Genomic DNA, 57,671 nt, shown 5'->3' on the forward strand with positions numbered 1-57,671 from the left:
GCCTCGTATACAGTTTCTGTTCGTAAGCCCCCATATTTGCCGCGGACTTCCTTCAGATTCGCAGTCACCCACGACACCCTTGTCTCTAGCTAACACTTCCTACTGCTAAGCGTGTTCGGGACTCTAACCCTATAGTCGATTGCCATGCCCGGCGCACGAAACAAAAAAACCCCGGCAAGTGCCGGGGTTTAAATTATTAATGTGCTTAAATATTAAGCTTCAACTTCTTCTTGTTTAGAAGCTAATAATTTGTCGTATTCTTCCTGAGAACCTACAATGATACGCTCGTAACCACGTACACCAGTACCTGAAGGGATTAAGTGACCAACGATCACGTTTTCTTTCAAGCCTAACATGTTATCGCGTTTACCTGCAATCGCTGCCTCATTTAATACTTTCGTAGTTTCCTGGAACGAAGCCGCAGAAATGAACGATTTAGTACCTAATGATGCACGGGTAATACCTTGTAGAATTGAACTGGCTGTTGCCGGTCTTGCATCTCTTACCGTGATCTGTTTTAAATCTTTACGTTTTAGCTGAGAATTTTCGTCTCTTAATTTACGTAATGAAACAATCTGACCTGGTTTGAATTCAGTCGAATCACCTGCATCCTCAACAACTTTCTTGTCGTACATGGCATCGTTCTCCTCTGAGAAATCCCAACGGTCTACAGCGTTGTTTTCTAAGAAAATAGTATCTCCCGGATCCTCGATGTGAACTTTCTGCATCATCTGGTGAACAATTACCTCGAAGTGCTTATCGTTGATTTTCACACCTTGTAAACGGTAAACCTCTTGAATACCATTTACTAAGTATTCCTGAACCGCTGCAGGTCCTTTAATTGATAAGATATCAGCTGGTGAAATTGAACCATCAGATAATGGCATACCTGCTTTCACGAAGTCATTATCCTGTACAAGGATGTGTTTCGATAATGGAACCAGGTATTTTTTAACTTCACCATCTTTTGATTCGATTGTGATTTCGCGGTTACCACGTTTAACACCACCTAAAGTTACCACACCATCAATCTCAGTTACAACAGCCGGGTTAGATGGGTTACGTGCTTCAAATAATTCAGTTACACGCGGTAAACCACCTGTAATATCTCGGGTTTTACCAGTTGCACGTGGGATTTTAGCGATAATCTGACCAGTTTGGATCGCTTCACCTTCATCAACTGAAACGTGAGCACCTACCGGAATGTTATAACCTTTAATCATTTCGCCTTTTTTATCAACGATCTGAACTGAAGGGTTTTTCGTTTTATCACGTGTATCAATAATCACTTTTTCACGGTGACCAGTTTGTTCATCTGATTCCTCACGGAAGGTAACACCTTCAATGATGGCATCAAACTGTGCTTTACCGGCAAATTCTGAAAGAATAACCGCGTTGTACGGATCCCACGAACAGATTTTATCACCTTTAGCTACTTTATCACCTTCTTTAACGAATAAGAATGCACCATAAGGAACGTTATTGGTTACAATAACACGTCCGCTTCCTGGCTCAACAATTCTAAATTCACCTGAACGGCCCAAAACAACCTGTACAGTACCATCTTCTGTTTGTGTATCTACGGTACGGATATTTTCGAATTCAACCACACCATCAAACTTAGCTACAATGTTTGATTCTGCAGCAATGTTTGATGCAGTACCACCCACGTGGAAGGTACGAAGTGTTAACTGTGTACCCGGCTCACCGATTGATTGTGCTGCAATTACACCAACTGCCTCACCTCTTTGAACGCGTTTACCAGATGCTAAGTTACGGCCATAACATAATGCACAAACACCACGTTTAGACTCGCAGGTTAATACCGAACGAATTTCGATGCCCTCTAGTGGCGACTCATCGATTAATTTAGCAACCTCTTCATTAATATCATCACCAGCACCTACTAATAATGTATTATCCAAAGGATTATATACATCATGAAGTGAAGTACGGCCTAAAATTCTGTCGTATAATGGTTCAACAATATCCTCGTTATCTTTTAACGCAGTAGTGTACATACCTCTTAAGGTACCACAATCGTTATCGTTAACGATCATATCCTGAGCAACATCATGCAAACGACGGGTTAAGTAACCCGCATCAGCTGTTTTTAACGCCGTATCCGCCAAACCTTTACGGGCACCGTGAGTAGAGATAAAGTACTCTAATACCGATAAACCTTCTTTAAAGTTTGATAAGATCGGGTTTTCAATGATATCACCACCTGAACCTGATTTTTGAGGTTTCGCCATCAAACCACGCATACCGCAAAGCTGACGAATCTGCTCTTTAGATCCACGTGCACCAGAATCAAGCATCATGTAAACTGAGTTAAAGCCCTGGTTATCTGAAGATAACTGAGTCATAACGAAAGTAGTTAACCTGTTGTTGATACGGGTCCAGATATCGATAATCTGGTTGTAACGCTCGTTGTTGGTAATGAAACCCATGTTATAGTTGTTTCTTACCTCTTCAACTTCGTTAGCAGCCTGCTCTAATAATGTATGTTTCTCTACGGGAATGTTTACGTCTTGCAAGTTGAACGATAAACCTCCCTGGAACGCCATTTTGAAACCTAGTTCTTTAATATCATCAAGGAACTGAGAAGCGCGAGCCATACCAGTCATTTTAACTACCTCACCGATAATATCTCTTAACGATTTCTTAGTTAATAATTCGTTGATATAACCAACTTCTTCAGGAACCATTTGGTTGAATAATACTCTACCAACAGTAGTTTCAGTTAATTTATTAGCGATAGAACCATCAGCTTGTTTTACATTTACCCTTACTTTGATAAATGCGTGCAAGTCTAATTCTTTCTCGTTATAAGCAATAATAACCTCTTCTGGTGAATAGAAAGCAGAATCCTGTCCTTTTACAACTCTTGTTTCGTCAGTTCTACGGCCTTTAGTAATGTAATAAAGCCCAAGGACCATGTCCTGAGAAGGTACAGTAATCGGCGTACCGTTTGCAGGGTTCAAGATGTTGTGTGCTGCCAACATTAATACCTGGGCTTCCAAAATTGCTGCATTACCTAACGGTAAGTGAACAGCCATCTGGTCACCGTCAAAATCGGCGTTGAATGCGGTACAAACTAATGGGTGTAACTGGATCGCTTTTCCTTCAATTAGTTTTGGCTGGAAAGCCTGAATACCTAATCTGTGTAACGTAGGTGCACGGTTTAATAATACCGGGTGACCTTTTAATACGTTCTCCAGGATATCCCAAACTAAAGGATCCTTTCTATCTACGATTTTCTTAGCAGATTTAACTGTTTTTACCACACCACGCTCAATCATCTTACGAATGATGAATGGTTTGTAAAGCTCAGCAGCCATATCTTTAGGAATACCGCACTCGTGTAACTTAAGGCTAGGCCCTACAACAATTACCGAACGAGCTGAATAATCCACACGTTTACCCAATAAGTTCTGACGGAAACGACCTTGCTTACCTTTCAAAATATCTGAAAGTGATTTCAAGGCACGGTTACCTTCAGTTTTTACCGCGTTAACTTTACGTGAGTTATCGAATAACGAATCTACAGCTTCCTGTAACATACGTTTCTCGTTACGTAAAATTACCTCTGGTGCTTTAATCTCGATCAAACGTTTTAAACGGTTGTTACGGATAATTACACGACGGTATAAATCATTTAAATCGGAAGTAGCGAAGCGACCACCTTCTAATGGAACCAACGGACGTAATTCTGGTGGAATAACCGGAACGATTTTAACAATCATCCACTCAGGGCGATTCTCGATACGTGTGTTAGCGCCACGGAAAGCTTCAACAACCTGAAGACGTTTTAAAGCCTCATTTTTACGTTGCTGAGAAGTTTCGTTAGCTGCCTGGTGACGTAAGTCGTAAGATAAAGTATCTAAATCAATACGTTTTAATAAATCTTCTAATGCTTCAGCACCCATTTTGGCGATGAATTTATTAGGATCTTTATCGTCTAAATATTGGTTTTCTTTAGGTAATTTATCTAAGATATCTAAATATTCTTCCTCTGTTAAGAAGTCCATGTAGTTGATACCTTCCTCGGCCATTAAGCCCGACTGGATAACTACGTAACGCTCGTAATAGATAATTAAATCTAATTTTTTAGTAGGTAAACCTAATAAATAACCGATTTTGTTTGGTAAAGAACGGAAATACCAGATGTGTGCAACAGGAACCACCAAAGCGATGTGTCCCATACGCTCACGACGTACTTTCTTTTCAGTTACTTCAACACCACAACGATCACAAACAATACCCTTATAACGGATACGTTTGTATTTACCGCAATGACATTCGTAATCTTTTACCGGACCAAAAATACGCTCACAGAACAAACCATCACGCTCAGGTTTGTAAGTACGGTAGTTAATGGTTTCTGGTTTCAACACCTCACCGCTTGAACGTTCCAGAATAATTTCCGGAGACGATAAGCTAATCGTGATTGATGTGAAATTGCTTTTTAATTTATTATCCTTTTTGTAAGACATATCTCTTGTATAAGGTTAAAGGCGGAGGGTGGAAAGGTGGAAGGTTTGGGCGCTTAAACCCTCAACCTTCTACCTTTTTACCTTCTACCTTAGTTAATCTAACGTAATATCTAAACCTAAACCGCGTAACTCATGTACCAATACGTTAAACGATTCTGGTACACCCGGAGTTGGTAGGTTTTCACCTTTAACAATGGCTTCGTAAGTTTTGGCCCTTCCGATTACATCATCCGACTTAACGGTTAAGATCTCCTGAAGGATATTAGCAGCACCGAATGCCTCTAATGCCCAAACCTCCATCTCACCAAAACGCTGACCACCAAACTGGGCTTTACCACCCAATGGTTGTTGTGTAATTAATGAGTATGGTCCGATTGAACGGGCGTGCATCTTATCATCAACCATGTGACCTAGTTTCAACATGTAGATAATACCTACAGTTGTAGTCTGATCGAAACGCTCACCTGTTAAACCATTGTATAAGTAGGTTTTTCCTGAAGCAGGAACACCCGCTTTAGCAATCCACTCTTCTACCTCATCGTGCGTAGCACCATCAAAAATCGGAGTTGCAAATTTAACACCCAATTCTTTGCCGGCCCATGCCAATACGGTTTCATAGATCTGACCAAGGTTCATACGTGAAGGTACACCTAGTGGGTTCAACACGATATCAACCGGACTACCATCAGCTAAGAAAGGCATATCTTCATCACGTACAATACGTGCAACAATACCTTTGTTACCGTGGCGACCAGCCATTTTATCACCTACTTTTAACTTACGTTTTTTAGCAACATAAACTTTTGCCATTTGTACAATTCCCGATGGAAGCTCATCACCTACACTAATCGCAAATTTATCGCGTTTGTAAGCTCCAAGTTCTTCGTTAACACGGATACCGTAGTTGTGAAGCAACATTTTAATCAGCTCGTTTTTATCATCATCAGTAGTCCATTTGTTAGGGCTAATGTGGTTATAATCAAGCTCTGCTAAAATTTTCTGAGTAAATTTAGCGCCTTTAGCTACTAATAATTCTTTGTAAATGTTAAATACACCTTGAGATGTTTTTCCGTTTACAATCGCGAATAATTTGTCAACTAATTCGTTCTTTAACTTCTCAGTTACTGTGTTATAGCCTTTATCTAATTTCTCAATTGCCGATTTTTCTTCAGCTTTTGTAGTTTTCTTAGCGCGGCTGAATAATTTAGTATCAATTACCACACCCTGGATTGAAGGAGGAGTTTTTAAAGACGCATCTTTAACATCACCTGCTTTATCACCAAAGATTGCACGTAGTAATTTCTCTTCCGGTGAAGGATCAGACTCACCTTTAGGGGTAATCTTACCAATTAAAATATCACCTTCTTTTACTTCAGCACCGATACGGATAATACCGTTTTCATCAAGGTCTTTTGTAGCCTCTTCAGAAACGTTCGGGATATCTGGTGTTAATTCCTCTTCTCCACGTTTAGTATCACGTACTTCTAATTCAAACTCTTCAATATGCAATGAAGTGAAAACGTCATCACGAACAATACGCTCGTTGATTACAATCGCATCCTCAAAGTTGAAACCTTGCCAAGGCATGAATGCCACTTTAAGGTTTCTACCCAATGCCAATTCACCATCTTCAGTTGCATAACCTTCGCAAAGAACCTGACCTTTACTTACTTTCTGACCTTTCTTAACGATTGGTTTTAAGTTGATACAGGTATTCTGGTTGGTTTTTTTGAATTTGATTAAGCGGTAAGTTTTGCTATCACCTTCAAATGAAACTAAACGATCATCTTCGTTACGCTCATATTTAATGGTAATTTCGTTAGCATCTACATACTCTACAACACCATCACCTTCTGCATTGATCAAAGTTCTTGAGTCACGTGCAACGCGACCTTCCAAACCTGTACCAACGATTGGTGCTTCAGGACGTAACAATGGTACGGCCTGACGTTGCATGTTCGATCCCATCAACGCCCTGTTCGCATCATCATGTTCTAAGAACGGAATTAACGAAGCAGCAATTGAAGTAATCTGGTTAGGTGCAACGTCCATCAAGTCTAATTTCTCAGGCTCGATAATCGGGAAGTCACCCTCGTAACGTGCTTTAACACGTGGCGTAGAGAACACACCTTTATCATCGTACTCTGCATTGGCCTGAGCGATGGTTTTACCATCTTCATCTTCTGCTGATAAATAGATAACGTCTGAATCTACTACTACTTTACCATCTTCAACACGTTTGTATGGTGTTTCGATGAAACCTAAATTGTTGATTTTTGCGTGCACACAAAGTGACGAAATCAAACCAATGTTCGGTCCCTCAGGAGTTTCAATTGTACATAAACGACCGTAGTGCGTGTAGTGAACGTCACGTACCTCGAAACCAGCACGCTCACGGGATAAACCACCCGGACCTAAAGCTGATAAACGGCGTTTGTGTGTAATCTCTGCCAATGGATTGGTTTGATCCATGAACTGAGATAACTGGTTTGTACCAAAGAAAGAGTTGATTACTGATGATAACGTACGGGCGTTAATCAAATCAGTTGGTGTAAACACCTCGTTATCGCGGATGTTCATACGCTCACGGATTGTTCTGGCCATACGGGCTAAACCAACACCGAATTGTGCGTATAACTGCTCACCTACCGTACGTACACGACGGTTTGATAAGTGATCGATATCATCCACCTCTTCTTTAGAGTTGATCAATTTGATCAGGTATTTAACAATTGCAATAATATCTGCTTTCGTTAATACTTTTACATCATCAGGGGTATTCATTTTCAACTTACGGTTGATGCGGTAACGACCAACATCACCTAAGTCGTAACGTTTATCCGAGAAGAATAAACGATCGATGATACCACGGGCAGTTTCCTCATCAGGTGGTTCTGCGTTACGCAAAGCACGGTAGATGTTTTCAACAGCTTCTTTTTCTGAGTTTGATGTATCTTTTTGTAATGTATTATATATAATGGTATAATCGGCCTGGCTAGCACCATCTTCCTTAGAAAGGATAATGGTTTTAACACCTGCTTCAATAACCATATCAATGTGTTCGTCTTCTAAAACGGTTTCTCTTTCAAGAATCACTTCATTACGGTCGATAGAAACTACCTCACCTGTATCTTCATCTACAAAATCTTCAACCCATTTCTTCAATACCCTTGCAGCCAGTTTACGACCGATGTATTTCTTTAAACCTGATTTACTAACTTTTACTTCGTCAGCAAGATCGAAAAGTTCCAAAATGTCTTTATCAGAATCGTAACCGATAGCACGTAATAAAGTGGTAACCGGGAATTTTTTCTTACGATCGATGTAAGCGTACATTACGTTATTAACGTCTGTAGCGAACTCGATCCATGAACCTTTGAAAGGGATAACACGTGCTGAGTACAATTTGGTTCCGTTAGTGTGACGGCTCTGGCCGAAGAACACACCCGGAGAACGGTGTAATTGCGAAACGATAACACGTTCTGCACCGTTGATAACAAACGTACCTTTTGGTGTCATATACGGGATAGTACCTAAATACACATCCTGAATAATGGTTTCAAAATCCTCATGTTCTACATCATTACAAGAAAGCTTAAGCTTTGCTTTTAATGGAACATTGTAGGTTAATCCACGCTCAATACACTCGTGTATATCGTAACGTGGCGGATCAACAAAATAATCAAGAAATTCTAATACGAAGATATTTCTCGAATCTGTTATTGGAAAGTTTTCAGCAAACACTTTAAACAAACCTTCGCTCGAGCGATCGTCTGATGTGGTATCTATCTGGAAAAATTCTCTGAATGATTGCAATTGCACATCCAGAAAATCCGGATAGTCTATAATGTGCTTACTAGTTGCAAAATTTACTCTTTGTTCGACTGTCTTTGCCAATGGACTAAAAGATTTTAGTTTAAGAATAAACTATTTGTTTGGTTCGAATTTCAAACATGCTCATTAACCAAACAAAATGAGATGTTTATAAACAGGTAAAGACACCGACATTTTCAGTCGGTGTCTAATACATTTTTAGCTTAGCTAAGTTAAGTGATTACTTAATCTCAACTACTGCTCCAGCTTCTTCTAATTGTTTTTTAAGAGCTTCTGCTTCGTCTTTAGCAACACCAGCTTTTAATTCTTTTGGTGCTCCGTCTACTAAGTCTTTAGCTTCTTTCAAACCTAAACCAGTTAAGTCTTTAACAAGTTTTACAACTGCTAATTTCTGACCACCAGCTTCTTTTAAGATTACATCAAAAGATGTTTTTTCTGCAGCAGCAGCAGGTGCATCACCACCAGCAGCAGGACCAGCAACTACAGCAGCAGCTGCAGGCTCAATACCATACTCATCTTTTAAGATTTGAGCTAATTCATTAACTTCTTTTACTGTTAAGTTTACTAATTGCTCAGCAAACGCTTTTAAATCTGCCATTTTATTAAGATTTTAAAAATTTACGTGTAATAATTTTGTTTAATTTGCGAACTTAAGGTGTTCGTTAACCTTCTCTTTCTTGTAGAGTTTTAACAATTCCTGCAATTTTGCTACCGCCTGATTGAAGTGCAGATAGAACATTTTTAGCTGGTGATTGTAATAATCCAACGATATCTCCGATAAGCTCTTCTCTTGATTTCAAGCTTACTAAGTTATTCAATTGGTCATCGCCAACATATACTGATGAATCTATGAACGCTGCTTTAAGCACTGGTTTATCAGATGTTTTTCTCAAAGCTTTAATCAACTTAGCCGGAGCATTAGCTGTTTTTGAGAATAATAATGATGATGAACCTTTTAATGCTTCGTATATCTCAGAAGCGTCGCCTTCTAAACCTTCAATCGCTTTGCGGATTAAAGAGTTTTTAGCAACTTTCATTACGATATCGCCTTCAAAACATTTGCGACGGATGTTATTAATCTGCTCAACAGAAAGGCTAGAAGTATCAGCAATATAAAAATTGCCAAACTCTTGCATTTGTCCTTGTAGTTCTAAAACTACTTCGTTTTTTTCTTCTCTGTTCATGATTAGATCCCCGCTACTGATTTGGTTTCAATTGCAATCCCAGGACTCATTGTAGAAGACACGTGAATGCTCTTAAAATAAGTTCCTTTTGCAGCAGATGGTTTTAATTTTGAAATCACCTGAATAATTTCAAGTGCGTTCTCATAAATTTTATCTGCCGGGAATGATACTTTTCCTATCGAGGCGTGTATGATACCCGTTTTGTCTACTTTAAAATCAATCTTACCTGCTTTAACCTCAGTTACAGCTTTACCAACTTCGTTAGTTACTGTACCTGATTTTGGGTTAGGCATTAAGTTCCTTGGACCTAAAACACGGCCCAATTTACCTACCTTAGCCATACAAGCTGGTGTAGTGATAATAATGTCTACATCGGTCCAACCACCTTCAATTTTAGCTACATACTCGTCTAAACCTACGAAGTCTGCGCCAGCTGCTTTCGCTTCTTCTTCCTTATCAGGAGTTACTAAAGCTAAAACACGTACAGTTTTACCTGTTCCGTGTGGTAAAGTAGCAATACCACGTACCATTTGATTGGCTTTACGTGGATCTACACCTAAAGATACATCAATATCAACTGAAGCATCGAATTTAGTAGTAGTGATTTCTTTTACCAAAGCAGCAGCATCCTTCAAAGTATAAGCTTTGCCAGCTTCTATTTTAGCATGTGCCTTTTTTTGATTTTTAGTTAATTTCGCCACTGTTGTAAACTGTTTTTTAATTAATTGTTCCAGGGTGCGTCACCAGAAACGGTGATTCCCATACTGCGTGCTGTTCCAGCAACCATACTCATTGCTGATTCGATTGTAAATGCATTTAAATCAGGCATTTTATCCTCAGCAATAACTTTAATCTGGTCCCAGGTCACCGACCCAACTTTCTTACGGTTAGGCTCAGCAGAACCACTCTGTAATTTAGTAGCATCTTTTAACTGGATAGCTACCGGAGGGGTTTTGATGATGAAATCGAATGACTTATCAGCATAAACAGTAATTACAACTGGCAATACTTTACCTGCTTTATCTTGGGTACGAGCGTTGTACTGTTTGCAAAACTCCATAATGTTCACCCCTTTAGCACCTAATGCAGGTCCTACTGGTGGCGATGGATTTGCCGCTCCGCCTTTGATCTGTAATTTGATCATTGCACTGACTTCTTTTGCCATTTTGTGTTTTTTGTTTATTTAAAACTCAATGTTAAATATTGGAAGCATGTAACATTTATTTTCCTTAGGGCTCCTATAAAGCTTAAAGGACTGCAAAGATATGGATTAACTTGCAGCAAAACAATAGTATCAGTAAAAATTAATTATTAATTTGTTCGAATGTTGTTAAACCGCAAGTTCTGTTGAAAAGAGGAATTGAAAACCACTTAGTATTTAACGGATAAGCTGCTTAGATTATTGTCAACCTACTATTTTGCATAATATAAAAAAAGCCCCGAATTAATCGGGGCTTTTAAATATTTTAAATAATTGCTTACTCTTTTTCAACTTGCATGTAATTCAACTCAAGCGGAGTTTTACGACCGAAGATTTTAACCATAACTTTCAGTTTTTTCTTCTCCTCGTTTACCTCTTCGATAATACCAGAGAAACCGTTGAAAGGACCGTCCATTACTTTAATGTTTTCGCCTACATAGTAAGGAACATTCATGGTTTCACCTTGCTCACTCATTTCATCAACCACACCTAAAATACGGTTAACTTCTGCCTGGCGCATTGGAATTGGGTTACCGGCTTTATCACCTAAGAAACCAATTACACTGTTAATTCCTTTGATGATGTGCTCTAACTCACCATCTAAGGTGGCTTCGATTAACACATATCCCGGGTAAAAGTTACGTTCTTTGGCAATTTTTTTACCATCTTTCATTTGGTAATATTTTTCCATCGGGATTAACACCTGAGGAACCAAATGAGAGAAACCTAAACGGCTGATCTCAGCATCAATGTACTGTTTTACTTTCTTTTCTTTACCGCTTACAGCCCTTACAACGTACCACTTTAGATCGCTCATTCGTAAATATTAATTAGAAAGTGATTTATAAAAAGTATCTAACACAAATGTAGATCCTTTATCCATTGCAAAAATTACCAATGCAATAATTAAAGAAGCAACCAATACCAAGATAGCAGAACTTTGCAGTTCGCCCCAGGTAGGCCAGGTAACCTTCTGGGTCATTTCATCGTACGATTCTTTTATAAACTCAACTACTTTAGCCATATCAAATTATTGAATGTGTTAATGAGTAAATGAGTGAATGATAGGTTTTGAAAATTATTTCAAATTCAATCATTCACTCATTCTGATACTCAAACATTATGTTTAGCACGGGAACAAGGATTCGAACCCTGATCAAAGGTTTTGGAGACCTCTATTCTACCGTTGAACTATTCCCGTGTATTTTAAAAAGAGCTAGCCTAAACCAGCTCTTTTTGTATTGTTGTAGCTTAAAATTAAGCTAAAATTTCAGTTACCTGACCAGCACCTACTGTTCTACCACCTTCACGGATAGCGAAACGTAGACCTTTTTCCATTGCAATCGCGTTAATTAATTTAACAGTGATTGTAACGTTATCACCTGGCATTACCATTTCAGTTCCTTCAGCTAGTGAGATCTCACCAGTTACGTCTGTGGTACGGAAATAGAATTGAGGACGATATTTGTTGAAGAATGGAGTGTGACGACCACCTTCTGCTTTTGATAATACATAGATCTCAGCTTTGAAATCAGTGTGAGGAGTTACTGAACCTGGTTTACAGATTACCATACCACGACGGATATCAGTTTTCTCAATACCACGTAACAATAAACCTACGTTATCACCAGCTTCACCGTAATCTAAGATTTTACGGAACATCTCAACACCAGTTACTGTAGATTTTAAGTTCTCAGCACCCATACCTAAGATCTCAACTGGATCTCCAGAGTTGATTACACCACGCTCAATACGACCTGTAGCAACAGTACCACGACCAGTGATTGAGAATACGTCTTCAACAGGCATTAAGAAAGGAAGATCAGTTAAACGTGGAGGAATTGGAATGTAGCTATCTACAGCATCCATTAATTCCATGATTTTACCAACCCATTTAGCATCACCGTTTAATCCACCTAATGCAGAACCTTGGATTACTGGAATATCATCACCTGGGAATTCGTAGAATGATAATAATTCACGAACTTCCATTTCAACTAGTTCTAATAATTCTGGATCATCAACCATATCCACTTTGTTCATGAATACAACTAATGAAGGCACACCAACCTGACGAGCTAACAAGATGTGCTCACGAGTTTGTGGCATTGGACCATCAGTAGCAGCAACAACGATAATTGCACCGTCCATTTGAGCAGCACCAGTAACCATGTTTTTCACGTAATCCGCGTGACCTGGACAGTCAACGTGTGCATAGTGACGGTTAGCTGTTGAATACTCAACGTGAGCTGTATTGATAGTGATACCTCTTTCTTTTTCCTCTGGAGCAGAGTCAATAGAATCGAATGAACGTGCCTCAGTTAAACCAGCATCAGCTAAAACTTTTGTAATAGCCGCTGTTAAAGTTGTTTTACCGTGATCCACGTGACCAATTGTACCGATGTTTAAGTGCGGTTTACTGCGGTCAAATTTTTCTTTTGCCATTTTATTTATAACTAATTAGTAGGTTAACTTTTTATTATTTTTTTATTTATTGTTTTTTCAACACAAAAAACCTTGTTACTCTGCCTAAACAGATTTAACAAAGCTTTATATACCTGAGCCAACTATGGGAATTGAACCCACGACCTCTTCCTTACCAAGGAAGTGCTCTACCGCTGAGCTAAGTCGGCTTTTAGTTTTCAGTTGCAGCATTTTGGTTTTCATTTCAAAACCTTATCCGGTAACTGCCCACTTTCTAATTTTATTTGGAGCGGAAGACGAGGTTCGAACTCGCGACCTATAGCTTGGAAGGCTATCGCTCTACCAACTGAGCTACTTCCGCTTTTAAAAAATTAGTGATTGATTGAACGAATGAATGACCGGTGTGATCAGTAAAACATTTGGTCATTCATTCATTTAAAGTGTGGGGAGAGAAGGATTCGAACCTTCGAAGTCTTACGACAACAGAGTTACAGTCTGTCCCATTTGGCCGCTCTGGTATCTCCCCAACTTTATCTTAAAATGCTAACACTTTAAAATAAAAAGAGCCTCCTATCGGAATCGAACCAATGACCTACTGATTACAAGTCAGTTGCTCTACCAGCTGAGCTAAGGAGGCTTTAAATTTTGTGCAATGATACGAAAAATCTTCATTTTTCATACTATTAGCGTGTATTTTTAAAACTTTTATCTTTTTAAAGAACAAGCCTTTTCTTCTTGGCGTAACGCCCTTTCCGAAAGGGAATGCAAATATACACACTTATATTTCACTTCAAAATAAATTTTAAAAAAAATGGATAAGTTTTTTTGGCTATTTCGTTAAACAGGCCGAATTGGCTTAGTAATCAACCGCTTAAAATTGAATATTTTTTTAACTTTTTTTCACCCCTTTTTCCAAAAAACGAAGCTTTACGTATAACAGCACGAATACTTATCTAAAATTAAAAGCGAAATAAATTTCAAAAAAAATAAAATCGTGCCTGTTTTGATCATTTTTTATTCAAACGCCAATAAAAATTAAGTGAAATTAATTGCAAAAAACCCAAAATCTCTCCTCCCATCCTACCCGCAGCAGTCAATTTTTTTCAATCAAAGGCAATTTTTCTTTCAAAAACACGAACGCTTAACACAAAAAAAGCAGTGCATTTCGAACTGCACTGCTTCCTTTTTTATAATTCTACTTAATATTAATAATCTGCGGCTTCGCTTTCGCTTAAAATGGCTTTATGCTCACTTAATTTTGCACGCGTTTTATCCTTATGTTTCGTAATCTGCTTTCTTAACGATTCGATAGCCAGGTCTGTGGCCTCTTCAAATGATTTACATTGTTCTTTAGCGAATAAGGTCCCTCCTGGCACAATAAGTTTGATCTCACTGATTTTATTGGCTTCATCCTCTACGTTCTCTAACTTTAAATACACTTCGCCGCTAATGATCTGATCAAAAAACTGATCGAGTTTGTTTGCTTTTTTCTGGATAAAGTCTAACAACTTACTGTCTGCACTGAAGTGGATTGATTGAACTCCGATTTTCATTTTTCCTCCTTTTTTTACGCCTTTGGATGGGCTTGTTTATAAATTGTTTTTAATCTTTCGATAGAATTATGGGTATAAACCTGTGTGGCCGCCAAACTAGCGTGGCCCAATAATTCTTTTATTGCATTTAAATCTGCTCCTGCATTTAACAGGCTGGTTGCGTAGCTGTGCCGAAGCACGTGGGGACTTTTCTTTTCATGGGTTGATACGTGTTTTAGGTATTCGGTAACAATGCGGTATATTAATTTCGGATATGCCGCAGCACCTGTATTGGTAACGATTAAGATAAGCAAATTGTTATTAAAGTTTTGCAACTTTTTTCGTTCAATGTAGGTATTTAGCTGATTAATAAGTGATTTATTTATTGGGATGATGCGTTCCTTGTTCCGCTTGCCCAAAACTTTGATTGTACCCGAGTATACATCTATATCGGTATCCTTTAATTGAAGCAATTCGGCTAAACGCATGCCGGTGCCAAAAAGCAGTTCTATCACCACGTGATCGCGTACCGAAGGAAAACTGGTATCGAAATACTGCTCCGAATCGAGCAAATGATCCATTTTCTGGGCATCAACAAATACAGGAAGCCGTTTCGGAATTTTAGGTGCTTTAATTAAAACGGTAGGGTTCTGCTCTATCTTGCCTTCCCTTAGTAAAAACTTATAAAAACTGCGTAAGGCCGAGATTTTTCGGTTAATGGTGGTTTCGGCATTTTCCTGCTCCATCAAATCAACCATGTAACTTCTGAGGTGGGTATGTTTAACCGCTAAAAAATGGAGCTCGAATGTATCGTGGATATACCCTTCAAACTGTTCTAAATCGGCTTGATAAGAAGTAACGGTGTGCTGAGAATAACGTTTCTCGTGCGTTAAATATGTGATAAAACTTTTTAGCAACATTCCATATCATTTTGAGCGGGCACTGATATGAAGTTACAAATAGTTTTGATATAAAGAAATCATTAATTAATTGTTTATTGTAAAGTTTTCGATTCCTTTAAAAACAAAAAAGCTTCGATTATAAAATCGAAGCTTTCATATATTATATCGAAAACAACTTATGAAGTTGTGTCTTGATTCATATTCTGAATGTAAACAGCATGTTTAATTTCAGTACGGCGAGCAACGGATTTTTTCTCGTATGCTTGGCGACTACGTAGTTCTCTCAATACACCAGTTTTTTCAAACTTTTTCTTGAAACGTTTAAGGGCTTTATCTAATGATTCGCCGTCTTTAATGTTGATAATGATCATAACGCTGAAATACCTCCTCTCGTGGTTTTTAAATTTCCCGCTCTATCGGGGCTGCAAATGTAAGCAAAATATTGAAACTGAGAAAGATTTTTAAAAGAAATTTTATTTGAGCCTTTGGTTAAATTAATAGGTTCTTTGTTTAATTTAGATAAACTATTTACGACTATGACGACAGGCAAAAAAGTAACCTCAATTATTGCAGTTATTATTGTACTACTACTTGTGGCAATTTGTTATTACCGCTATTTCTTTGTTTTTGGTGAAGGTGTTAAAGCCGGCGAACTAAACTACGTGGTTAAAAAGGGTTACATCTTTAAAACTTATGAGGGTAAACTGATCCAAAGCGGTATCAAATCACGCCAAACTGGAACATTACAAAATAACGAATTCGAATTTTCTATCGCCAGTAAAGAAGTTGCAGAAAAAATGATGGCCAATAGCGGTAAATTTTACGAGCTACATTATAAGGAATACAAAAACACCCTCCCATGGCGTGGATTTAGTGTATATGTGGTGGATAGTATTTTAACAAGCAGGGAGATGCAGTAAGGGGGGAAGATTAAAGCGGAAAGCATTTAAGAGGAGAACGTTTATTAAACAAAAAAAAATCCGGAGGTAGTTAAACCGTCCGGATTACTCATAATATATTTGGTTTGTTGTTTCTTTATAAAAGCACTTTTTGCTTCAGTTTTTCAACTTTAATCTTAATTCAGTACTTCGCGGGCAATTACAATTTTTTGGATTTCCGAAGTCCCCTCACCTATGGTACATAGTTTACTGTCGCGGTAAAATTTCTCTACCGGAAAATCTTTGGTGTAACCATAACCCCCAAAAATCTGAACGGCATCAGTAGCTACCCTAACCGAAACTTCCGAAGCAAAATATTTTGCCATTGCCGATTCCTTTGTCATAGGTAAATGCCTGTTTTTTAAATCTGCCGCCTGACGGATCAGTAACTCTGCAGCTTCAATTTCAGTAGCCATATCTGCAAGCTTAAAACTAATGGCCTGAAAATTAGAAATCGGCTGACCAAACTGCTGCCGTTGTTTCGAATAGGCCACAGCCGCATCAAAAGCCCCTTTTGCAATTCCTAAAGCTAATGCAGCAATCGAAATCCTTCCACCATCTAAAACTTTCATGGCCTGTTTAAAGCCTTCGCCTACATTGCCCAATAAATTGGCTTTAGGTACACGGCAGTTATCAAAAACCATTTCAGTAGTTTCTGAGGCACGCATGCCCAGTTTATTTTCCTTTTTACCTGCCGAAAAACCTGGTGTACCACGCTCTACCACAATAGCAGAAATCCCTTTAGAGCTTCCCTGCTCGCCAGTACGCACCATTACTACAGCAATATCGCCGCTTTTGCCATGGGTAATCCAGTTTTTTGCACCATTAATAATATAATCATCGCCATCTTCAAAGGCAGTAGTCATCATTCGTAAAGCGTCAGAGCCGGTATTGGCTTCTGTTAAGCCCCAGGCACCAATCCACTCGGCTGTTGCCAGTTTTGGCAGCCACCTTTGTTTCTGCTCCTCATTGGCAAAAGCTAAAATGTGGCCGGTACACAAAGAATTGTGTGCTGCCAGCGATAAACCAATCGAACCACAAACCCGGGCCACTTCAACAATCACATCAACATACTCCTGGTAGCCCAATCCCGAGCCTCCGTATGCTTCGGGTACTAAAACGCCCATCAAACCCAGTTCGCCAAGTTGTTTAAACAGTCCGACAGGGAAATGCTGTGCCTCATCCCACTCCATTATATGTGGACGAATATTTTTCTCTGCAAAATCACGAACCATAGTCCGCACACTTTGCTGAGTTTCTGTTTCCGAAAAATCGAAGCTCACGCTCATCAGGTTTATATTTTAATAGTTAGTTGCAGCAATTATAATCATTTATTTGATAGTTAATTACCATCAAATATTCGCGCAATTGCAGAATGAAATGGTATTCGGTTCAATATGTTATGCCGTTAATTTTAAAGCCTGAAATTAGCAGGGAAAGTTTTTTTTATTTTTTTTTTACAACTAAAGGGCTTGGTTTAAAATATTTCGCAAGACAGTTGATTGTGATTAAAAAGTAAGATATGGACTAATCTTATCGATCACTTCCTGATTTAAAAGGATAACCTTTTTTAAATCATCAATTCCCGAATAATTACCGTGTTGCCTGCGGTATTGAATAATGGCGTTGATCTGTTTAAAGGATAAATATGGGTTGCCTTTTAAATCGTTAAAAACTGCACAGTATTAATGTTGATTATTTTCAGCCCAGCTTTACTGATTGAAAGCTGATCTTTAATTTCAGCATATTTTTGTTCGTCAAGCCCATACACTTCCATCAGCTGCTCTGTTTTGTAAAAACCTCCCAAACGTTCACGGTATTTTATAATCCGCTTGGCAAAAGTGCCCCCTATTCCCTTTACTTCATCCAGCTGGGCAGAATTGGCTGTATTGATATCTACGATTACTGTTTTTTTAACGTATGCTTTCTTTTCAAAAGGAACAAAGCTTTTAGTCATATCGGGTACTCTTTCTTCTATCTGAACAAAAGGAAGCAATTTCTGGTACAGCTCCGGCGAAATGGTGTATATTTTCTGCAGGGCTTCGGGCTTGTAAAACCGTCCGCCTTTATTCGTATAATTGATAATTGCAGCAGCCTGTTTTGACGATAAACCAAAACTTTGCCAACCTTCAGCGGGCAGGCTGTTGGGATCAAAATTAAAAAACCTGATATTTTTTACTCTGCCTGAAGCATCATTCCGCTCGCGTGTATAAGCCGGGTGCTCCTCTTCAACTACTTTAAATACTGAATTTGTGATAAAAGTTTAGGATCGTCTTTTTCAACCGGTTTATAGTAGTCATATATAAAAGGTATAGCTTTAATTACAATAATGAGCAGCACCAGAAACAACAAACCATTGAATTCGCCTTTGCTAAAACCGAAATGTTTGTGGAGCCAAATTCTCATAGATGTGATATGACATGTGTATTATAAATATAAATCTTATTTTTGGAACTGCAAAACAGTATAGGTTTTGCCTATCAACGCCACAAATAATTTTATATGAAGATCATTACTACGTCTGAGTTTGCGAAAGCAACAAAGATTGATAAGTTAGGTGTACCAGGTTTGGCAGGTTTGATGATGGAGATCATGAAACTGAACGATATTAACGACGTTTTCGCTCAAAACCAGCACTTTAAGGGTTTAGAATTTGTAGATAAAATATTAGAAACGATTGGCGTTTCTATCGAATTTGATGAAGATGATTTAAACAGCATACCTAAAACCGGGCCATTTATTGCCATCGCCAATCACCCTTACGGTGGTGTTGAAGGCCTTGCCCTGGTTAAGCTTTTGTGCACGGTACGCCCCGATGCAAAGGTGATGGTAAACTTCATTTTGAAGAAAATCCCAAACCTCGACGAGTTTTTTGTTGCTGTTAACCCATTCGAAAACGTTCAGCACTCATCGAGCATCAGTGGATTAAAAACCACTTTCGATTTACTTAGAAACGGTACACCAATTGGCATTTTCCCTGCCGGCGAAGTTTCTACCTTTAAGCTCGATGCCCAGCAGGTAACCGATAGGATGTGGCACCCGGTTGTCGGAAAACTGATTGCCAAGGCAAAAGTTCCGGTGGTTCCCATTTATTTCCATGGCAATAATGGTGTTTTCTTTAATATCCTGAGTTTTATCCACCCTACCCTGCGCACAGCAAAACTACCTTCCGAGTTTTTAAACAAGCACGGCCGCACCATTAAAGTAAGGATTGGTAAACCGATTGCGGTTTCGGAGATTTCGCATATGAACAGCAGCAATAAGCTAATGGACTTTTTAAGGGCCCGTACTTATGCACTGGGAATTGGTTTAGATACCGAGAAAAAACTATTCAACCCGCTTAATCTATTTAAAATTAAGAAAAAGGCAGCCGATGTGATTGAGGAAACTTCGCGTGTGCTGATTAAAGCAGAGGTAGAGCAGCTGGAAGATTTTAAGGTTTGGACCGAGAAAAATTATGAAGTTTATATTGTTCCTACCTTAAAAATACCGAACATTTTAAGGGAAATTGGCCGTTTGCGTGAGATTACTTTCCGTGAAGTGGGCGAAGGCACCAACAAAAAGATCGATCTTGATAATTACGACATCTACTATAACCACTTATTTATTTGGGATAAAGACCTCGAAAATATTGTAGGTGCTTACCGGATTGGTAAGGGCGACGAAATTTTAGAAAGCATGGGCCGTCGTGGTTTCTACCTGTCAGAGTTGTTTAAAATGAAGGATCAGTTTTACCCGATGTTGAGGCAAGGTATTGAACTGGGCCGCTCGTGGATTAGAAAAGAGTATCAGGGTAAGCCGCTTCCTTTGTTTTTACTTTGGAAAGGTATTTTAAAATACCTGATTGATAACCCGCAATACCGTTACATGTTTGGTCCGGTAAGTATCAGCAATAATTTTTCGAAGTTTAGCAAGGCACTTATTGTGGATTACATTACCAAAAACCATTTCGATTACGAAATGGCCAAATATGTTAAACCAAGAAATAAATTTAAGGCCGATCTTTTACCTATTTCTACCGATACCCTGGTAGATAGCAGCGAATCGTTTAAAGATCTGGATAGTATTATTGGCGATATCGAAAACTCGCACATCAAAATTCCGGTATTGTTAAGGCAATATATGAACCTGAATGCGAAGATTATCTCTTTCAATATTGATCCGAAATTTTCTGATTGCCTGGATGGCTTCTTAGTGGTTGATACCCACAACATTCCGCCGGAAATGATTGAAAAACTTGGCAAGAACTTATAATTTAAAAACAAAAAAACCCAGACATCCATCTGGGTTTTTTATTATCAACTAACCTAAACTTTATAAATACTAACCAAATATTTATGCCACAAAAGTACAGGCAGCTTGTTAAGCTCATATTAATGAAATGTTATATATAGAATATTTCGAATCACAATTTCTTAACTGATAAATAAGCTGTTATTTATATTATTCTGTTACCTTTAGTTACTCTGTATGAGCTATGATAAACATTCTTTCTTATAAGAACCGAATGTTTCCCTCCCTTGTATTTAGCTCAAATAAAAACACTTTTATCAAATTGGTTTCTGATGGAATCAATTTTGAACCCTAATTTATGACAGTCATTTCTAAAGAAAATTTTTCGAAAGCTACGGGTATCTGTAACGTTCCAATCCCAGGCCTCGCCTCCTTTTTAATGAAATTTTTGAAGATTAACGACTTCAACGGAATTATTAAAGATGCCCACACATTAGAAGGCGAAAAATTCGCCAACCATATTTTAAATGTTTTAGGTGTCAGCATCCGGATTAGCGACGAAGATCTTGCCAATATACCAAAGGAAGGGGCTTTTATTGCCATAGCTAACCATCCTTATGGCGCAATAGAATCGCTGGCACTCCTCAGTACACTGGCCGGTAAGCGGCCAGATACGATGTTTATGGGCAATTTTTTATTAAAAAAGATCCCCAATCTCGAAAAATTCATCATTGCAGTAAATCCTTTCGAAAAAATCCAGGATGCATCAAGTATTAGCGGTTTGAAAACAACTTTAAAGGTTTTAAAAGACGGAAGTCCGGTTGCAATTTTTCCAGCCGGCGAAGTTTCGTCTTATAATTTCGGGAAAAACCAGATTACAGATCGGGAATGGCACCCGGTAGTAGGAAAAATTATCGCTAAAGCCAAAGTGCCAATTCTACCGGTATATTTCCATGGCAACAACGGCATCTTTTTTAGCCTGTTAAAATATATACATCCATCATTGCAAACTGCCAAACTGATTTCAGAACTATTCAATAAAAATGGTCATCAGTTAAGAATTAGCATTGGAAAACCAGTTAATTTAGATGAAATAGCCTGTAAAGGTTGTAATATTTCACTATTAAAGCATTTAAGAACCGGGCTTTACGCGCTAAAAAAAACCTAGCCTCATTTTCTTAAAACCGTGTTAATTTCCGATTAAGGACAACCTCATTGTTAACATAAAGAAATTGTTGCTTTTATGTTAATAATAAGTAAATTTAATGTAACCAAATATAGCATGGTTTGAAAAGAGGGATTTATACATATTTTTTGAGTGCATTTTTGTTCGCCTGCCTGATGATGAATGTGATTACGGCAAAGGGGCAGAACTACTCATTTGATTTCTATAATGGCACTTTCAACTTCAGTATCGATTCTTCTATCGTTTTCAATACTGCGCAAAAAGCAACTGCAGCCGAAACAGCACAATTTTACAGTTATGTATCGGCAGGCCATTATGCACCATTAATTGCCTCATTAAAAAATTACCAGGAAAAGTACGATCTGAACGATTGGATTTATTACCAGTTGATTCGTAAAACAGCCGAGCAGATTAGTCCGAAGGCCGATAACTATTTCCGCTATACTTTATACAAATGGTTTTTACTGAGTAAATGTGGCTACGATGCCCGCCTCGCAGTGGGTAATGATCAGGTTATCTTTTATGTAAGGAATGAAGAAAACATTAGCGATATCCCATTCTTCATGATTGATGGCGAAAAGTACATGTGCCTCAATTACCACGATTATGGCAAGTTTTTTAAACAAGCCTATGCCTACAAGCCGGTTAACATCACCATTCCGGAAGCCAGAAATGCATTTTCGTATAAGGTTACCCGTATGCCTGATTTTAAACCGGAGAATTACGCTGAAAAGGATGTAGAATTTAGTTTCCGTCAAAAAATCTATCACTTCAAATTAAAGGTGAGTGAAGATGTACAGGCTATTTTTAAAAACTATCCGGGTGTTGATTTTGAAAGCTATTTTAACATTCCCTTAAGCCGCGAAACCTACAGCTCGCTGATTCCGATTTTAAAAAGCAATTTAAAAGGAATGGATCAGAAGAAAGGTGTCGATTATCTGATGCGCTTTACGCGTTATGCTTTTTTATACGAAAACGACGAACAAAACTTTGGTGCAGAAAAAAGATTATCTCCTGAGCAAACCTTATTAAATAAATACAGCGACTGCGACGACCGGGCTGCGCTGTTCTTTTACCTGGTAAAAGAAATTTACGATTTACCCATGATAGCCTTATTGTATCCTACGCACCTCACTATGGCGGTACAGTTTGATAAACCTGTGGGCGAGTTTATAACTTATAAAGGCAAAAAGTATTCTTTCTGCGAACCAACCCCACAAGCACAGGATTTAAAAATTGGCCAGCTAGCCAATAAACTCAAAAACATCAAATACGAAATCGTATATGCATATGAGCCTGCGAAAAGGTAAAAGGCAACAAACATTAAATTAAGGTTAACTCAATATTAAAAATATATTATCTTATTAATAACAAGCGCATTAACAGCTTATTTGCAGTATTTTTATGCTTAAAGGAGAATAACCCCATGGCTGCTATCATATATACTGTTATCAAAGAATTCTTTGTCGAAATTCACGGCCATCCGGTAAAGGCCCGGATTTTATCACCGATTAACAACGAAAAAACTTCTACTTTTCAGGTGAGTTCGCATTTTAAAAACACGAGTGAGCAAGAAGCCAACATACCTGCATCAACATTTACTTCGTATGCCAATGCCGAACGCCATTTGCTTAGTTACCTGGAAGCTTTCCAGAATACTTTAGATTTGGGTGGCGATGTAGCTCCGGGAGTTAATTTCTAAACGTTCTCTTTGTCGTCTTTTTCAGGAGGTAATTCTGCGCCTATGGTATCTTCCTCAAACTTCTTTTTATCCTGCTGATTTTTTTTGATGAGATAGGCGATTAAAATAATCGCCAAAACAGCAACCCCGATTAATACTGGATAATTCATATTCCACGGATTAAATTTAACAGATCTGATCTACACTAAGTTAGCTGAAATATTTTAGATGTTAAGCATCATCCATTCTGTTAACATAAACATAATATTAATTTAACTTTCTGTTTTTTTACCTTTGGAAAAACCCATAAGTAGTTAAATGAAAAAGAACAAATCCAGGTCGAAAAGCCATTCGACAAGCAAAAAAATACGTAAAGAATTAGAATCGAAATTAGCCCTTGCATTTAACGAACTTGTTAATCAGTATGGCAAAGCAAAAAAAACAGAAAAAATTATAGAGAAGTTTGCAAAGCAATTAGCTAAAAAAGTTTCCATTTCTACACCAGACGATTCAATAGCACCATTTATCAAAGAAGAAAAGGCCGCAGTTGTCCCGGTTAAAGAAAAGCCGGTTAAAGCTGTTGCTGCAAAAAAGGTAAAAGCGCCTGTAAAAGAAGAGGCTGAATCAAAATAAAATATACATGCCCTGCCGGATACCGTCAGGGCATTTTTCTTATGCAGCTTTTATTCTGCCGATCCTTCCTTCCAGCACTGCTACAAACTTTATTTGATAAAGAAAAGGCTTCAGCATCTTTTATTGAAATTGTATTTATTTGAAACTAAAAAATAAGTACATTAGCATTGTTAACGAACTAAACTAGTCGTCAACACAAATCATAAAATCTGTCCGGTAATTAAAATTATCCTTTAAGGCAGTAAAACCCATCCCATTTCTTTTATTGATAATACGCAATTGATTGTTTAAATCAAGGCTGTGGCTATTTTCTGCGCTATTGGTCTGTTGATTTGGTCATTGTGAAGTTGCGTACAGATTGAATTATTTTTTTACTTAAATAACAACTATCATAAGTTTAAACAACAAAATCTCGGCAGAAATTACTGCCGAACAAATGGCAAAGGTTACTGCACAATTACAGGATGCAAAAGCAGCCCTTAAGGATATACTTATTTTTAACCTTACAGCCGATGAGCGCCAGGGCATGTTAAAGATGGCCCCTAAAATATTGGCTTTTGTGAGCAGGGCCATTTCGCACGCCAAACAATCGCCAGATCTGGTCCCCTCCTTTTTAGATGTGACCGAAGCACAAAAGGATTATAAACTCGCGGCCGACCTGTATGAGGTATACCTCGAAACGAGTAAGTTTTTACGATCGAGAGAGGACAGCATGATGGTGGCCGGCGGCGAGGCTTATGAGGCAACTTTTGTTTTTTATAATGCGGTTAAGGGTGCACACCGATCGAATATTGCAGGAACACAGGATGTATATGAAGATGTGAAACAACAATTCCCTAGAAACAGGGGGAATACTGAAACCAATATTTGATGAAAACATCGCTTAAGGCTGCTGTTGCTTATTCAAAAGCATGTAATTATAGGTTTCGGAGATATAGGCTCAAAGCGTATAATTATCCATTTTCAGCGGCTGCATGGCCAGATGTTAGTAATATTAAGCTCCCGTTTATCGTTAGGAATGTCTTTGCATGATTTCTTAAAGCTCTCACAAATACTTGAAAAAGAAAAAGGCCGGGAAAATTACTTCCGGCCCTTTTTTAATATTAGTTTAACTCAGCTTATTTAACAGCACCTGGAGTAGTGTAAGCTAAAGTTTGAGCATCAACCTGTGCCCAACCAGAAGCCCAGTTAGTTGTACCAAAAGCACCTCTATAATCTACTTTATCGAAGAATGTACCTGATACTTTTGCATTGGTAAATGCAGCGCCAGTAGCAGCAGCAGAACCTGTTACCAAAGTGAAATCAGCATTTCCGGCAGCACCAGCAGCAGCGAAGTCTGTTCCGTAGATATAAGGGTTTACAAATAATGAACTTGCATATTTGCTGCCATCGAAAGTACTTGTTAATTTTAACAGATCAGTAACCTGACTAACAACACCTGCTGTACTTACGCTGATGTCAGTTTTGCTACCATAAACCAGGTTGTTAGCAAATACCGCAGAACCTGAAATAAAGTTGGTAGAAGTAGAACCAGCAGTTACAACTTTTGTATCATCAACATAAACTCCGATTGGGAAACCTGAGATTACAGAGTTTAAAATACTGATTGATGAGTTACGACGGATTTGAGCACCATGGTAGTAGTTTGCGTTATACGAATCACCAGATTTTTTAATCGGACCTAAAACAGTAACGTTTGAGAAAACAGCTGAAGTTTTAGGGGTTTGGTCAGTACCAGTACCATTGTTATCAGATTCGAAACCGTTTGATTGTGACTGATCGGCAACAGTAGCAACACGTTGCGCCAATGCAAACTGAACACTACCTGAATAACCAAAATCTGTATCGAAATCATCATCCCAGGTACCGATCGCCAATAAGTGTTTTGCATTTACTGTACCACCGAACCACTCGAAAGCATCGTCACCTGAACGGTAAACCTGAATGTAATCTAAAGTAGTTCCAGAACCAACACCACCCATGGTTAAACCATTGATTTCGTTATCAACTGAGTAAGCAATACCACCAAACTCAATACGTACATATTTCAATGTACCAGAGTTATCTGCTGCATCTGATCCACCATAATAAATGTAGGCTTTCTCGTCTTTACCGCTAGGCTGAACTAAACCACCTTCAATTTTAACATCAGTACCCTGGTTAACAGGAGCTTTACCTAATAAGATAATACCACCCCAATCTCCCTGACTACGAGCACCAGCATTTAAAGCAGATGTAAATACAATTGGTTTATCTACTGTACCAGTAGCATTGATTTTAGCGCCACGGGTAATAATTAAAGTACCTTTCGAAGCTTTATCACCTTTGATAATTGTACCTGGCTCGATGGTTAAAGTAGCACCGCCGCTTACAAATACAAAGCCTTTTAATAAATAGATTTTACTTGCAGACCAGGTTGTATTTGCTGAGATCTCTCCAGAAACTTCTACAACGTTTGTATTGTTTGTCGGAGTTTCGGTTGAAGGACCTTCAACGATTACATTCTTTTTACAAGAAGTTGAAAATAAAACTACTGACAAAGCAAGTAGTAAAAATTGGTTTTTCATTTTTTCTTATTTAATATTTTTATTTACAAATAGAGATTTTTAATTTTTCTTGTGGATTAATATCCTGTTAACATATTGTTAAAGACTAGAATGTGTAGTTAAATGATAGTGAAATGTTTCTACCAGTTTTATATGAGTTAAATGTTTCATCACCTCCATTACCTACACTACCGTTGTATTTTTTATCTCCGTTATAATCGAAATAGACTGTATTTCTTTGGTTCAAAATATCACCAACGTTTAGTTTAATCTCACCTTTTGATTTCATTACTTTATAGCTGGCCTGGAAATCAATCACATCTCTTGGATTTTCCCAGGTACTTGGGAAACGGATACCACCCGCCTGAACAATTCTTCTACCGATTTTATTGTAAAGGATATTGAAGTTTAACTTGTTATCCAAAGCACTGTGTTGCAAACCTGCATTAATAAGGTACGGCGACTGACCTACCATCGGACGGGTTTTATCAATATAATCCTGATCTGTTGGGTTGGTTACCTGAGATTTAATCAATGAAAGATTGAAATAAGCTGTAGTGTTCTTGAAGAAACCTTCATCACTTATAAAGTTTAAATTCTTTCTTCCTTCAAATTCTAAACCATACACATAAGCTTTAGGTGTATTAAAGAAAGCTACATCAACTGTTGATAATACATCGTATCTGTATGTTTCAATCGCGTTAGTGAAATGTTTATAGAATGCTGAAACTGAAAACAGCTGACCTGCTTCCGGATAAATTTCATAACGTAAATCGAAATTATCGATTATCGATCTTTTCAGATTCGGGTTACCAATGATATTACTTAATTGTTCGTAGTCATAATATGAGTTTAATGATAGCTCTCTAAACTCTGGTCTTGCTAATGTACGGTAGTATGAGGCGCGCAAATTAGCTTTTTTGGTTAAACCATAAGTTAAGTTTACCGAAGGAAGAACGTCTAGCTGCGTATCATCAACATAAGTCCCCAGCTTATTCATTAATTTAACGTTATAATTTTCTACCCTTGCACCATATACAGCCCTAAAGCTTTCTCCGAATTTTTGATCCAGCATCAAATAACCGTAGTTTGTAAATGAATTGGCATCGTAGTCATCTAACGGACCGCCAACTTCTGCCAGTTTATATACTCCCGATTCGATTAGTGATGGCGCATATATTTCAGTAATAGGTAAAGCTCTGATCTTAGTCTGTAAATCGATATCGTTAGTTTCCAATTGTGCACCGATGAAACGTGCGTTGAAAGTTCTTTCGCGATATTGTGAACCTAAACCAACTTTCATTGTGGTTGAAGCATCGAATAACTTAAATGGCGTGCTGTAATTAACATCACCGGCATATAGGTTCTCATTCAAATCAGAAAACAAGCGTGTATTTTCTTTTCCCAAAGAGGTAATATTAGCCTGATAAAGAACAGAAGGATCGTTTTGAGCAGATAGCGCTTTCTGATAATTAATTTTTAACTGATTAGGTTGATTGTTAGTGATGTTACTATATGATGCAGTCCATTTTAACTTGTTATTACCTTCTCCAATCTGATGGTCACCTTCAAAGGTTGCTTTGTAAAGTGATTTTTGCATAATGTCATATGCGTAAAACTGATTCAGGGTGTTGCCATCTCTAACTCCGGTACGAACTGTATAAGTATCATCGTAATTTTTGTTGTAGATGTTTTTGAAGCTTATTTTGTTCTTGCCAAAGCTGTACGCGAAATTCGCCAACGCGCCTAAGCTACTCGAGAATTTATATTGGTTATCGTTATAATTATAGATATAAAAATTACGTTCCATATTCCCATTAATGGTCTGCGAATTTCTGTAGGTAGCAGATATGGTTGCACCAAAGCTATTTCCACTTTCAAAATGTTTTACCCGACCTAAATTAAACTGGTAATTTTGTGTTGGTAAAGCACTGGTAGTTTTAATTGAATTATCAATTGGGAATGATTTTAAAGCTGCTATGTTTTTAGCACTTGATAATGTTCCATTTGCGATTGCCTCACGGCTTGGAAAGTTTTCTGCAAGTTGTTTCGAACCATCCTCATAACCTAAATAGGCTAAAGCATTTTTCTTGGTTCCAAGGAAATCTCTAAAGGTTGACTGGCTGTTATATCCATAACCAACTCCTAATGAAAGAAAATTCTGGTCAGGAATATCTTTAGTTGAAATTTGCACCGCACCACCTGCAAAGTCAGCAGGCAAATCAGGAGTAGCTGTTTTGCTGATGGTAATTTTATCTACCAGGTTAGAAGGAACAATATCAAATGAGAAAGCTTTTCTGTTGGCTTCAGTACTTGGTAGTGTAGAACCATCTAAAGTAGCTGTATTATAACGATCACTTAAACCACGAACAACCACAAACTTGTTATCCTGAATAGTAGCGCCGCTGATCCTTTTTAAAACATCAGAGGTATTTTTATCCGGTGATTTTTTAATCTGATCGCTTGAAATACCATCAGAAATTAAAGCACTGTTTTTTTGCTGTGCATATAAAGAATTAACAGATTCCTGTTTAAAGCTTGCTTTTACTACAACCTCCTGCAGGTTTTGACCTCCTGCCTCGCTTAGCACAATATTTAAACTGGTAACCGATGGTGCTTTTACCTCTACATCAGATACTTCTTTAGTTTGGTATCCTACATAAGAGAATTCAAGAGTATGCTTGCCATTGGCCATGGCCTGAAGGGTGTACTTACCATCTACATCTGTAGAAACACCTTTGGTAGTACCTTTAATTTTAACAGTTACACCAATTAGTGTTTCACCTGTTTTTTTATCTGATACAACACCCGAAATTTTGCCTGTTTGTGCATAAGCTGTTATGCCAAGAAATAAAACCAGCACAGTTAGTGCTGTTCTTCTAAAAATTGTGATTAAGTCCAATTTGCCTGTATTTAATTTTAGGCAAAGCTATTACCACAATGTTAGCTATATGTTAGATGTTAATTAAGCTTAGTTTATTTAAAAGTTAATTTAATGTTAACCACGCCAGGTTTAGTACTTAATCCCCGTTTTCTTGCAAATGAAGTGCAATAACCAGATCGGACCGATTAACAGGAACTTAACGTCGTCCAGAAACGATGGTTTTTTCCCTTCGATTTTATGACCGATAAACTGCCCTATCCAGGCAGCCACAAATATAGCGGCATAAATACCATAAGCAGTTCCACTACCCAGGCCAACGGCGTGCTCTATTTTAACAATGATATAACTCATAAGTCCCACAACCCAGATCATTAAGAAGAACAGTACGGGTGAAAGGGTATAATAATAGTATAAACTAAAGGCCAGTAAAAAAGAAGCCCAGTTAAAATAACCATTGTAACTACCTAAAAAGCCAATATGTGGAAAAGGAATCTGCCATACCAGTCCCAGTAAGCTGAATACAATTAAGGGTACGCAAATCCAGTGCACCGTTTTATTGGTTGGATTTTGATGACTCTCTGCGTATTTATCGAAAAGTACATCAACCGGACGTTTGGCTTCTAATTGTATCGTTTGCTTGCTCATTATGTAAAAATAAAAAAAAGCGATGGAATATCCATCGCTTTATATAAGAGACGTTATAGGTTTTTAAAACTTATAACGTCTTAAAAGTATTACTTAGCAAAAGCTACTGAACGGGTTTCCCTGATTACAGTAACTTTAATCTGCCCCGGATAGGTCATTTCGGTTTGGATACGTGTAGAAATATCTGCTGCCAGTAATTCGGCCTGTGCATCGGTAATGCGCTCGCTTTCTACAATTACACGTAGCTCTCTACCCGCCTGGATCGCGAAAGTTTTTTCAACACCAGGGTAAGATAAAGCCAGTTCTTCTAAATCCTTCAAACGCTTAATATAGCTTTCTACCACTTCTCTACGTGCACCAGGGCGCGCGCCAGAAATCGCATCACAAGCCTGAATAATCGGCGAGATCATTGAAGTCATCTCAATTTCGTCGTGGTGAGCACCAATGGCATTGCAAATTTCAGGGTGTTCTTTATATTTTTCTGCCAGTTGCATACCTAAAATTGCGTGTGGCAATTCCGGGTTATCATCAGGCACTTTACCAATATCGTGTAATAAACCTGCACGTTTAGCCATTTTTGCATTTAAGCCCAACTCAGCCGCCATGGTAGCACAGAAATTAGCCACCTCACGCGAGTGGTGTAACAAGTTCTGACCGTAAGAAGAACGGTAACGCATACGGCCAACCATTCTGATTAGCTCAGGGTGTAACCCGTGAATACCTAAATCGATTACTGTACGTTCACCAATCTCCACAATCTCATCTTCGATTTGCTTCTTGGTTTTGGCTACAATTTCTTCAATACGTGCCGGGTGAATACGACCATCGGTTACCAAACGGTGTAAGGCCAAACGGGCAATCTCCCTTCTTACCGGATCGAAACCAGATAATATAATGGCTTCAGGAGTATCATCAACAATAATCTCGATACCGGTAGCCGCTTCTAAAGCACGGATATTCCTACCTTCCCTACCAATTACACGACCTTTAATTTCATCACTTTCGATGTGGAAAATGGAAACCGAGTTTTCGATTGCAGCTTCAGTAGCTGTACGCTGAATGGTTTGGATTACTACCTTTTTAGCTTCTTTACTGGCTGTTAATTTGGCTTCGTCCACAATATCTTTTACCTGCATCATGGCCTGTGTACGGGCCTCTTGTTTCAGGTTTTCTACCAATTGTTCTTTAGCTTCTTCTGCCGAAAGACCCGCAATAGTTTCTAATTGTTTAAGGTGCTGGTTTTTTAAAACTTCAACTTCTTCCTGTTTTTTAACAGCAAGATCGGTTTGTTTTTCCAGGTTACTTTTTTGCCTGTCGAGCTCCTGCTCTTTCTTATTGAAGTTTTCCATACGCTGGTTCACCGATTGCTCTTTTTGCTTCATGGTGTTTTCGCGCTGGTTAATGGTATTGTTTTTAGCGTTTACTTCCTGCTCGTGCTCTGCTTTCAACTGTAAAAATTTCTCTTTGGCTTCGAGTAATTTGTTCTTTTTTAAAATTTCAGCATTGTTTTCTGCATCTTTTAAAATCTTCTTCACCTTGTTCTGTGCAGCCACTTCCTGCTGTTTCAGTAAGTTACGCAGGAGGAATCTTCCAACCACTACTCCGATAGCGATACCTGCAATTACGGCAAACACGTATCCTAATATTTCAACTATTTCCATTTTGTTTTTTAAGTAAAAAAAAAACCGCAACTAATTTTTAAAGTCTCATACATTTTAAACCTCAACTAAGCATAATTAGGGTTTAAGCCATTTTCAGGTGCAAAGCAAATGAAATACGCCCTCTTAACCCTATAGATATTGAAGTGTTAAGTTTTATAAAATTTGAAACTCAAAAACTAGCTGCGGCTATATTTTTGTGCTAATATGTGATTTGTCAGGTAATTGGATGAAGCATGGCGCTAAGCGCTTAGCGCTGCTATAGTACTATCCTTCAGCCGGATGACAAAATATAAAGAACGAACCTTATTTTGAAAAGAAATTATTGAGTAAAACATCCAATTCTTCAACTTTATCGGCAACAGCAGTATCCTGGTTTTGTACTTTGTTTTCCGTTCTTAATACGGCTGTTGCATAATGCAGCACTGCCATAGAAAGAAGATCCTGCTTATCTCTAACCGCATAATTATCCTGATAATCTTTTATGCGCTCATTGATCATTTTTGCCGCCCGTCTCACAATTTCTTCCTCTTCCATATTTACCTTTAACGGATAAATACGGTCGGAAATGGTTATTTTAATCGAGATTTCTCCCATTTGTTTAGCTTAGTTTCTGATTTCCCCGCACCATTTATTTTTTCAATAATGCGATACTTTTATCAATCTCCCGCACAAAATCGTTAATTTTTTGTTTTATATCAAGCGATTTTTCGCTGGTTCCTTCTATACTCTTAGCCAATTTTGTAACCCTTAATTTCTCTTCAAGTTCTACATTTTTGCCTTTCGAAGTATCGAATGCAACTTTTAACGATTGATTTTCAAGCTTTAATAAATCATTTTCTTCCTGTAGCGCATTACATAACTCAATTACGCGAGCCGTTTTTTGTAATACCTTATCTAATTGATCTGCAACAGAAGTCATGAATTTATTTCTAAAAATACGAATTTATATTTTATTTCCTAATTTCTGCGCCAGCTTGTGCAGTTAAATTCGCGATTAACTTCTGCATGGTATTTTCAATCTGCTTATCGGTTAAGGTTTGCTCTTCATCCTGCAGGATAAAGTTCAGCGCGTAAGATTTTTTACCATTTGGCAATTTATCGCCTACATACACATCAAAAACACCTACTTCCTTAATCAGCTTCTTATCGGTCTTAAATGCAATTCCTTTCAAGGTATCGAAAGTAACCTGCTGATCGATCAACAAGGAAAGATCGCGGCGTACCTGCGGGTACTTTGCAACATCTTTGTGAACAATTTTATTCTTCTTAACGATATCCAGTAAAACTGCCCAATCGAAATCAGCATAGAAAACCTCAGCATTTACATCGGCCACTTTACGGTCGGCTTTTGAAGCCGCTCCAAAGCTCACCAGGGTTTTATCGCCACGGAAATACTTAATGCCATAGGCAAAATCTTCATTGGTTAATGCATCACTTTGGTAAGTCGAGATCCCCAAACGGGCTATAATGGCATCAACAGCCGATTTTAAGTTATAAAACGTAGCCGGTTTTGAATTCTGGTTCCACTGCTCGCCTTGTTTCGCACCCGAAATCAACAACAACAAGCGCGGACGCTCTACGTATTGTTCGTTAATTAAATGGTAAGTTTTACCGAATTCGTAAAACTTAACGTCAGCATTTTTACGGTTCTGGTTGTAAGCTACGCTTTCTAAGGCCGGCATCAATAAGTTCTGGCGCATTACATTTAAATCGCTGCTCAGCGGATTTAAAATAAATACAGCCTCATCAATATTTTTAGAGTAAGCCGATTTGGTTAACGAATTACACATAATCTCCGCATAACCGTTCGAAGTAAGCATATCGGCAATTACGTTATGGGTATTCTCTTTTTCTGGTTTGATGCTATAAGACAGGGAAGCGTTTACCTTGGTCGGAATTTCGATATTGTTGTAACCGTAAATGCGCAGCACCTCCTCGGTAATATCGCATTCGCGTGTAACATCTACTTTAAACGAAGGCACCCTTAACGCCAGGGTATCATCGGAAGTACTGGTAGCCGAAATGCCCAGGGCAGTAATAATGTGCTTAATTTCTGCCGAAGGAATATTTGCCCCAATCAGTTTATTGATATTGGTATAACTTACCTCGAACTCGAACGGACGGATATGTTTTGGATAAATATCAGAAATCGATGAAGAAATTTCGCCCCCTGCCAGTTCTTTAATCAATAATGCAGCATATTTTAAAGCGGTAACAGTAATTTCCGGATCGGTACCACGCTCAAAACGGAAAGATGCATCGGTTTTTAAACCGTGTCTTTTCGAAGTTTTACGCACAGAAACCGAATTAAAATAAGCACTTTCTAAAAAGATATTTTTGGTTTCGGTATCTACACCTGAAGTTTTACCGCCAAAAACACCTGCAATACACATTGGCGCTTCAGCATTGCAGATCATTAAATCATCTGCACTTAATTTACGCTCAACATCATCAAGCGTTACGAACGGCGTACCTTCGGCCACTTTTTTAACAATAACTTTTCCGCCGGTAATTTTATCGGCATCGAAAGCGTGTAGTGGCTGGCCTAAACCATGCAGCACATAATTGGTAATATCTACCACATTGTTAATCGGACGAAGGCCAATTACTTTTAGTTTATCTTTTAACCACTCAGGCGATTCGGTTACCGTTACCCCTGAAATGGTAACGCTGCTATAACGCGGACAGGCTTCTAAATCTTCAACTTCAACCGGAATAACCAGGTTTTCATTATCTGTTTTAAAAGCAGTAAGGTCAGGAATTTCGTATTCGCTTCTGAAATAAGCAGCCAAATCTCTGGCTACACCTAAATGCGAAGCTGCATCGGCACGGTTTGGCGTTAAACCAATTTCGAAAAGATAATCATCTTCCATGTTAAAATGATCTTTCGCCAGAATACCGACTTCTGTATCGTTGGCCAGGATCATAATCCCATCGTGCGATTTGCCTAAACCAATCTCATCCTCAGCACAAATCATTCCCTGCGAAAGTTCGCCCCTGATTTTTGATTCTTTGATTTTAAATGGTTCGCCCTCTAGCGGATAAACAGTTGTACCCACAGTAGCCACAACCACTTTTTGTCCGGCGGCCACATTTGGCGCACCACAAACAATCTGCAGGTTTTCGCTGCCACCAACATTTACAGTGGTAACCCTTAAGCGGTCTGCATTGGGATGCTGCACACAGGTTAATACTTCGCCGATAACCAAACCCGCCAGGCCACCTGCTACAGGCTGCACTTTTTCTACACTTTCTACTTCCAAACCTACGTTGGTGAGGATTAAAGAAAGTTCCTGTGGTGTTTTATCTATCTGTACAAATTGTTTTAACCAGTTATATGATATTTTCATTTTTATATTATCGGGTAGTGAGCACTAAGTAGCAAGACAAACCTTGATCGGCACTCTAATTTCATAAAATGCAAAGATATTATTTAAAGGCTAAAGCCGAAAGGCAAACGGGAATAAATGATGGAAAATGGAAGCCTGATGACTGCATCGCATTTATACTTGCGAAGTCATTCAAAATCACATCTCCTTGTTTGACTTTACGACCCAACTTTAAAACCAAAGTCTCGCAAAAACAGGCAGGTGATCAGAGTAATACCTTTTATCTTTACTATCTGATAATACGGCAAACTTCTGCACTTTAAATCCTTTGTTTACAAAAATGTAATCGATACGATCTTTTAAATCACTATCAAAATGAAAGGCATTAAAGGTGCCTGATGGCCCGTAAGGTTTTTCAACCGAAACCTCTTTGGCATCAATCAGGAAAGATTTTATGGTAGCAATCGCTTCAGTTTCTGGTGTTACGTTTAAATCGCCCGTGAAAACAACAGGTAAAGTTGGGGCAATTTGTTGTATTTTTTGTTTCAACAATTTAGCCGATTCAATTCTGGCTTTAACACCAATGTGATCGTAGTGGGTATTAAAAACCAGAAATTCTTTCTTATTCTGCTTGTCGTATAATCTCACCCAGCTGCACACGCGGTTAAGCGCGGCATCCCAGCCTTTCGATGGTACATCTGGTGTTTCCGATAACCAGAAAGTTCCGCCATCTTTTTTAGTAAATCGGTCTTTATCGTAATAAACAGCCGAAAACTCGCCTTTTCTTTTACCATCATCACGACCAACGCCAACTACATCAAAATTTGAATCTTCTAATAAGGCATCAAACTGCTCTGGCAAGGCTTCCTGAACGCAAAGAATATCTGCATCATGAAATTTTACCAGCGCTTTAACATTCTCTTTCCGGTTAGGCCAGGCATTTACACCATCAGACGCTACATTTAAACGGATATTATAAGTAATAATATTAATAGGTGTGCCCTTTTTCTGAGCAAATGCTGCCACAGTTAAGAGCATGGCAATGGGAAGAATTAATGGTTTTTTCATTTGTTTACAATTGTGCTTAATCCACCATAATCGGTGTTGCCTAAATTTAATAAGCTGCGATGATAACAATTTAACATTAATTCTACTTTAACCCCTTAATATATTTTTAAATTAAATCTTCATCCTTATAGCTATAGTATTTATTACGGGCAAAAATGAGGTGATCGACTACAAAAAGGCCAAGCAAATTGCCCGATGCAACTAAATCACGGGTAAGTTTATCGTCGCTGTCACTGGGCTTTAAATTACCCGAAGGGTGATTATGGGCAAGTACAATATTTGCCGCATTGTTTTCCAGGGCAATTTTAAAAATGATTTTCGGATCGGCGATTGTTCCGGCCTGCCCGCCTTTGCTCACCTGAAACTTACCAATGAGGTGATTTGACCTGTTTAACAGCAAAATCCAGAACTCTTCATAGTGAAGGCCTTCGAAAGTTTGATACAGGTAGTTATAAGCCTGATTAGAAGTGGTAATTTGGGTAATCTGTTCATCATCGGTTTCCTTTCGCCTCAGTCCCAATTCCAGAGCGGCGATAACGGTTAGCGCCTTGGCTTCACCAATCCCTTTAAACATTGATAGCTCCTGAATGGAGGCCTTGCCCAGGCGCGTTAAGTTGTTATCGTAAAAAGATAAAATCCGTTTGCTCAGGTCAAGAGCTGTTTCGTTTTTGCTACCCGAGCCAATTAAAATAGCGATCAGTTCGGCATCGGTTAAATACCGCCTGCCATGCAATAAAAGCTTTTCGCGTGGCCTATCGGCCTCCGCCCATAATTTTATACCTAATTTCTGTTTGTTGTTTTCCATTTTTTTCGACAAAAAAAAGGCATCCCAACTTTTGGTTGGGATGCCTTTCACTAATATCGTAATAAATTGAATTAATTTACCTTATTATCCGAAAAAACCTCAGCAAGTTTTTTCTCCAGATTTTCACCCCTTAGTCCCCTTGCTAAAACTTTCCCATCCCTATCAATCAGAATATTATCAGGAACGGATCGAATATTAAACATTTTTGCAACCACATTGTTCCAGCCATTCAAATCTGAAACATGTAACCAGCTTAATTTATCATCTTTTATCGCTTTTAACCAGCGCTCTTTTTTATCATCAAGCGATATGCCAAGCACTTCAAATCCTTTATCCCGAAATTGCTGATATGCTTTTACAACAACTGGATTTTCGTGTCTACACGGAATACACCAAGATGCCCAAAAGTCTATCAAAACATATTTACCGCGTAATGATTGGATTGAAATCATTTCACCTTTTATATTGTTTTGAGCAAAATCAGGAATCTTTTCACCTATCGTTATTGGTACTTGCTTAATTGTAGAACCAAGAATATTCCTACCTGACTCTGTGCGTTGAATTTCAGGACTCAATTTCTGATAAATTTCTCTTACTTGTTCCTTACTAAAGCTTCTTGTATTCCTTTCCAAAATAACCGCTGAGGCTATAGTATTGGGTTCTGATGATAAAAAATTCAAAGTTATTTTTCGAATTTCGATATTCCTCAACTCAGCATCCTGAATCCCCTTAATACTTTCGGCTATTAACTTCGAAACAGAATCTATTAATTTATCAGTTTTACTCTGCTTATCCAGTTTCGCATTAACTTGCAAGATTTTTCGCTCTCCTTTACTCGTATATACAATTTTCGTCAATGTATCAACCGCAAGAGAAACATTTCCTCCTTCAATATAAAAAGGCGTGAAAACTTGTTCTGATTTACTTTCTATGTTGACAAAACTATATTCTGGGACACCAACCTTACCTTTAAAAGTAAATTTACCATCATTTGAATAAACAGAATCTATCTCCGTACCATGACGTAAATAAACTTTCCCTTGATACTTTGAATTAAATAAGCCAGTTACTGTAAAAGGCTTTTGAGCAAAAGGCTTTAACATAAACAAAGAGAGTAATAGAATTAGGAGCGAGCGTTTCATATTTAAAAATTTAGTCACAAAAAAAACGGCATTGAATTGCTTCAATACCGTTCTAATATCGTAAAAAAACTGGCTTATTTTAAACCGTTAACGAATTTCGTTAATTTTGATTTGTTGTTAGCAGCTTTATTTTTGTGGATAATGTTCTTTTTAGCTAAACGATCTAACATAGAGATTACTTTAGGCAATAAATCAGATGCAGATTTTTTGTCTTCTGCAGCACGTAGTCTTTTAATGAAAGTACGTGTAGTTTTTGCCTGATATCTGTTACGTAAACGTTTTGTTGCGTTTGCTCTAATTCTTTTTAATGAAGATTTATGATTTGCCATTTCTATTTAGCCTTTTATTTTTCTTAATCGTTTCCTATAATTCGGGTTGCAAATATAGAATTAATGTTTTAAAAATACAAAACACTTTTAACTTTTTTATTCACTAAAATTTAACCTGCTTGCCGCGCTGCAAAAATACACTAAATTTATTCATTAATAATACTTTAACCGGTAACAATAAAAATTAATTTGAATTAAGAAAACAGCCCTAAAAATACTATTTTTGGGCAAAACCCTTTTTGAGTGAAAAAACGAATAGCCATCTTTGCATCAGGTTCTGGTTCTAATGCCCAAAAACTGATGGAGCATTTCAAGCGGAGTAATGAGATAGAAATTTCTTTGGTGCTAACCAATAATGCTGAAGCCTATGTATTACAAAGAGCCGATAATTTTGAAATCCCTACCCACATTTTTGACAAAAATGAGTTTTATAAAACCGACGAGGTAATAGAACTGCTAAAGAATCTGGAAATCGACTTCATTGTTCTTGCAGGTTTCCTTTGGCTAATCCCTAAAAGCTTAATCCACGCCTACCCCGGCCGCATTGTTAACATACACCCTGCTATTTTACCTAAATTTGGTGGCAAAGGCATGTATGGCGATCATGTACACAATGCGGTAATTGCTGCAGGCGAACCTGAGGGTGGTATTACCATTCATTATGTTAATGAAAATTACGATGAAGGTGAATACATTTACCAGGCCCGATACAAAATTGACAAAAACGACAGCCTGGAGATGGTTAAATTTAAAGGTCAGCAACTGGAACACCAGCACTACCCGCGCATTGTTGAAAGCATTGTAAAGAAAATAAGCAAATAACCAGTACAGTTATATTTTACAAATAGCCCGACTACAACCGGGCTATTTTTTTTTATGCCTTATATATAATGTATCGTTTATTAAGGTATTCGCATATAAAGCACATCGCCATCGTGGATCTGCCGGTTTCAAATTCAATCCAGATGCTAAAACAGGTTGCGCATCCTCCCTTGCAATCTCCGAAACAACAGGCAGTTTAACCATTTATAACTAGCTCATTAGCATGATTTGGTGGGGCAAAATATCCTTTTTATTTTTTTAATTCAAAGGATGATTTTTTACGAATAAAACATAATAAAAAAACAATCCTGTTTTACTACCTTTGCGGCTCAAAATTTACAGTAAAATGAGTCAGCCAATTAAGATTAAAAACGCTTTAATTTCAGTATATTATAAAGATGGTTTAGAACCATTGGTAAAATTGTTAGCCGCACAGGGAGTACAGTTATTTTCTACCGGCGGTACAGAACAATTTATCAAAGATCTAAACCTTCCGGTTACGGCGGTTGAGGATTTAACGGGTTATCCTTCTATTCTAGGCGGACGTGTTAAAACTTTGCACCCAAAAGTATTCGGCGGTATTTTAAACCGCAGGGCTTTAACTGGCGACCAGGAGCAAATTGCTGAATATGAGATCCCGGAAATTGATCTGGTAATTGTTGATTTATACCCATTCGAAGAAACCGTAAAAGCAGGCGGAACACCAGAAGAGATCATCGAGAAAATCGATATCGGTGGTATTTCTTTAATCCGTGCAGCTGCTAAAAACTTCAACGATGTTGTAATCATTGCATCGAAAAACGACTACCCTACTTTACAGGCACAATTAGAAGCACAAAATGGAGAAACTACTTTGGCACAACGTAAATCGTTTGCGAAAACAGCGTTCCATACTTCTTCTCACTACGATACTGCAATTTTTAATTACTTTAACCAGGAAGAGCCGCTTGATGTTTTTAAACAAAGCGTTACCGAAGCTAAAACCCTGCGTTATGGCGAGAACCCTCACCAGGGTGCTGTATTTTATGGCGATTTAGATGCCATGTTTACCAAACTAAACGGCAAAGAACTTTCTTACAACAATTTGGTTGATGTGGATGCTGCCGTTGCTTTAATTGATGAATTCGAAGATCCTACTTTTGCGATCTTAAAACATACCAACGCTTGCGGTATTGCTTCGCGCCCAACTGCAAAACAAGCATGGATTGATGCATTGGCTTGCGATCCGGTTTCTGCTTTCGGTGGTGTTTTAATTACCAATGTAGAAGTTGATTTGGCTACAGCTGAAGAAATTAACAACCTGTTTTTTGAAGTATTAATTGCACCTGCTTACCAGCCTGAGGCGGTTGAGTTGTTCAGCAAAAAGAAAAACCGCGTAATTTTAAAGCGCAACGAAGTTGAGTTGAGCAAAAAACAATTTAAAACCTTATTAAACGGTGTAATTGAGCAAGATAAAGATTTAATTATCGAAGGTCCGGAGCAAATGACAACCGTTACCGATAAAGCACCAACTGCGCAGGAATTAAAAGATTTATATTTCGCCAATAAAATTGTTAAACACACAAAATCGAATACCATTGTTTTGGTTAAAGATGATGTACTTATTGCAAGCGGTGTTGGCCAGACTTCACGCGTGGATGCATTAAGACAAGCAATCGAAAAAGCTGCTTCATTCGGTTTCAGCGTTAAAGGTTCAGCAATGGCTTCTGATGCCTTCTTCCCTTTCCCTGACTGTGTTGAAATTGCTGCCGATGCCGGAATTACTGCTGTTTTACAACCAGGCGGATCGATTAAAGATGCTGATTCTGTTGCAAAAGCTAACGAAAAAGGCATTGCCATGGTTACCACTGGCGTAAGACACTTTAAACACTAATTTTAAGATAAAGCAGAAAGATTAAAGCCAAAAGCCCAATTGTAATGGCTTTAGCCTTTCTGCTTTCGCCTTTTAACTTTTTCTCAAAATTTAATTGCCTAAAAAACAATTTAATGGTTAAAGAAAATAGAAGTTAAAACAATAAAAAAGCTATTTTTACATTAGGAATAGTATACATTTATTAAAATTAAAGAAACATACCTCATACATGGGATTATTTAACTGGTTTACGCAAGAAGTTGCCATTGATTTGGGCACTGCGAATACCCTAATTATACATAACGACAAAGTGGTGGTGGATGAGCCATCAATTGTTGCTTTTGACCGCACTACAAACAAAGTTATTGCTATTGGTCGCCAGGCCATGCAAATGGAGGGTAAAACCCACGATAATATTAAAACCGTTCGTCCGCTAAAAGATGGTGTAATTGCCGATTTCAACGCTGCAGAAGCGATGATTAAAGGCATGATCCGCATGCTTAATGGTGGTAAAGGCTGGATGTTCCCATCGTTACGTATGGTAATCTGTATCCCATCGGGTATTACAGAGGTAGAAAAACGTGCGGTACGCGACTCGGCCGAGATTGCAGGTGCTAAAGAAGTTTATTTAATACACGAACCAATGGCTGCTGCTGTAGGTATTGGTATTGATGTGGAAGAACCAATGGGTAATATGATTATCGATATCGGTGGTGGTACTACTGAAATTGCGGTAATTGCGTTATCAGGTATCGTTTGCGACCAGTCTATCCGCGTTGCAGGAGATAACTTTGACTCTGACATTGTAAACTACATCCGTCGCCAGCACAACATTATGATTGGTGACCGTACTGCTGAAAAGATTAAAATTGAAGTAGGTGCTGCTTTACCTGAGCTACAGGATGCCCCTTCTGATTTTGCTGTTCAGGGACGTGATTTAATGACTGGTGTACCTAAACAGATTACGGTTTCTTACACCGAAATTGCACACTGTCTGGACAAATCAATCTCTAAAATTGAAGAAGCGATTTTAAAAGCATTAGAGATTACCCCACCAGAACTTTCTGCCGATATTTACCAAACCGGTATTTATTTAACAGGTGGTGGAGCGTTATTAAGAGGATTAGACAAACGTGTGGCTGCTAAAACAAAATTACCTGTTCACGTAGCCGAAGATCCACTTCGTGCAGTAGTTCGCGGAACTGGCATCGCCCTTAAAAATATTGGCGGATATAAATTCTTAATGCAATAAAACACGGAAAATGGATGATGTATAATGGACGATGTAACAATTCCATTATACATTTCCCATCTTCCATTTTCCATAAAAATATGCGTAACCTTTGGATTTTCATCAGCAGATACAACGCATTTTTCCTGTTTATTATCTTTTTTACGATAGGCATTTACCTAACGGTGAAAAACAATGCTTATCAGCGTAGTGTTACCCTAAATTCATCAAACGAAGTAGTGGGTACAGCATACGAAAGGCTGAATGTTTTTAAAAGATATTTAAACCTCGGAATGGTAAACGACAGCCTTGCGGCCGAAAATGCCAAACTTAAAACCCGGTTGTTAGCTTTAACCACAGTTGATAGCGCTAAAGATGTAAAGGTTGTTGATACCGTTACTAATCAGCAATACACTTACCTGGCAGCCAAAGTAGTGAAAAATTCTATCACGCTTCGCAACAACGTGATGACCATTAATAAAGGTACAGTTGACGGAATTAAAAGTGGAATGGCTGTAATTGCGCCACAAAGAGGAGTTGTAGGTTTTATACGTGATGTTTCGGCGCACCTGGCTACCATACAATCGCTATTGCATAAAGACACCAGAATTAGTGTTACCTTGAAAAAGAATCATGCGGTAGGCTCTTTGGTATGGGGCGATGGGAATTTCGATATCAGAAAAGCATTTGTAAAAGAAGTACCCAACCACATTAAAATGTATGTTGGCGATAGCGTTGTAACTTCCGGTTACGGCTCATTTCCGGCAGGGATTTTAGTTGGCCGAATCAGCAAACCTAATGTAGCCACAAACGATAATTTCTTATCGGGAGAATTGAATTTATTTACAGATTTTAGCACATTGCAATATGTATATGTGGTTAAAGATAAACTTGCTGAAGAGCAAAAAGCTTTAGAAAGCCTAGTTAAGCCCAATGAATAGTAGAATCATAATTGTAAATGTGATCAGGTGGTTTTTACTGCTTTTTGTGCAGATCTTTCTGCTCAAGAATATGGGCTTTTATGATCTGTCGACCCCCTTTATCTACGTATTGTTTTTGCTGCTCCTGCCTTTTGGCATCCCTAACATTATATTGTATGGCCTAGCCTTTGCAACGGGTTTAACACTCGATGCATTTTACGATACCATGGGGGTACATGCAACCGCTTGTGTAGTGTTGGCATTTGTCAGGATTTCTTTTATATCCATAAGTTTAAACCGCGACGCAATTGATGACCCCGAACCATCGTTAAGTTACATGGGGTTCCAATGGTTTTCACTTTATGCTTTTCTCTGCGTTATTACACACCATTTGGTGTTGTTCTTCTTAGAAACATTCAGGTTAACCGAAATTGGTTATACCTTAATGAGATGCGGCTTAAGTTGTATCTTTACACTGCTTATTATTTTATTGGTAGAGTTTATATTCTATAGAAGAACGCCACGCTAATGGATCAATTATTTAACCGAAAATACATCGTTCAGGGACTATTTATTGTTATTGCCCTTATTTTACTGGGCAAACTTTTCTATATCCAGATTATTAGCGACAAAGCCTTTATTTCTGCCGAGAGTAATGTATTAAAAAAGAAATTCAAGTTTCCTGCGCGGGGTGCTATTCTCGACCGTAACATGAAGGTTATTGTACAAAACGAACCTGTTTACGATTTAATGGTTATCCCGAACGAAGTAAAGGAGTTTGATACGCTTACATTGGCCAATGCGCTTGAAATTTCGGTAGCAGACGCTCGTAAATTTATGCGTAAGGCTAAAGCCAAATCCAACTATCAGGCCACACCTTTTGTTAAACAGATTTCAGTTCAGAGCTATGCCCGTTTGCAGGAAATCATGTACCGTTTTCCTGGTTTTTCAACTCAGGACCGCACCATACGCCATTATCCCGATAGTGTTGGCGGCCAGCTCTTCGGGTATGTAAAAGAGGTAGATAGTGCCGATATTGCCAAGTCTGAAGGTTTTTATAAGCCTGGAGATTATAAAGGAAAAAGCGGTCTGGAAAAATCATACGAAGAGGTTTTAAGAGGAGAAAAGGGTGTTGTAAATACCATTTATGATGTGCACAATACGCCCCAAGGCAGTTACGCTGACGGAAAGTACGACATTAATGCGGTTTCGGGCGAGCGACTTATTTCGGGCATTGATATGAGAATCCAGAAACTGGGAGAAGAATTAATGGCCAATAAAGTTGGTGCTATCGTAGCTATTGAACCTGCTACGGGAGAGATTCTTTCGCTGGTAAGTAGTCCGGGTTACGATCCAAATTTGTTGGTTGGCAGGAACCAGGGAAATAATTATATGGAGTTTATTGTAGGTAACCCCTATCGCCCATCTCTTGTAAGGCCAATAATGGGTTATTATCCTCCGGGTTCTTCTTTTAAACCGGTTGATGCTTTAATCGGATTACAAGACGGCGTAATTGATCCCAATACCACTTTCTTTTGCCCGCACTATTATCAGGCCGGTAACAGAAGAATTAAATGTGAGCACTTTGATGGTCCAATTTCGCTTAGAAGGGGGATTGCCCGCTCTTGCAATACCTATTTTTGCTATGTTTTTCAAAAGCTGATCACCAAGAACGGCATGAAAAACCAAAGACAAACTTACCAGGAATGGCGCGATAAGGTGGCTAAATTTGGCTTCGGTGCTAAACTTGATATCGATATGCCTTACGAAAGAAAAGGTTATTTCTATACTTCAGAACACTACGATAAACTCTACGGTAAAAGATGGGGTTACACCAACGTAATTTCTCAGGCCATTGGTCAAGGCGAAATTACCGCTACACCTTTACAAATGGCTAATGCGATGGCCATTATTGCTAACCGTGGCTATTACATTAAGCCACACCTGATTAAAGGTATTGGCGATAAAAACCTGGTTAGAAAAGAATATGTAGTTAAAAATTATGTGGGTGTAGATGCCAAACATTTTGAACCCGTAATTGATGGCATGCAGGATGCGGTAAACAGCAGCTGGGGTACAGCCATATTATCAAGAATTCCGGATGTACTCCTTTGTGGAAAAACCGGAACGGTACAAAACCCGCATGGTAAAAACCACTCTGTTTTTATTGGTTTTGCACCGAGAGATAATCCAAAAATCGCGATTGCAGTAATTGTAGAAAATGCTGGCTATGGCAGTACTTACGCCGCACCAATAGCCAGTTACATGATTGAAAAATATCTCAAAGGCACGGTAAGTGGAGGAAGGGCGGCTCAGATTGAATGGATGAAAAACCAAAATCTGTTACCTGTTTTAAAAGATAAAACAAAAGAAACCAAACTTACAAAGGCCGATAGCCTTTTAATCAAAAAAGCAGATTCGACCAAAAGAATAAAAGATAGTTTGAGGATTAATTCGGCAACCATTAAACAAAGCGTTGCCACCAAACCCAAAGAACTTAAAACCGTAACAATCGATAAACCTGTAACCAATAAATAAAATGCAGCAGCAACAGGGAAACCGTTTTTTCTTTAATGTAGATTGGATTACCGTTTTAATCTACATCGCTTTATGTGCTATTGGTTTCACAAACATTTTCGCTTCTGTTCCTCCCGAGCAAACAGAAGTGTTTAGCTTTACTACCCTCTACGGCAAACAGCTCATTTACATTCTTACCGGTCTTATATTAGGCCTTTCTATTTTATTATTCGACGGGAGGTTGTTTAACGTCTTCTCTCCTTTTATATACGGCGGCACCTTAATTTTATTACTGGCTGTGCTGGTGATCGGGAATAAAGTTGCCGGTAATCAGGCCTGGATTGCGATTGGTTCTTTTAAGCTCCAACCTGCCGAGTTTGCCAAATTCGGAACAGCATTGTTGCTGGCCAGGTATGTAGGGGCGTTTAATCCAAAGTTCAGAGATGTCAAATCCATTGCCATTGCAGGCTTAATTGTTGGCGCACCCTTGCTATTGATCATGCTCCAGCCCGATACCGGTTCTGCACTGGTTTTCCTGGCCTTTATGTTTCCACTATACCGCGAAGGCTTATCGGGTTATTTCCTGCTGATATTTTTGGGAATGATTGTGTTGTTTGTGGCCGATTTCCTGGTGCCAACTTACATTCTGATCATCATTATTACGGCCATTGCAGGTCTTTTTATATACAATAACCGAAGGAAACAAAAGATTATCTTCTCGACGGTTTTAGTAACCATTTTTGCAATTGGTTATCTGTTCTTAATTAAAGTTGCTTACGAAAAAGTACTGGCACCTCACCAACGCAGCCGTATTGAGCTGATGCTTGGTCTTAAAACAGATAATAAAGGAGCGGGCTACAATGTAATCCAATCGCAGATTGCCATTGGCTCAGGGCAGGCAACCGGACGTGGCTTTTTACAGGGAACACAAACCAAATATGGCTACGTACCCGAGCAAAGTACCGATTTTATTTTTTCGACCATTGGCGAAGAATGGGGCTTTGCTGGTTGTTTTGTTGTGATTGGATTGTATATCTTTTTACTACTCAGATTGGTTAACCTGGCAGAAAGGCAAAGATCTACCTTTTCTAGGGTTTATGGCTACAGTGTGGCCTGTATTCTCTTTTTCCATGTATTCATTAATATCGGGATGACGATTGGAATTATTCCGGTAATTGGGATTCCTTTACCTTTGATTAGCTACGGCGGTTCTTCACTTTGGAGCTTTACCATCCTGCTGTTTATCTTCTTAAAGCTCGATTCGAACAGGATGGGATTTATTTAGGGATTAAAGGCATTGCAAATGCCGGGCTCGTACATCCGCGTTACAAACGCGGACGATCAAGAGTTACAAAAGCGGACAATTATGAACCAACGCTTACCGCAAAACGCCATCCGCTTTACTTACTAAACCTTCTGTTCAGCAATTCGTAAAACTGATCAACAGTGGCTTGCTTACTGGCCCAGTTGTTTTTTGCGGCATAATTATTTTGTAAGAAACCATCAGCAGCTTCAAAGCTGTTCATTTTGTTTACAATATCAATCGCTTCAGAGTAGGCCAGGTTATAGCCGTTGAAAAGGTCCTTAATAAAAAGTAATTTTTCGTTTAAGCTAATGGCTTGTTTCAAATCAGCAATCGGTGCTTTTAGCGGCTCATCGGCTTTGCCATTTGTTTTGGCCAGCAAATCATTTAAACTCTGCGCGGGCTTAGCAGCCACTGGTTGTGGAGCAGGTTTTACCGGAACTGCCTCTGGTGTAAATAGCGGTCTCTCATGCTCAACAGGAGGCGAAATAATAGGTTCATCCAGTTCTACTTCTTTAAGTACTTCAATAGGTTGCGAAACTGCCACAACAGGTTCTTCTTTAGGTGCGGCTACTACTTCTTCCTCCTCCTCGTCTATCTCTTCATGATCTATCAGAAAAGGTTCAGGACCAATTTCATCATCCTCGGCAGGCAAAACGGTTTCTTCTGCTGGTAAAGCTCTTTCCTTTTCGTGTATTCTTTTCTTTTGTGCCAAAATTTCGGCCTCTTCTTTACTTAAAGGGCGGTCGAAAATTTCTTCGGCTGGTTTTACCTCGTAATCAAACTGTGCATTTTCATCGTGCGTTCCCAGCACAAATTCAAAAGTATGATCGTCCTGATCTGGTTTAAAAAAATCATTTTTTAGAACCGAAGCCGCCTTTTCTTCTTCAATAGCTTCTTCATCAATAATTTCACGGGCAGGTTTAATGTCTACGCGAGCCTCTTCTTCCTCCGCCGTTACCACTTCTTCCAGCTCCTGCGGATCGAAACATTCATCGTCTTCTACATAGCTTTTGGTTACTTCGGGCAGGATAATGGTATTCTGTTCTTCTAAACGTGGATGATTGCCCGGTTCAGGTGTTTTTTCTTCAACGATGGTATTTAGTTTTTTAACGATATTAACGTGATCGGAAAGGAAATGTGCATTGGCCAGAAAAAGTTCCAGCTCCAAATCATTCAGCTGCTGAGGGTTTTGAGCCAAAAACTGGTATTGCTCATTTAATTCTGCTAAAATGCTGCCTATCTTTTTGAAAATATCTTGTTGGTTCATCATAAAGTTAAAACGAATTTCTGATCGATTTATGTTGGTAACTATGTGTTCAAAAATAACACATAATTCTCATATTTGTTCGGTTTAAAAATTATAGTACACCTAGGGGAATAAAAAACAGGGCATGTTATTTAGCGAACAAAATTTTAGAAGAAGAGGCGAATTTTCGGGAAGCATAGAGGTGGTATGTGGCTCCATGTTTTCTGGCAAAACAGAAGAGCTGATCCGCAGATTGAAAAGGGCCCAGATTGCTAAATTAAATGTCGAGATTTTTAAACCCCGTACCGACACCCGTTACCACGAAACTGCAGTGGTTTCGCACGATTTAAATTCGATTAACTCTACACCGGTTGACAGTGCTTCGGCCATTTTATTATTGGGTACCAATACCCAGGTTGTAGGTATAGATGAAGCCCAGTTTTTTGATGATGAACTGCCTGATGTATGCAATAAATTAGCCCTTAAAGGCATCCGTGTTATTGTTGCAGGGCTGGATATGGATTTTACCGGCAAACCGTTTGGCCCTATGCCGGCGTTAATGGCTATTGCCGAACATGTAACCAAAGTGAATGCTGTTTGTGTTTGCTGTGGCAACCCAGCCTTGTATAGCTACCGTACGGCAGCCGACGAAGCCACTGTGCTGCTAGGCGAAAAAGAAAGCTACGAGCCCCGTTGCAGGGCTTGTTACAATCTTGGTAAGGGCTAATCCTATTCCCCGTAAATCTGTATCTTTAATCAGAATTTTATTTCTGATATGGACAGGCTATCTCAACTTGAAGCATTTAGAAAAGGTATTGCCCCATTTGTAACGTTTAACGAAACAGAATGGGAGATATTTACGCAATACCTTAGTTTTGCTACCTTAAGCAAAAAAGAACATTTTGCTATTGAAGGTAAAGTGTGCGATTACATGGCCTTTATTACCCGCGGGGCAGTACGCTACTATCACATAGTAGACGGACAGGAAATTACCGGATACTTTAGCTTTGAAAACGAGCTGATGAGCGCCTACAAAAGTTTCGTTAAACGTACACCTTGCGCCAATTACATTCAGGCACTTGAAGAAACCGAATTGGTGCTGATCGCTTACAATAATCTTCAGCAAATGTTAAACCACCCTTTACTAGCCTTAAAAATGGAACGTTTTGGTCGTTTAATAGCTGAATATTACATCTGCTGCTACGAAGACCGGGTAACAGCTTTTATAACGCAAAGTCCCGAAGAACGCTATACTGCGCTTGAGAAAACCGGCAGAGATATTTTTCAGCGGGTTCCGCAGCATTTCATTGCCAATTTTCTGGGCATTACGCCTGTTTCACTTTCCCGCATCCGCAAAAGAACACTTTTACAATAAGACAACCGTCATTTCGAATGGAGTACAGCAAATGGAGAAATCCTTTCGAAAAGCAATCACCTTTGGAATTAAGCTCAGATTAAAGTTGATGTTTTCTTCAATCCTTATCTTTTGTTAACGTTTTAGCACTTTAGCTCAGCTAACTTTGAGTCAATCAAAAAAAGAAAAGCTATGCACACCATATTAGGCGCCGGCGGGCCAACAGCAAACGCATTAACGAGAGAACTGATTGCCCATAACGAAAAGGTTAGATTGGTAAGCAGAAAACCGGTAAGCAGCACCAATCCCAATGTAAGCTGGCTCAAAGCCGATTTATTAAACGAGCAAGAAGTACTTGCCGCAACAGAAGGTTCATCTGTAATCTATCTGTGTGCCGGTTTAACTTACGATGCCCAAATATGGCAGCAACAGTGGCCCGTTATTATCCAGAATGTGATTAATGCCTGCAGACATACCGGAGCGCGGCTGATATTTTTCGACAATGTTTACATGTACGGACTGGTAAAGGGGCCAATGACAGAAAATACCCCTTATCAACCCTGCAGCCAAAAAGGCGAAGTAAGGGCAAAAATAGCACAGCAATTAATGGATGAAAGTAAAGCTGGCCACATTAACGCAACCATTGCCCGTGCTGCCGATTTTTACGGCACCGACTCCATGAACAGTTTTTTCGATATGATGATATTGGATAAGTTTGCCAAAAACACCAGCGGGCAGTGGATAGGAAACCCCAACACCTTGCACAGTTTTACCTACATTGAAGATGCAGGCAAAGCACTATTTCTGTTAGGACAAACACCTGAATCGGGTAACCAAATCTGGCATTTACCAACAGCTGCACCCTTAAAAGGAAAGGCTTTTATCGAAATGGCTGCTCAGATTTACGAAACCAAAGCCCGTTATTCGACCATTAATAAACTGATGCTCCGTTTGGTTGGCTTATTTAAAAAAGTGGTTGCAGGCACGGTAGAAATGTATTATCAGTACGATCATGATTATCATTTCGATTCTTCCAAATTTGAAAAAGCATTTAACTTTAAACCAACCAGTTATCATGACGGAATTTTAGCACTATCTAAAACCCTGTACAAGAAACAGAATTGACAAATAAATTACCCATAGAACGCTATCTTTAGGCACTATGATTTCAGATTCTAACGTGCATCAAAAAGCAATTAAAAAGGTTTCGGTTTTAGGTTGTGGCTGGTTTGGCTTTGCATTTGCCAAAGCACTCATTGCAAGGGGTTACGCCGTTAACGGATCAACCACCACCGAAACCAAGCTTACCGCACTGGCAGAAGCGAAAATTAATCCTTACCTGCTTAACTTCAGCACTGAAAAAATTGAGGCAGCACCTTCTTTTTTTGAATGCGATGCTTTGTTTATCTGTATCCCACCAAAAAGAAACTCGGCTGAGCTGAAAGATTACCCTGCAAAAATTAAGTTGATTCTAGCAGCAGCCAAAGGCAAGGCAAGCCAAATTATACTGATCAGTTCGACCAGTGTTTTTGCCGACGAAAACCAGTTTGTAAATGAAGAAACGCCAACTTGTCCGGATACCGATTCGGGCAAAGTTGTGGTAGCTGCCGAGGAAATTTTCAAAGCAGAAAACCCTGATGCTACCATTATCCGTTTTGCGGGTTTAATTGGTCCCGACCGTAATCCGGGAAGATTCTTTGCCGGGAAAAGCGATATTCCGAATGGTTTGGCACCGGTAAATTTAATCCACCAAACCGATGCCGTTGGTATTGCCATAGCGCTGATCGAAAAACAGGCCTTTGGCCGGATTTATCATGCCTGCTCACCCTCACATCCGGCTAAAATGGATTTCTATGTTGAAGCAGCCAAAGTATCGGGTTTAGCTCTTCCTGCATTTATCGCAGAAAAGAAAATCTGGAAAATTGTAAAGAGTTTGAATGTGCCGAAGTATTTAGACTACGATTTCAAGGTCGGGATTTAGCTAGTTTAAGTCCAAAATAAAGTCGTCATCTCGACTAAAGCGCAGCGGAATGGAGAGATCTATTTAGACAGATTTCTCGACTACGTTGCACTCCGCTCGAAATGACGAACACCTTTGTGAGGCACTTAAATTGTTCTATACAAACCAATTAACTCAACAATCCCAGCAGCTCTTTCTTGGTTAGATTCTTGAAAAAACTACCCTCCGTTTGTATCAGGTTTTTAACCAGATCTTTTTTAGTAGCCTGCAGTTTCATAATCTTTTCTTCAATGGTATCAGGGCAGATTAACCGCACCGCCATTACGTTTTTGTGCTGACCGATCCGATAAGCACGGTCAATAGCCTGATTTTCTACCGCCGGGTTCCACCATGGATCGACCAGGTAAACATAATCAGCTTCGGTTAAATTCAGTCCTGTACCTCCTGCTTTTAAACTGATCAGGAAAACCGGTAAATCCGGATTCTGCTGAAACGAAGTCACCACTTCTTCTCTGTTACGCGTTTGACCGGTTAAATATGCATAACCAATCCCACGATTTTCGAGTTGTTTCTTAATCAAATCGAGCATGGTTACAAACTGCGAGAAGACCAATATTTTATGTCTACCGGCTTTACTTTCAATTTGTTCCATCAATACCTCAATTTTGGAAGAAGCCTGCAAATAAGATTTCCCATCGGCCAGCAAAGCTGCCGAATTACAAATTTGCCTTAGGGTGGTAATGCTTTTTAGTACATGCATGGAGCTTTTAGGCAAATCGTCTTCCTGTTTACCTAAAATAAAATCCTGAATCTCTTTTTTGTTGGCTTCGTACACTTCACGTTGCTCCTCCCCCATTTCGCAGTACAAAATAATCTCGGTTTTATCGGGAAGTTCTTTAGCCACCTGTTCTTTCGTTCTGCGTAAAATAAACGGTCTCACCTTTCGCTGAAGTTCGTCGGCCCTGCGGCTATCCTTAAACTGATCAATCGGCGTTGAATACAAATCGGCAAACTGCTGCTTGCTGCCAAACAGTCCGGGGCAGGCAAAAGATAATTGCCCGTACAAATCGAAAGTATTATTTTCTATTGGTGTACCGGTTATGGCTACCTTATTGCGCGATTGTAACATCCTAACAGCTTTGTAACGTTGCGATTCGGGATTTTTAATCAACTGAGACTCATCTAAAAAGATGTAATTGAAACGGTAATCCTTCAAAAAACGAACATCCGAAAGCAGGGTACCATAGGAGGTTAAAATGATTTCGTACTGATCAAAATCATCGGTGGTTTTGCTTCGTTCGCCGGCATAAATGGTTTTAACGCGTATTGATGGTGCAAGCTTTTCTACTTCGGCTTTCCAGTTAAAAATCAGCGATGCCGGAACCACAACCAGATTGACATTGTGTTTCACTTTTTCGCGCTGCGATAAAATGAAGGCTAAAATCTGTATGGTTTTACCAAGGCCCATATCATCGGCCAGGCACGAACCAAAATTAAAATCATCTAAAAAGTTGAGCCAGTTTAAGCCATCTTTCTGGTAATGGCGCAAGGTTGCCTGCAAAGTTGCCGGCACTTCTACTTCCTCAATCGAATTGGCCCCTTCAAATTTTTGCTTATAAAGCTTCAGTTCATTTTTAACTTCGCCATCCAGCAATGCATCCTCATACAGTTCGTTAACCGTAGCGAATTTAATTTTCGGTGTCAGGATAGCTTCTTCGGTAAGCTCGCCTGCATTAAAATAGGCTGCAAATTTTTCTACCCACTCTTGCGGCAAAATGCCTTCAGTACCATCATCAAGCTTAATAAACCTGCTTTTATTGCGGATAGATTTGTGCAAATGCTTTAGGGGAACAATATGTTTGGCAAATTTGACTTCTACTTTGGTTTCAAACCAATCTAATCCGCTTATTACTTCAATGTTTATTTCGGGCTTAAACTCGCTAAGCTTGTTATTTTTCAATTGATTAAAGCCCAAAATCTGAATATCCTTGTTCCTCCAGATTTCAAAGGCATCTAAAAACCAGGCTTCTTCTAAAAACCGCTTTCGATGCAGGTAAAAGGAATCGTATTTACTCTGATCAAACAGAAAATCATTTTCTATTTGTTCGTAAAAATAAGGGTGCGACCTAATGATGTTTGAAATGAATTGCAGTTCAGCTTTTTCATCACGGTCAAGCTTAAAAACATTGCCAAATTTATCCTGTGCCTGAATTTGCTTTTTCGATAAAACAGGAATTTCCAAATTTCCGTAACGCATTACAGGCGTTAGCAGGATAAAATCTTCCGATTCGGACAGGTAAATTAGCTGCTCGTTTTCCAGATCGAAACCCTTTTCTTCAATCTGACTTTTGCTGGCGGGTTTCAAATACGAATAATCGACATGAATACTACCTTCCAGCTGAATCAGGATGGTTTTCTGGAATTCGGGATATTTGCTTTTGTGCAAGATTAACCGGTTGCTCTGCTTTTTAAAAAATCCGATTACCCTTAAAAAATCGAGTCGGCTGATGAGATAAAGCTGATTTTTAAGCTTTACAAAATACTGGTGCACCAGTTGCAGGTTATCGAGTTCGTACGATTTCCCATCAATGATTAAACGACCGGTGATTTCGTAATAATCCTCGCGCTGGTTTACCGAAAGCCGCAAATCGACACTGAGTGGCTGAACATCAACGGCCAAAATGGAAGATGGCTTAATAACCGAAGATTGTTTAGGATCCTGCAGGTAAACCGGAATTTGAGCAGGATTTTTAACAATGGCTTTTAATGCTTCAATTTCTACCTCGCTTTGATCGGTATTGTAATGTTGCTGAAAAGTGCTGATGCCGCTAAAAAATTTCAACAGATCAGCATCTTCTGTTTTAAAAATTAAATCGGCCGGATTAATACCTTTAAGTGGATTTTTAACTTTGCCCGCTTTGGTAATGGCAGCCTCAAATAGCTCGACGGTTAAATGGTTGTAGTAACGATGCTGCCCCAGCACCAGGATCATTTTACTTAAATCTCCTTTAACAGAAGCTGTAGGCTGTGGTTTTGATTTGGGCAGCAGGATTTCTGCTAAGTTTTGCTGTGCCTCTTTGTTAAAGGGCTGTAGCGCATCCATTCTGGGCTTAATTTCAACCTCGCCATTGTGGTATTGCAGGTTAAAAAGCAAATCGGGATTTTTTTCCTTTTCCAGTCCATAATCGGCAGCTATTTTAATTAGCTTTTCCCTGCGCAGGTTAACATCGAAGAAAATACGCAGCTCTTGGCGTTGCAGAATATTGTATAAAACCTGTGCCTGATGTGTACACAGTTTATTTTTGGGTGAAGTGCAGCGGCACGAGAGCTTAACCGAATCTTCCTGCTGCTGAACCATCACTATAGGAAAGGGCTTGACAGCTTCTGCGTGACTAAACGCCGCAAAATCGATTTCGATCTGTTCGGGATATAACTGATAGAAACCTTTAACATCGGTATGTACCAATCCGCCCAAATGTTTGAGGATAACAATCTCGCTAAGCGCTTTCAGGTTAAAATCCCTTAAAATATAATCGTAAGGGTTTTCTTCTGATCGCAGCTGTTTTGTTACCGGTTCACTCATTTAAAATTAAAAGGCTAAGCGATAAAAGTAATGATTATTCGGTTCGGGGTAAAGTTCGTTTAAGGGTTTTTATGCACAATTGAATATCGTCATTTCGAGCGTAGTGCAACGAAGTCGAGAAATCTATTAAAGATCTCTCCATTTCGCTACGCTTCAGTCGAGATGACGGATCAACTACATACTACAGCGATTTCCTCAAATTCAAATAAAAAGGCACCTCTACCCGTTCGGTTTTACCACTGAGTACAAATTCAGCTGCCTGGGCACCTAACTCGCTAAAATCCGTCGAAATGGTGGTTATTCCATCCAAAATGATTCTTTTTAAAGGTGTTTCGTTGTAAGAAATTACACCTACATCTTTACCTATTTTGAGCTTTTGTGCAATCAAACGCTCAATCAACATTACCAGGTCATCTTCCATCAGGTTAATATATACCTCACCCGGATTAATCTCTTCATCTTTGATATTGTGGATCACTTTATGATCGAAGGCGTACTGCTGACAAAAACGATAAAAACCAGTTAGTATTTCATGTGGGAAATAGCTGTTCCGGGGGAAGATGATTTTTAAGGTGCGGTAGTTTGAAAGGCGATCTAAAGCCTGCTCTAATGCGGCATAAATATCCTGTGCAAAATTCTCGTAGGCTGCCGCATAATTGCCGGTTACCCCAGGCAAAAGTTTATCGAGGATAACCAGTTTCTCTTTGGGTATGGTATTGATAATTTCGTGTGCATTTTCGCCACCCTCTAAAAAATGCGGAATGATAACGAAGTGAGAATAATCATCGCGCTTGGCTACGATCATCTTTTTAAACAGCGCGTAATCGTTGTTGTAGATGTAAAAATCAATTGCGGCACGCTCACCAATGGTTTTGGTAAAGGAGTCGTAAATGATCTTTTTATGTGTACTGAGCTTATTGAACAGCAGACAGATTTTTAGCTTTCGCGAGAAATCGGTATTGATGATAAAATAGCCCTTACCCGGAACTGAATCTACCACCCCGAGTTTACGCAGATTGCGGTAACCCTTTTCGGCAGTATCGCGCGACATTTCCAAACTAAAACTCAGTTCATTAATAGAGGGCAACAAACTATTTTTAAGCAGCTTACCACTTTCTATTGCCGCTAAAATGGCATTGGTTAGCTGTTTGTATTTGGGGGTCGACGAGTATTCATCAACATTCAGATAGGGTATTAGATCTTCTGGTTTCAAAATGGTTAGGGGTATTAGGATTCCCAATATAAGGAAATTCCTAAAAATCTAATGTACGTTGTATGGCCGAATAGTATTTTAACTGAATCATATCCGTTGGTGCCGGATTTTCATTCCAGGCATCGTTAATGGCCAAAGCAGTACCTATAGCCGTAGCCTGCGAAACCGAAGAGGCATACACTTCAATATCGGGAATAGCGGTAGCCAGTAAATGCATATAAATGGCATTTTTACCAAAGCCTCCATCCACAAAAATCCGTTTCACACCGGAATTGAGGATCAACTTTAACGAGTACAACTGTTGTTTCACCAAATCAAAAATGAGCTGATGATAGGCTTCTTCTGCCGTTTGGAAAAGATTCAGATCGCGATCAGGAAATGCCGAGTTTGCGGAAAAGCCTGTCTGTGCATCTTTATTCTCGGGGATTTTATTGGCCAGTTTTAAAATCATAGCCGGGTTAAACTTCAGGTGTTTAAACAAATAAGCGGCCCTGTCGAAATGTTCGGCGATGCGTTTAAGCTGTACCTCATGTTCGTAACCTGCAAAAATACGCGATGCTTTAACGGCCTTACCTTTAAAGTGCATGTAACAAAGGCAATCCTGCTTCAGCTCGTCGGCAGTTAACGGATCCTGGTTAAACGGGTTTAAACTGATGCACCAGGTGCCGGTAGAAATGAGTACAAAAGGAGTATTAAAATTAGCAAGATAAGGGATCAATGCGGCAGAACTATCATGCAGGCCTACACCAACTTTGATGGTGTTGCCTTCAAAATCGGTTTTCAGGCTCGAATCGGCCGGAGTAAAAGCCCCGAACTTATCGTCGATCTTTTCTGTTGAGACCCAATTGTGATACTGGTTTTTATTAAAATCCCACAGCTGGGTATGGCAGCCAATGCTGGTAATATCGGCCACAGCTTTCCCTGTAATTAAATAACTGAGGTATTGAGGCAGGTGTAGCGCCCATTTCACTTTGCCAAATATTTCCGGCTTTTCATGCTTCAGGCGGTACA

General features: G+C 38.9%; 50 protein-coding genes, 5 tRNA genes and 1 pseudogene (1 of these 56 running past the window's edge). 18 read left to right on the plus strand and 38 right to left on the minus strand.

What is annotated here, in order from left to right; translation table 11 throughout:
- Nucleotides 1-212: 212 nt before the first annotated feature.
- The 17 genes from rpoC to rpsU all read right to left on the minus strand — a co-directional run bounded on the left by rpoC (nucleotide 213) and on the right by rpsU (nucleotide 15,947).
- Complete coding sequence (gene rpoC, locus HWV58_RS00005) at nucleotides 213-4,499, minus strand: DNA-directed RNA polymerase subunit beta' (RefSeq protein WP_175632116.1); 4,287 nt, start codon at nucleotides 4,497-4,499, stop codon at nucleotides 213-215.
- Nucleotides 4,500-4,592: 93 nt separating this feature from the next.
- Complete coding sequence (gene rpoB, locus HWV58_RS00010) at nucleotides 4,593-8,396, minus strand: DNA-directed RNA polymerase subunit beta (protein WP_039482036.1); 3,804 nt, start codon at nucleotides 8,394-8,396, stop codon at nucleotides 4,593-4,595.
- A 157-nt stretch (nucleotides 8,397-8,553) separates the two neighbouring features.
- Nucleotides 8,554-8,931: a 50S ribosomal protein L7/L12 gene (rplL, locus tag HWV58_RS00015; RefSeq protein ID WP_010601097.1), complete on the minus strand. Its 378-nt coding sequence runs from the start codon at nucleotides 8,929-8,931 to the stop codon at nucleotides 8,554-8,556.
- 64 nt (nucleotides 8,932-8,995) lie between these two features.
- Nucleotides 8,996-9,517, minus strand: coding sequence for a 50S ribosomal protein L10 (gene rplJ, locus HWV58_RS00020; RefSeq protein WP_039482033.1), 522 nt, complete (start codon nucleotides 9,515-9,517; stop codon nucleotides 8,996-8,998).
- 2 nt (nucleotides 9,518-9,519) lie between these two features.
- On the minus strand, nucleotides 9,520-10,218 hold the full coding sequence (rplA, locus tag HWV58_RS00025) for a 50S ribosomal protein L1 (RefSeq protein WP_025143259.1): 699 nt from the start codon (nucleotides 10,216-10,218) through the stop codon (nucleotides 9,520-9,522).
- 20 nt (nucleotides 10,219-10,238) lie between these two features.
- Nucleotides 10,239-10,682 carry a 50S ribosomal protein L11 gene (rplK, locus tag HWV58_RS00030; RefSeq protein WP_010601094.1) on the minus strand — a complete coding sequence of 148 codons (444 nt, stop codon included), beginning with the start codon at nucleotides 10,680-10,682 and terminating at the stop codon, nucleotides 10,239-10,241.
- A 313-nt stretch (nucleotides 10,683-10,995) separates the two neighbouring features.
- Complete coding sequence (gene nusG / locus HWV58_RS00035) at nucleotides 10,996-11,535, minus strand: transcription termination/antitermination protein NusG (protein WP_010601093.1); 540 nt, start codon at nucleotides 11,533-11,535, stop codon at nucleotides 10,996-10,998.
- Nucleotides 11,536-11,544: 9 nt separating this feature from the next.
- Nucleotides 11,545-11,742, minus strand: coding sequence for a preprotein translocase subunit SecE (gene secE, locus HWV58_RS00040; protein ID WP_029279332.1), 198 nt, complete (start codon nucleotides 11,740-11,742; stop codon nucleotides 11,545-11,547).
- A 106-nt stretch (nucleotides 11,743-11,848) separates the two neighbouring features.
- Nucleotides 11,849-11,919 (minus strand) — tRNA-Trp (locus HWV58_RS00045).
- 56 nt (nucleotides 11,920-11,975) lie between these two features.
- A complete protein-coding gene (tuf, locus tag HWV58_RS00050; RefSeq protein ID WP_010601091.1) occupies nucleotides 11,976-13,163 on the minus strand; it encodes an elongation factor Tu in 1,188 nt (395 codons plus the stop codon).
- 116 nt (nucleotides 13,164-13,279) lie between these two features.
- Nucleotides 13,280-13,351, minus strand: a tRNA-Thr gene (locus HWV58_RS00055).
- 76 nt (nucleotides 13,352-13,427) lie between these two features.
- Nucleotides 13,428-13,503, minus strand: a tRNA-Gly gene (locus HWV58_RS00060).
- Nucleotides 13,504-13,585: 82 nt separating this feature from the next.
- Nucleotides 13,586-13,668: transfer RNA gene (locus HWV58_RS00065), tRNA-Tyr, on the minus strand.
- 38 nt (nucleotides 13,669-13,706) lie between these two features.
- Nucleotides 13,707-13,779 (minus strand) — tRNA-Thr (locus HWV58_RS00070).
- Nucleotides 13,780-14,347: 568 nt separating this feature from the next.
- On the minus strand, nucleotides 14,348-14,695 hold the full coding sequence (hpf, locus tag HWV58_RS00075) for a ribosome hibernation-promoting factor, HPF/YfiA family (RefSeq protein WP_025143266.1): 348 nt from the start codon (nucleotides 14,693-14,695) through the stop codon (nucleotides 14,348-14,350).
- Nucleotides 14,696-14,709: 14 nt separating this feature from the next.
- The gene (locus tag HWV58_RS00080) at nucleotides 14,710-15,594 is read right to left on the minus strand and encodes a tyrosine-type recombinase/integrase (RefSeq protein WP_175632117.1); all 885 of its coding nucleotides are present in this window, start codon (nucleotides 15,592-15,594) and stop codon (nucleotides 14,710-14,712) included.
- Between the two features lie 158 nt (nucleotides 15,595-15,752).
- Complete coding sequence (gene rpsU / locus HWV58_RS00085) at nucleotides 15,753-15,947, minus strand: 30S ribosomal protein S21 (protein ID WP_010601088.1); 195 nt, start codon at nucleotides 15,945-15,947, stop codon at nucleotides 15,753-15,755.
- Nucleotides 15,948-16,112: 165 nt separating this feature from the next.
- Between rpsU and HWV58_RS00090 the strand changes: the two genes are divergently transcribed.
- A complete protein-coding gene (locus tag HWV58_RS00090; RefSeq protein ID WP_175632118.1) occupies nucleotides 16,113-16,496 on the plus strand; it encodes a hypothetical protein in 384 nt (127 codons plus the stop codon).
- A gap of 155 nt (nucleotides 16,497-16,651) precedes the next feature.
- On the opposite strand, the gene HWV58_RS00095 is transcribed toward HWV58_RS00090, so the two are convergent.
- The 5 genes and pseudogenes from HWV58_RS00095 to HWV58_RS00115 all read right to left on the minus strand — a co-directional run bounded on the left by HWV58_RS00095 (nucleotide 16,652) and on the right by HWV58_RS00115 (nucleotide 18,920).
- Complete coding sequence (locus HWV58_RS00095; RefSeq protein WP_175632119.1) at nucleotides 16,652-17,803, minus strand: acyl-CoA dehydrogenase family protein; 1,152 nt, start codon at nucleotides 17,801-17,803, stop codon at nucleotides 16,652-16,654.
- 219 nt (nucleotides 17,804-18,022) lie between these two features.
- Nucleotides 18,023-18,145 (minus strand): ComEA family DNA-binding protein, encoded by a 123-nt coding sequence (locus tag HWV58_RS24580; protein WP_175632674.1) that lies wholly within the window; start codon nucleotides 18,143-18,145, stop codon nucleotides 18,023-18,025.
- A 29-nt stretch (nucleotides 18,146-18,174) separates the two neighbouring features.
- The gene (locus tag HWV58_RS00105) at nucleotides 18,175-18,471 is read right to left on the minus strand and encodes a ComEA family DNA-binding protein (protein WP_175632120.1); all 297 of its coding nucleotides are present in this window, start codon (nucleotides 18,469-18,471) and stop codon (nucleotides 18,175-18,177) included.
- Between the two features lie 36 nt (nucleotides 18,472-18,507).
- Nucleotides 18,508-18,771 (minus strand): annotated as a pseudogene (locus tag HWV58_RS24585) (ComEA family DNA-binding protein); the annotation flags it as partial.
- Complete coding sequence (locus HWV58_RS00115) at nucleotides 18,747-18,920, minus strand: hypothetical protein (RefSeq protein WP_175632121.1); 174 nt, start codon at nucleotides 18,918-18,920, stop codon at nucleotides 18,747-18,749. The pseudogene HWV58_RS24585 and the gene HWV58_RS00115, both read right to left, overlap by 25 nt.
- A gap of 96 nt (nucleotides 18,921-19,016) precedes the next feature.
- Here HWV58_RS00115 and HWV58_RS00120 point away from each other — a divergent pair, with 96 nt between their 5' ends.
- The 4 genes from HWV58_RS00120 to HWV58_RS00135 all read left to right on the plus strand — a co-directional run bounded on the left by HWV58_RS00120 (nucleotide 19,017) and on the right by HWV58_RS00135 (nucleotide 23,635).
- The gene (locus tag HWV58_RS00120; protein ID WP_175632122.1) at nucleotides 19,017-20,768 is read left to right on the plus strand and encodes a lysophospholipid acyltransferase family protein; all 1,752 of its coding nucleotides are present in this window, start codon (nucleotides 19,017-19,019) and stop codon (nucleotides 20,766-20,768) included.
- Nucleotides 20,769-21,105: 337 nt separating this feature from the next.
- Entirely contained in the window at nucleotides 21,106-21,915 is an 810-nt protein-coding gene (locus HWV58_RS00125; RefSeq protein WP_175632123.1) for a lysophospholipid acyltransferase family protein, read from the plus strand.
- A gap of 146 nt (nucleotides 21,916-22,061) precedes the next feature.
- On the plus strand, nucleotides 22,062-23,243 hold the full coding sequence (locus HWV58_RS00130) for a hypothetical protein (RefSeq protein ID WP_317174755.1): 1,182 nt from the start codon (nucleotides 22,062-22,064) through the stop codon (nucleotides 23,241-23,243).
- A gap of 116 nt (nucleotides 23,244-23,359) precedes the next feature.
- Entirely contained in the window at nucleotides 23,360-23,635 is a 276-nt protein-coding gene (locus HWV58_RS00135; protein ID WP_175632124.1) for a hypothetical protein, read from the plus strand.
- Here HWV58_RS00135 and HWV58_RS00140 read toward each other — a convergent pair.
- Nucleotides 23,632-23,784: a hypothetical protein gene (locus tag HWV58_RS00140; RefSeq protein ID WP_175632125.1), complete on the minus strand. Its 153-nt coding sequence runs from the start codon at nucleotides 23,782-23,784 to the stop codon at nucleotides 23,632-23,634. The two genes, HWV58_RS00135 and HWV58_RS00140, sit on opposite strands and share 4 nt — an antisense overlap.
- A 148-nt stretch (nucleotides 23,785-23,932) precedes the next feature.
- Between HWV58_RS00140 and HWV58_RS00145 the strand changes: the two genes are divergently transcribed.
- Complete coding sequence (locus HWV58_RS00145; RefSeq protein WP_175632126.1) at nucleotides 23,933-24,247, plus strand: hypothetical protein; 315 nt, start codon at nucleotides 23,933-23,935, stop codon at nucleotides 24,245-24,247.
- Nucleotides 24,248-24,683: 436 nt separating this feature from the next.
- Entirely contained in the window at nucleotides 24,684-25,118 is a 435-nt protein-coding gene (locus tag HWV58_RS00150) for a hypothetical protein (RefSeq protein ID WP_175632127.1), read from the plus strand.
- 247 nt (nucleotides 25,119-25,365) lie between these two features.
- Here the strand turns inward: HWV58_RS00150 and HWV58_RS00155 are convergent, their stop codons facing one another.
- The 11 genes from HWV58_RS00155 to rpsT all read right to left on the minus strand — a co-directional run bounded on the left by HWV58_RS00155 (nucleotide 25,366) and on the right by rpsT (nucleotide 38,656).
- Nucleotides 25,366-26,814, minus strand: coding sequence for a hypothetical protein (locus HWV58_RS00155; RefSeq protein ID WP_175632128.1), 1,449 nt, complete (start codon nucleotides 26,812-26,814; stop codon nucleotides 25,366-25,368).
- A gap of 85 nt (nucleotides 26,815-26,899) precedes the next feature.
- Nucleotides 26,900-29,695, minus strand: coding sequence for a TonB-dependent receptor (locus HWV58_RS00160; RefSeq protein WP_235972599.1), 2,796 nt, complete (start codon nucleotides 29,693-29,695; stop codon nucleotides 26,900-26,902).
- A 111-nt stretch (nucleotides 29,696-29,806) separates the two neighbouring features.
- Nucleotides 29,807-30,322 (minus strand): Mpo1 family 2-hydroxy fatty acid dioxygenase, encoded by a 516-nt coding sequence (locus tag HWV58_RS00165; RefSeq protein WP_175632129.1) that lies wholly within the window; start codon nucleotides 30,320-30,322, stop codon nucleotides 29,807-29,809.
- Between the two features lie 89 nt (nucleotides 30,323-30,411).
- The gene (gene rny, locus HWV58_RS00170) at nucleotides 30,412-31,983 is read right to left on the minus strand and encodes a ribonuclease Y (protein ID WP_175632130.1); all 1,572 of its coding nucleotides are present in this window, start codon (nucleotides 31,981-31,983) and stop codon (nucleotides 30,412-30,414) included.
- A gap of 303 nt (nucleotides 31,984-32,286) precedes the next feature.
- Complete coding sequence (locus tag HWV58_RS00175) at nucleotides 32,287-32,577, minus strand: cell division protein ZapA (protein WP_025143281.1); 291 nt, start codon at nucleotides 32,575-32,577, stop codon at nucleotides 32,287-32,289.
- Between the two features lie 34 nt (nucleotides 32,578-32,611).
- The gene (locus HWV58_RS00180; RefSeq protein WP_175632131.1) at nucleotides 32,612-32,902 is read right to left on the minus strand and encodes a hypothetical protein; all 291 of its coding nucleotides are present in this window, start codon (nucleotides 32,900-32,902) and stop codon (nucleotides 32,612-32,614) included.
- 31 nt (nucleotides 32,903-32,933) lie between these two features.
- Nucleotides 32,934-35,333: a phenylalanine--tRNA ligase subunit beta gene (gene pheT / locus HWV58_RS00185; RefSeq protein WP_175632132.1), complete on the minus strand. Its 2,400-nt coding sequence runs from the start codon at nucleotides 35,331-35,333 to the stop codon at nucleotides 32,934-32,936.
- A 210-nt stretch (nucleotides 35,334-35,543) separates the two neighbouring features.
- Entirely contained in the window at nucleotides 35,544-36,380 is an 837-nt protein-coding gene (locus tag HWV58_RS00190; protein WP_175632133.1) for an endonuclease/exonuclease/phosphatase family protein, read from the minus strand.
- Nucleotides 36,381-36,486: 106 nt separating this feature from the next.
- Nucleotides 36,487-37,185 (minus strand): RadC family protein, encoded by a 699-nt coding sequence (gene radC / locus HWV58_RS00195; protein ID WP_175632134.1) that lies wholly within the window; start codon nucleotides 37,183-37,185, stop codon nucleotides 36,487-36,489.
- 71 nt (nucleotides 37,186-37,256) lie between these two features.
- Complete coding sequence (locus HWV58_RS00200) at nucleotides 37,257-38,327, minus strand: TlpA disulfide reductase family protein (RefSeq protein ID WP_175632135.1); 1,071 nt, start codon at nucleotides 38,325-38,327, stop codon at nucleotides 37,257-37,259.
- 74 nt (nucleotides 38,328-38,401) lie between these two features.
- The gene (rpsT, locus tag HWV58_RS00205) at nucleotides 38,402-38,656 is read right to left on the minus strand and encodes a 30S ribosomal protein S20 (protein ID WP_029277289.1); all 255 of its coding nucleotides are present in this window, start codon (nucleotides 38,654-38,656) and stop codon (nucleotides 38,402-38,404) included.
- A 243-nt stretch (nucleotides 38,657-38,899) separates the two neighbouring features.
- Between rpsT and purN the strand changes: the two genes are divergently transcribed.
- The 7 genes from purN to rodA all read left to right on the plus strand — a co-directional run bounded on the left by purN (nucleotide 38,900) and on the right by rodA (nucleotide 47,283).
- Nucleotides 38,900-39,478, plus strand: a complete 579-nt coding sequence (purN, locus tag HWV58_RS00210) for a phosphoribosylglycinamide formyltransferase (protein ID WP_039478268.1) — start codon at nucleotides 38,900-38,902, stop codon at nucleotides 39,476-39,478.
- Nucleotides 39,479-39,824: 346 nt separating this feature from the next.
- Nucleotides 39,825-41,351 carry a bifunctional phosphoribosylaminoimidazolecarboxamide formyltransferase/IMP cyclohydrolase gene (gene purH, locus HWV58_RS00215; protein ID WP_175632136.1) on the plus strand — a complete coding sequence of 509 codons (1,527 nt, stop codon included), beginning with the start codon at nucleotides 39,825-39,827 and terminating at the stop codon, nucleotides 41,349-41,351.
- Nucleotides 41,352-41,559: 208 nt separating this feature from the next.
- Nucleotides 41,560-42,582 carry a rod shape-determining protein gene (locus HWV58_RS00220; RefSeq protein ID WP_039478263.1) on the plus strand — a complete coding sequence of 341 codons (1,023 nt, stop codon included), beginning with the start codon at nucleotides 41,560-41,562 and terminating at the stop codon, nucleotides 42,580-42,582.
- Nucleotides 42,583-42,662: 80 nt separating this feature from the next.
- Nucleotides 42,663-43,502: a rod shape-determining protein MreC gene (gene mreC, locus HWV58_RS00225; RefSeq protein WP_175632137.1), complete on the plus strand. Its 840-nt coding sequence runs from the start codon at nucleotides 42,663-42,665 to the stop codon at nucleotides 43,500-43,502.
- A complete protein-coding gene (locus HWV58_RS00230; protein WP_175632138.1) occupies nucleotides 43,495-44,010 on the plus strand; it encodes a rod shape-determining protein MreD in 516 nt (171 codons plus the stop codon). Before mreC ends, HWV58_RS00230 begins: the two co-directional genes overlap by 8 nt.
- Nucleotides 44,010-46,019, plus strand: a complete 2,010-nt coding sequence (gene mrdA / locus HWV58_RS00235; RefSeq protein ID WP_175632139.1) for a penicillin-binding protein 2 — start codon at nucleotides 44,010-44,012, stop codon at nucleotides 46,017-46,019. The genes HWV58_RS00230 and mrdA overlap by 1 nt, the downstream gene beginning before the upstream one ends.
- Nucleotide 46,020: 1 nt before the next feature.
- On the plus strand, nucleotides 46,021-47,283 hold the full coding sequence (gene rodA / locus HWV58_RS00240; protein WP_175632140.1) for a rod shape-determining protein RodA: 1,263 nt from the start codon (nucleotides 46,021-46,023) through the stop codon (nucleotides 47,281-47,283).
- A gap of 115 nt (nucleotides 47,284-47,398) precedes the next feature.
- Here rodA and HWV58_RS00245 read toward each other — a convergent pair whose 3' ends face one another.
- Nucleotides 47,399-48,574, minus strand: coding sequence for a ubiquitin family protein (locus tag HWV58_RS00245; RefSeq protein ID WP_175632141.1), 1,176 nt, complete (start codon nucleotides 48,572-48,574; stop codon nucleotides 47,399-47,401).
- Between the two features lie 121 nt (nucleotides 48,575-48,695).
- On the opposite strand from HWV58_RS00245, the gene HWV58_RS00250 reads away from it, so the two are divergent.
- From HWV58_RS00250 to HWV58_RS00265, 4 genes are all read left to right on the plus strand, one after another.
- Nucleotides 48,696-49,277, plus strand: a complete 582-nt coding sequence (locus HWV58_RS00250) for a thymidine kinase (RefSeq protein ID WP_124560759.1) — start codon at nucleotides 48,696-48,698, stop codon at nucleotides 49,275-49,277.
- Between the two features lie 48 nt (nucleotides 49,278-49,325).
- Nucleotides 49,326-49,925 carry a Crp/Fnr family transcriptional regulator gene (locus tag HWV58_RS00255; protein ID WP_175632142.1) on the plus strand — a complete coding sequence of 200 codons (600 nt, stop codon included), beginning with the start codon at nucleotides 49,326-49,328 and terminating at the stop codon, nucleotides 49,923-49,925.
- A gap of 171 nt (nucleotides 49,926-50,096) precedes the next feature.
- Nucleotides 50,097-51,029 (plus strand): NAD-dependent epimerase/dehydratase family protein, encoded by a 933-nt coding sequence (locus HWV58_RS00260; protein WP_175632143.1) that lies wholly within the window; start codon nucleotides 50,097-50,099, stop codon nucleotides 51,027-51,029.
- A gap of 37 nt (nucleotides 51,030-51,066) precedes the next feature.
- Nucleotides 51,067-51,885 carry an NAD(P)-binding domain-containing protein gene (locus HWV58_RS00265; protein ID WP_175632144.1) on the plus strand — a complete coding sequence of 273 codons (819 nt, stop codon included), beginning with the start codon at nucleotides 51,067-51,069 and terminating at the stop codon, nucleotides 51,883-51,885.
- 148 nt (nucleotides 51,886-52,033) lie between these two features.
- On the opposite strand, the gene HWV58_RS00270 is transcribed toward HWV58_RS00265, so the two are convergent.
- From HWV58_RS00270 to HWV58_RS00280, 3 genes are all read right to left on the minus strand, one after another.
- Nucleotides 52,034-55,447: a DEAD/DEAH box helicase gene (locus tag HWV58_RS00270; RefSeq protein WP_175632145.1), complete on the minus strand. Its 3,414-nt coding sequence runs from the start codon at nucleotides 55,445-55,447 to the stop codon at nucleotides 52,034-52,036.
- 181 nt (nucleotides 55,448-55,628) lie between these two features.
- Nucleotides 55,629-56,660 carry a GntR family transcriptional regulator gene (locus HWV58_RS00275; RefSeq protein ID WP_175632146.1) on the minus strand — a complete coding sequence of 344 codons (1,032 nt, stop codon included), beginning with the start codon at nucleotides 56,658-56,660 and terminating at the stop codon, nucleotides 55,629-55,631.
- Nucleotides 56,661-56,700: 40 nt separating this feature from the next.
- Nucleotides 56,701-57,671, minus strand: partial view of an FGGY-family carbohydrate kinase gene (locus tag HWV58_RS00280; RefSeq protein WP_175632147.1) — the 3' portion only. It continues 415 nt past the right edge of the window; 971 of the gene's 1,386 nt are visible here — the last part of the coding sequence; its start codon lies beyond the right edge, outside the window; its stop codon occupies nucleotides 56,701-56,703.

The organism is Pedobacter ghigonis, from assembly GCF_903166585.1.
GTDB lineage: Bacteria > Bacteroidota > Bacteroidia > Sphingobacteriales > Sphingobacteriaceae > Pedobacter > Pedobacter ghigonis.

Excerpts from the sequence above, each read along its gene's own strand:
- rpoC (WP_175632116.1), bottom strand. The coding sequence starts at position 4,499 with ATGTCTTACAAAAAGGATAATAAATTAAAAAGCAATTTCACATCAATC.
- rplL (WP_010601097.1), bottom strand. The coding sequence starts at position 8,931 with ATGGCAGATTTAAAAGCGTTTGCTGAGCAATTAGTAAACTTAACAGTA.
- rplJ (WP_039482033.1), bottom strand. The coding sequence starts at position 9,517 with ATGAACAGAGAAGAAAAAAACGAAGTAGTTTTAGAACTACAAGGACAA.
- rplK (WP_010601094.1), bottom strand. The coding sequence starts at position 10,682 with ATGGCAAAAGAAGTCAGTGCAATGATCAAATTACAGATCAAAGGCGGA.
- nusG (WP_010601093.1), bottom strand. The coding sequence starts at position 11,535 with ATGAGCGATCTAAAGTGGTACGTTGTAAGGGCTGTAAGCGGTAAAGAA.
- secE (WP_029279332.1), bottom strand. The coding sequence starts at position 11,742 with ATGGCTAAAGTAGTTGAGTTTATAAAAGAATCGTACGATGAAATGACC.
- tuf (WP_010601091.1), bottom strand. The coding sequence starts at position 13,163 with ATGGCAAAAGAAAAATTTGACCGCAGTAAACCGCACTTAAACATCGGT.
- hpf (WP_025143266.1), bottom strand. The coding sequence starts at position 14,695 with ATGAAAATCGGAGTTCAATCAATCCACTTCAGTGCAGACAGTAAGTTG.
- HWV58_RS00080 (WP_175632117.1), bottom strand. The coding sequence starts at position 15,594 with ATGTTGCTAAAAAGTTTTATCACATATTTAACGCACGAGAAACGTTAT.
- rpsU (WP_010601088.1), bottom strand. The coding sequence starts at position 15,947 with ATGATCATTATCAACATTAAAGACGGCGAATCATTAGATAAAGCCCTT.
- HWV58_RS00090 (WP_175632118.1), top strand. The coding sequence starts at position 16,113 with ATGACGACAGGCAAAAAAGTAACCTCAATTATTGCAGTTATTATTGTA.
- HWV58_RS00095 (WP_175632119.1), bottom strand. The coding sequence starts at position 17,803 with ATGAGCGTGAGCTTCGATTTTTCGGAAACAGAAACTCAGCAAAGTGTG.
- HWV58_RS00105 (WP_175632120.1), bottom strand. The coding sequence starts at position 18,471 with ATGACTAAAAGCTTTGTTCCTTTTGAAAAGAAAGCATACGTTAAAAAA.
- HWV58_RS00115 (WP_175632121.1), bottom strand. The coding sequence starts at position 18,920 with ATGAGAATTTGGCTCCACAAACATTTCGGTTTTAGCAAAGGCGAATTC.
- HWV58_RS00120 (WP_175632122.1), top strand. The coding sequence starts at position 19,017 with ATGAAGATCATTACTACGTCTGAGTTTGCGAAAGCAACAAAGATTGAT.
- HWV58_RS00125 (WP_175632123.1), top strand. The coding sequence starts at position 21,106 with ATGACAGTCATTTCTAAAGAAAATTTTTCGAAAGCTACGGGTATCTGT.
- HWV58_RS00135 (WP_175632124.1), top strand. The coding sequence starts at position 23,360 with ATGGCTGCTATCATATATACTGTTATCAAAGAATTCTTTGTCGAAATT.
- HWV58_RS00140 (WP_175632125.1), bottom strand. The coding sequence starts at position 23,784 with ATGAATTATCCAGTATTAATCGGGGTTGCTGTTTTGGCGATTATTTTA.
- HWV58_RS00145 (WP_175632126.1), top strand. The coding sequence starts at position 23,933 with ATGAAAAAGAACAAATCCAGGTCGAAAAGCCATTCGACAAGCAAAAAA.
- HWV58_RS00150 (WP_175632127.1), top strand. The coding sequence starts at position 24,684 with ATGGCAAAGGTTACTGCACAATTACAGGATGCAAAAGCAGCCCTTAAG.
- HWV58_RS00155 (WP_175632128.1), bottom strand. The coding sequence starts at position 26,814 with ATGAAAAACCAATTTTTACTACTTGCTTTGTCAGTAGTTTTATTTTCA.
- HWV58_RS00165 (WP_175632129.1), bottom strand. The coding sequence starts at position 30,322 with ATGAGCAAGCAAACGATACAATTAGAAGCCAAACGTCCGGTTGATGTA.
- rny (WP_175632130.1), bottom strand. The coding sequence starts at position 31,983 with ATGGAAATAGTTGAAATATTAGGATACGTGTTTGCCGTAATTGCAGGT.
- HWV58_RS00175 (WP_025143281.1), bottom strand. The coding sequence starts at position 32,577 with ATGGGAGAAATCTCGATTAAAATAACCATTTCCGACCGTATTTATCCG.
- HWV58_RS00180 (WP_175632131.1), bottom strand. The coding sequence starts at position 32,902 with ATGACTTCTGTTGCAGATCAATTAGATAAGGTATTACAAAAAACGGCT.
- pheT (WP_175632132.1), bottom strand. The coding sequence starts at position 35,333 with ATGAAAATATCATATAACTGGTTAAAACAATTTGTACAGATAGATAAA.
- HWV58_RS00190 (WP_175632133.1), bottom strand. The coding sequence starts at position 36,380 with ATGAAAAAACCATTAATTCTTCCCATTGCCATGCTCTTAACTGTGGCA.
- radC (WP_175632134.1), bottom strand. The coding sequence starts at position 37,185 with ATGGAAAACAACAAACAGAAATTAGGTATAAAATTATGGGCGGAGGCC.
- HWV58_RS00200 (WP_175632135.1), bottom strand. The coding sequence starts at position 38,327 with ATGAAACGCTCGCTCCTAATTCTATTACTCTCTTTGTTTATGTTAAAG.
- rpsT (WP_029277289.1), bottom strand. The coding sequence starts at position 38,656 with ATGGCAAATCATAAATCTTCATTAAAAAGAATTAGAGCAAACGCAACA.
- purH (WP_175632136.1), top strand. The coding sequence starts at position 39,825 with ATGAGTCAGCCAATTAAGATTAAAAACGCTTTAATTTCAGTATATTAT.
- HWV58_RS00220 (WP_039478263.1), top strand. The coding sequence starts at position 41,560 with ATGGGATTATTTAACTGGTTTACGCAAGAAGTTGCCATTGATTTGGGC.
- mreC (WP_175632137.1), top strand. The coding sequence starts at position 42,663 with ATGCGTAACCTTTGGATTTTCATCAGCAGATACAACGCATTTTTCCTG.
- HWV58_RS00230 (WP_175632138.1), top strand. The coding sequence starts at position 43,495 with ATGAATAGTAGAATCATAATTGTAAATGTGATCAGGTGGTTTTTACTG.
- mrdA (WP_175632139.1), top strand. The coding sequence starts at position 44,010 with ATGGATCAATTATTTAACCGAAAATACATCGTTCAGGGACTATTTATT.
- rodA (WP_175632140.1), top strand. The coding sequence starts at position 46,021 with ATGCAGCAGCAACAGGGAAACCGTTTTTTCTTTAATGTAGATTGGATT.
- HWV58_RS00245 (WP_175632141.1), bottom strand. The coding sequence starts at position 48,574 with ATGATGAACCAACAAGATATTTTCAAAAAGATAGGCAGCATTTTAGCA.
- HWV58_RS00250 (WP_124560759.1), top strand. The coding sequence starts at position 48,696 with ATGTTATTTAGCGAACAAAATTTTAGAAGAAGAGGCGAATTTTCGGGA.
- HWV58_RS00255 (WP_175632142.1), top strand. The coding sequence starts at position 49,326 with ATGGACAGGCTATCTCAACTTGAAGCATTTAGAAAAGGTATTGCCCCA.
- HWV58_RS00260 (WP_175632143.1), top strand. The coding sequence starts at position 50,097 with ATGCACACCATATTAGGCGCCGGCGGGCCAACAGCAAACGCATTAACG.
- HWV58_RS00265 (WP_175632144.1), top strand. The coding sequence starts at position 51,067 with ATGATTTCAGATTCTAACGTGCATCAAAAAGCAATTAAAAAGGTTTCG.
- HWV58_RS00270 (WP_175632145.1), bottom strand. The coding sequence starts at position 55,447 with ATGAGTGAACCGGTAACAAAACAGCTGCGATCAGAAGAAAACCCTTAC.